Origin of the sequence: Mycolicibacterium sp. MU0053, from assembly GCF_963378095.1 — a bacterium.
Taxonomy (GTDB): domain Bacteria; phylum Actinomycetota; class Actinomycetes; order Mycobacteriales; family Mycobacteriaceae; genus Mycobacterium; species Mycobacterium burgundiense.
Genome location: NZ_OY726397.1, coordinates 908,867 through 964,253 on the forward strand (window position 1 = coordinate 908,867; position 55,387 = coordinate 964,253).

The following is a 55,387-nucleotide window of genomic DNA, read 5'->3' on the forward strand; positions in this document are numbered from 1 at the left end:
GCCGAGGCCTTGCGTGGCTCGGGGTTGTCGGCCGGTGTCGCTGATGCCGGGTTGTCGCGCGGCCTGGCCGGCATCTCAGGGAGCACTCTGGTGGTGAATCTGCCGGGTTCGCGGGCCGCGGTACGCGACGGGATGGCCACGCTCACGCCGATGGCCGCGCACGTCATCGCGCAGCTGTCGAGCCTGGAGATCTGACCGCGGCCGGTGCCGTTCACAGCGAACGCTTTCGGGTGCCGGGCGAGCGGAACGCCAAGGCGTTTACGGTGCCGAAGATTCTTTTGCGTCGGGCTGGCGACCGTTGCGTTACAGCCGCGTGAACAGGGAAAAGGGCGTTAGTGTGATCTTAATCACAACCAGGAGCGCAGCGTGACGGATTCATCGCCTCGGGACCGGAGTGCAGTTAACAAGATCTTCGGTGCGGAAATTCCCCAGGAGTCTGCCGATGAGCGGGATCCGGATGCCTCGCGGGCGGACCGGGACCGCGAAGATTGGCTCCGGGACAACGTCCCGCCGCACCATTCCTGACCCGATGACCCCGCTTTACTAGGCGCGAAGGGTCGCCTAACTGAAAGCTGGCGAACAAACTCACGATCGCGGGACCGCATAACACAGGTGCGAAGTCCATGCAGGTCGGAGCATATATTGTCAATTCGCCTGAAATCTCCAGCAAACTTTCGGCAGGCTGTGCCGCGGTATGAGGGCCGGTGCGTTCGCGTTGCCGGGTAGTGCCCACCCCGTTATGTTCCTGGTGTCGCAAACGATGAGCGAAACGTAAGAGTGGCGTGTGAGACATCTCATTAGCCCACTCTCACGAAGGTGTCTGGTGCCAGCATGTGGCCAGCGCGAACACCCCTTGGTGAGCCCCCCGGATCACCGCTGACAGAGCTAGGGAGAACATGAAGGTAATCAGTCGGGTGCTGGTGGCGATGCTCGCCGCGTTCGCCACGATGTTCGTAAGCACGGGCACTTCACATGCGGGCTTGGACAATGAGCTGAGCCTGGTGGACGGGCAGGGCCGCACCCTGACAATCCAGCAGTGGGACACCTTCTTGCACGGTGTGTTCCCCCTTGACCGCAACCGGCTGACCCGCGAGTGGTTCCACTCGGGCAAGGCCAGCTACAACGTCGCCGGCGAAGGCGCCGACGACTTCGAAGGTGTTCTGGAACTCGGCTACCAGGTGGGCTTCCCCTGGTCGCTGGGTGTGGGCATCAACTTCAGCTACACCACTCCCAACATCGCCTTCGACGGCCTCGAGGGCAGTGGCCCGCTGGGCTTCGACGGCATCGTGACCCCGCCGCTGTTCCCGGGTGTCTCGATCAGCGCTGACCTGGGTAACGGCCCCGGCATCCAGGAAGTCGCCACCTTCTCGGTGGACGTCGCGGGCGGCGCCGGTTCGGTGGCCGTTTCCAACGCCCACGGCACTGTCACCGGTGCTGCCGGCGGTGTGCTGCTGCGCCCGTTCGCTCGGTTGATCTCCGCAAGTGGTGACAGCGTCACCACCTACGGCGAGCCTTGGAACATGAACTAAAAGATTCGCTCACGGAAATCGCCCCTCGGCCTGCGCGCCGGGGGGCGATTTTCGTTGTGGTCAGCCGGCTGACCCTCAGCGGTAGCCGAAATGCCCCAGTGTGAGCCGGACGGTGTCGGCGATCGCCTCGTTCAGGGGGTCGGCGTCCTTGCGGTCCTCGCTTGAGTGGGTGAGCACCACCATGACGACGCGCTGCCCGGTCGGTCCGTACAGCACGCCGGCGTCGTTGGTGGACCCGTAATCGCCGGCACCGGTCTTGTCTGCGCTGGTCCAGCCGGGCGGGATCCCGGCCCGGAAGCGCTTGGCGGATGTCACGTTGGCCCGCATCCAGTCCAGCAGCCGATCACTAGACACCGGTGTCAGGGCGTCCCCGGTGAGCAGCCGCCGGTAGCCCGCGCCCAATCCACCCGGTGTGGTGGTGTCACGCGGATCGCCGGGGGTGGCCGCATTCAGTTCGGGCTCCCAGCGGTCGAGGCGGGTGTCCTGGTCGCCGAGGGTGCGTGCGAAGGCCGTGACCGCCGGCGGTCCGCCGATGATGCGCAGCAACAGGTTTCCCGCGGTGTTGTCGCTCTGGGTCAGGGCGGCGTCGCAGATCTCGTCGACTGTCATCGAGGCTCCGGCCCGAGTGCTGGTCACGGGCGAGTTCACCACGATGTCGGTCGCCGAAACAGCAATCGGCTCAGTCATATTCAGTTGCCCGTCAGCGGCGAGTTGCAGGGCTCGCGCGGCCGCGTAGGTCTTGAACGTCGAGCACATCGCAAAGCGCTCGGTGGCGCGATGCTCCGCTGCGGCGCCGGTGTGCAGATCCACCGCCCACAGCCCTATCCGAGCGCGGTGACGCTGCTCGAGTTCGGCGATGTCGGAGTCGATGGCCGATTGCGGTGCGGCGCTGGCGGATTGGCTACCGACTGCGAAGGCGCCCCCGAGGGCGAGGAAGCCCAGCAGCGCTTCGCGGCGATTCAGTTGTGAGTTCATCCCCCCAGATTGCACAAAAACGGCGTCGATGGCGAGGGCGCCGCGCGGGAATTACTCGGGCGAACGCGTCTGCGGCGGCGTGCCGTGCCGGCCGACGGTGTCGCCCACGGCATTCTGCTGCAGCAGGTCGCGGATTTCGGTGAGCAGGGTCAGCTCGGTGTCTTCCTCTTCGACCTTGGTGTCACGCTCCTTGAGCTTCTTGTACGGCACCACGATGACGAAATAGAGCACCAGCGCCACCAGCAAGAAGTTGATGATCGCCGCCAACACGGTGTTCAGGTCGATGAACTGCTCGCCGCCGATCGGAATCCGAAGGATGCCGTACTGCTCGTCCTGTCCGGCGCCGATCCGATCGATGAGCGGTTGGACCACGCTGTCGGTGAACGCGGTCACCAACGCGGTGAATGCCGCGCCGATGACGACGGCGACGGCCAGGTCGATCACATTGCCGCGCGAAATGAACTCTTTGAATCCCTTCAACATGGGACTGACCTTTCTCCTCACGGTGGCGTGCTGGGCAAGGCAAAAGGTTAGTCCTGTTAGCCACGCGAAATGAGGGCAACGGCGTCAAGAAGGTCAATGCAGCGTCAGCGTCAGCGCCTGCACGAGCGCGGCACCCGCGACGGTGTTTGCCGCTGGGGCCGGCAGCGCCACCAGCACCACGCGGTCGTGGGCCGCGGGGGCGCCCTTTTGCGGGCCGGAGACCAGCACCACCACGGCATCGGTGGCGATGACCCGTGCCGTGGCGTCGGGTTCGGAATCGGGGGCCGCCAGGATGTCGACGATGTCGCCGCCGCGGATCACGTCGAGCACGGCGCTGTCGGCCAGCTGGACCGGCACCATGCGGGCCCCCGGGCCGGCGGTGGCCTCGACCAACCGGGGACCGAGCACTCGCACGTCGGTCAGCACCTCCCCCCGCCGCACCGGGCCCGCCAGCGTCGCGCCCTCGATCGTCGCGAGATCCGATTGGGCGCCGTCGGGAACGGTGGCGGCCAATTGGCCCTCGATCCGGACGTCGGCGGCCGTCAGCGCCACGCCGGGGGCCAGGTCGCGGACCGCGACGAGCACCGAAGCGCGGTCACCGTCGGGATTGGCACGCACGGCGGCCACGCCCGCCAGCACCACCAGGGCGGCGGCCGCAATGCGACGGGCCCGCACGGTGTGCACCCAATCGGGTTGCAGCACCTGCCGTAGCCGGGTCAGCGCGGTCGGGTTCAACGAGGACGCGCGGCCGGTGGGCATGGCCGCACAGTAGGGAACGGACGTGCCCGTGGTGTGCTCGCCCGATCCGTACCTGTGGATAGCCCGCGAGGTTGCGTACAGAGTGCTTGCCCGGCGAGCGTGCCGGCGCCGGCGGTCTTAGCGTCGGAAGAAGCGGCTGATTACACGGGCTTAGGGGCGACGATGCGAACTAGAGAAAAGGTTGGGGCGGTGGCATTGGCGGCCGCGGCGATCGTAGGGCTGGGCGGCATGGGACCCATCGACACCGGCCGGGTGCACAAGGATCCGAGGGTGATCACGTCGACGCAGGGAATTGTCCGCGGCTCGTTCAAGGCGGTCCCGCACGATTCGGCGCTGGCGCACCTCAATGGCAGTGCCCGGGCCGGGGAAATGTGCACCGACTCGGCCTGTTGAGCCAGCTGTCAGAGGGGTGTCAGCTGGCGGCGGGAGCCGGTGTGGAGGACGAGGTCTTGTCGCCGGAACCGCTCGAGGACTTCTCCGACGACGATGACGAAGAAGATGACGACGAGTCGCTCGACTTCTCGCTCTTGGTCGCCGCGGCCGTGCTCTTGCTCGCCTCGCGACTGTCGGTGCGGTAGAAGCCGCTGCCCTTGAAGACCACGCCGACGGAGCTGAACAGCTTCCGCAGCCGACCCTGGCATTTGGTGCAGCTGGTCAGGGCGTCATCCGTGAAGGCCTGCACAGCGTCGAAACGATCGCCGCAGTCGGTACACGCGTAGCTGTAGGTGGGCACCAATACCTCCAGGAAATGTTCAGGACCGTTAGCACTCTACCGTCTCAAGTGCTAGAACCGCCATGTGGCGTTGCCCATTCCCGCACAGGCGAGCGGAAGCTAGAGCTGCTGCACCCCGCGCGCGGGGGTGAGCACGTGGCTGACCGGCACATCGTGCGGACACGCGGGTAGCTCGTCGACGACCTCGTCGTCGCGAACGACGGCGATCAGGACCGCTGCCGGATCGCGCAACGGCAGCGAGCGGTCGTAGAACCCCGCGCCGCGGCCCAGCCGGGTCCCGCGCCGGTCCACCGCGAGCGCGGGCACGACCAGAACGGCGGCCTCCGCAATTGCCGCGGCCGGCAGGCGGGGCCCGGCCGGTTCCCACAAGCCGAATTCGGCCTTCGTCAATTCGCCGGGGACGTACTGCGCCCACAGCAAGGGCTGGGGCGTGGGATCGGGCACCACCGGCAACAACACCCGGATGCCCGCCGCATGCAGGGCATCGAGCATGGCGGGTGATCCGGGTTCGGCGCCCACCGGGACGTACGCGGCCACCGTCGCGGCCCGGCCCCGAACCCAACTGACCAGGGCGGACCCGATGGCCGCGGCCTCGTCGGCCCGGACCTGCTCGGGCACCGCCCGTCGCGCCGTGAGCAACTTTGCCCGCAATGGGGACTTTTCGGGGCTGGGCACAGCGTCCACAATTGCAGCACCTGTCAAATCAGGGGGAGCGCCGCCGAACGAGCGGTGAACTGGTATTTGGTTAGGGTGATGTCCATGTCTCAGGCACCAGACGTACCGATCCCGTATACGGCGATCGTGCCTGCGGCGGGTTTGGGCACCCGCTTCCTGCCCGCCACCAAGACCGTCCCCAAAGAATTGTTGCCGGTCGTCGACACGCCGGGCATTGAATTGGTGGCCGCCGAGGCCGCCTCAGCCGGTGCCGGACGACTGGTGATCGTCACCTCCGAGGGTAAAGACAGCGTGGTCGCGCACTTCGTCGAGGACCTGGTCCTCGAGGGCACGCTCGCCGCGCGCGGTAAGCACGTGATGCTGGCGAAGGTGCGTCGCGCGCCCGCTTTGATCAAGGTCGAATCAGTGGTGCAGGCCGAACCCCTGGGACTCGGACACGCCGTGGCGTGCGTCGAGAAGGTACTGCTGCCGCACGAGGACGCCGTCGCGGTGCTGCTGCCCGACGATCTGGTGTTGCCCACCGGCGTGCTGGAGATCATGTCGAAGGTGCGGGCCAAGCGCGGCGGTTCGGTGTTGTGCGCCATCGAAGTTCCGCCCGAGGAGATCAGCGCCTACGGCGTCTTCGACGTGGAGACCGTTCCCGACGCCAACAATCCCAACGTGTTGCGGGTCAAGGGCATGGTCGAAAAGCCCGACGCCGCCGATGCGCCCTCGCCGTATGCCGCCGCCGGCCGCTACGTGCTGGACCGGGCGATATTCGATGCCCTGCGCCGGATCGACCGCGGGGTAGGCGGCGAGATTCAGCTCACCGATGCGATCTCGCTGTTGATCGACGAGGGTCATCCGGTGCATGTCGTGGTGCACCGCGGCTCTCGACACGACTTGGGAAATCCCGGCGGCTACCTCAAGGCTGCGGTTGACTTTGCCTTGGAGCGTGACGACTACGGCCCGGAACTGCGTAGCTGGTTGGTTGAGCGGTTGGGCCTGACCGAGCAGTAGTTGACCGTCGGCCCGACATTCGGACATGACGGCGGAAAGGCGCATAGTGCGTTCGGTTGAAGAGCAGCAGGCCAAAGTGCAGGCCGCAGCTATGGCACCCCGACCCGTTCGAGTGGCGATCGCCGAGGCGCAGGGGTTGATGTGCGCCGAGGAGGTCGTCACCGAACGTCCGCTGCCCGGTTTCGACCAGGCGGCCATCGACGGGTACGCGGTGCGCAGCGTCGACGTCTTGGGTGTGGGTGATGCCGAGACGTCCGGAACGGGCAATGGCCAGCTCATCCTGCCAGTGATGGGCACGATCACCGCCGGGTCGCGCACGCCGAGTCGGCTCCAGCCGCGGCAGGCCGCCCGGGTGCAGACCGGCGCGCCGATGCCGACGTTGGCCGATGCGGTGCTTCCGCTGCGCTGGACCGACGGCGGGCAAGCCAAGGTGCGGGTGCTCCGGGCGGTGCGATCTGGCGCCTATGTACGTCGCACCGGCGACGACGTCCAACCCGGCGACGTTGCGGTGCGCGCCGGAACCATCATCGGGGCGGCGCAGGTCGGGCTGCTCGCGGCGGTCGGCCGGGAACGGGTGTTGGTGCATCCGCGTCCGCGGCTCACGGTGATCTCGGTGGGCGGCGAGTTGGTCGACATCTCGCGGACCCCCGGCAACGGCCAGGTCTACGACGTCAACTCCTACGCGTTGGCCGCGGCCGGCCGCGATGCGGGTGCGGAGGTCAACCGGGTCGGCATCGTCGACAGCGACCCGGACAAGCTGCGCGAGGCCGTCGAAGGTCAACTGAGCCGCTCCGAGATCGTGCTGATCGCGGGCGCGGTCGGCGGGGTGGCGGCCGAAAGCGTGCGGGCGGTGCTCTCGGAACTCGGCGAGATGGAGGTGTCGCGCATCGCGATGCATCCCGGCTCTGTGCAGGGCTTCGGTCAGCTCGGCAACGAGCGTGTCCCGGTGTTCCTGCTGCCCGCCAATCCGGTGTCGGCGCTGGTGGTTTTCGAGGTGATGGTGCGGCCGCTGATCCGGTTGTCGCTGGGCAAGCGGCAACCGACGCGGCGGGTGGTGCAGGCGCGGACCTTGGCGCCGATCTCCTCGGTGCCCGGCCGCAAGGGCTTCCTGCGCGGCCAGTTGATGCGCGATCAGGACACCGGCGAGTATCTGGTGCAGGCGCTCGGCGGCGCTCCCGGAGTGTCCTCACATCTGCTGGCGACGCTCGCCGAGGCCAACTGCCTGGTCTTGGTGCCCAGCGAGGCCGAACAAATCCGCACCGGAGAAATTGTCGACGTCGCATTCCTCGCCCAGCGCGGTTGAGTTGTCCCGCTTCTGGTTCGGGCCCAGTCCCGCGCACCCGGGATGGCCGATGGCGGTCGGACCGCTGCGGGTGCCGGCCGGGGTGGTGCGACTGCGACCCATCCGGATGCGCGACGCGGCGACCTGGAGCCGCACCCGGATCGACGACCGTGAACTCCTCGAGCCGTGGGAGCCGTCGGCCGAGGTGGATTGGATTGCCCGGCATGCCCGTTCGGCGTGGCCCACAGTGTGTTCGGCGTTGCGTGCCGAGGCCCGCCGGGGGCGCATCCTGCCCTACGTCATCGAACTCGATGGCCGTTTCGTGGGGCAGTTGACCATCGGCAACGTCACCCATGGCGCGCTGCGCTCGGCCTGGATCGGGTACTGGGTGCACAGTTCGGTCACCGGCCGGGGAGTGGCGACGGCCGCCCTGGCCCTCGGGGTCGACCATTGTTTCCACGCGGTGCGTCTGCATCGCGTGGAGGCGACCGTGCGGCCGGAGAACCACGCGAGTCGCGCGGTGCTGAGCAAGGTGGGTTTCCGGGAAGAGGGCCTGCTGCGCCGTTACCTCGATGTCGATGGCGGCTGGCGCGACCATCTCCTGGTGGCGATCACGGTCGAGGAGGTCGCCGGTTCGGTGGCCGCAGCGCTGGTGCGGGCGGGCCGGGCGCGCTGGGGCTGAGTTGGGCGGGTTCGGCGAAATGCGCGCCGGATTCACCCCAGGGCGGTGGCATCGACCTGAAAAGCCAGAGAAACTGTTACTGATGTGACATTTGAGGCTGTTGGTGCTTGTAACCTGCGAATTACAGGTGTGTAATTGACTTCGGCGCGCCAGCCACGGTTGCGTTGGTCGCACACCTAGCCTGTAGGGGAAAGGAGCACGGCCACCATGCCAAGCATCCCCCAATCTCTGCTGTGGATTTCGCTCGTGGTGCTCTGGCTGTTCGTGCTGGTGCCCATGTTGGTCAACAAGCGCGACGCGGTGAAGCGCACGAGTGACGTTGCGCTGGCCACCCGAGTGCTCAACACCGGCCGGGCTGCGCGGTTGATCAAACGCGGTCGTCCGGCGGCCGGTCATGCCAGCGATCCCGACTGGCAACACGATGCCGACCTCGACGACTACGACGACGACGCGACGGGCCCGGTGGTCGTGACGGCCAAGCCGGCCCGAGCCCGCACCATGGCGGTGGTGACATCGGTCCCGGCCGAGGACGGGCCGGACTATCTCGACGTCGACGTCGTCGACGAGGACTCCGGGGCGCTGCCGGTCGGCAAGCTCAAGGGCGAAGGACTGCAGGCCGAGGAGTTGCCGCTCGAATTCGCCGAGACAGCGCAGGTGGACGACGAGGCAGTCCCGGAGCCGGAATCGGAAGAGACCGCCGGCGCCGCGGCAGAAATGCCCGCCGCGGCAGCAGTCGAATCCGAAGCCGAACCTCAGGCCGAGGAAGAAGAGTTCGGCGAATTCGAAGGCGCCCGAAGCGAATACGAGTACGTCGAGGACACTTCCGGGCTGGAGGCCGAGGCCGAGCCGGCGACGTCCGCGATCCCACTGTCGCGGGATCGTCGCTACCACTCCAAGACCGCCGCGGCGGTCAGCGCCCGCAAGTACCGGTTCCGCAAGAACGTGCTGTCCGGCATGGCCCTCATGCTGGTGGCATCGGCCGGGGCGGCGTTCCTGTTGTCCCCGGTCAATTGGTGGGTGTGCGGGACCGTCGGCGTGATGACCGTGCTGTACCTGGCCTACCTGCGTCGGCAGACGCGGATTGAGGAGCGGTTGCGGCGGCGGCGGATGCAGCGGATGGCGCGCTCGCGACTTGGTGTGGAGAACACCCAGGACCACGATCTCGATGTAGTACCTGCCCGCTTGCGCCAACCCGGGGCGGCGGTGCTGGAAATCGACGATGAGGACCCCGAATTCGAGCACCTCGAATATGTGCCGTTCGCCCGGCAATTCGATCTGCCGCGCGCGGCTGGGCAGTGACGAGGCAATTTTCGATCGGTGCCCGCCGGCTGGTAGCCTGCTAGCGATCAAGGGGCTATGGCGCAGTTGGTAGCGCGACTCGTTCGCAACGAGTAGGTCAGGGGTTCGATTCCCCTTAGCTCCACAGTTTCTCCACACTTTTCGTTCCAGTAGGACGGCCCGGAAACGGGCCAGATTTTTGGTCCTTGGCTCGCCGCGCGGACCGGCCATTTCGCTGCTACTCTTAGCGCGGACTTACACCCTCTCAATCGAGATTTCTGCCTACTACAAGGGGAAACGCACATGAAGAAGCTGGTCACCGTCGGGCTGGGCGCGTTCGCGCTGGCCGCGGGTCTGGTCACCTTCGGCACCGCAACGGCGAGCGCCGAGGTCGACGAAGTGGCGCCCGGCCCCGAGGTCCGTAGCCGCCAGGCCTCAGTGGTCTCGGATTCATGGCTTCGCATCGTCGACCCCAGCGTCGCGCGCGGCCTGTCGCAGGCCCGGCTTGCTGACGCCGGCGAGATCAACGCCCAGGGCGACACCCGTGACTCGGTCAAGGCCGTCAACGGCACCACCGCGGAATCCTTCCAGGGACCGTGGGCGCCGGGCCCCGCCATCGGCGATTGGTGATCTAGAACCTAGCTCGACCGACACCGCCCCCAGTGCCTTGCGCTGGGGGCGGTGTCGTGTCGAAAGGCCCCACCGCCCCTTGCCATCAATCGGGCAGGTTCAGCATTCGGGTCGTCAGCTGCATCAACGCGGCGCGCAGCGTGTCGTCGTCGATGTCGTCGAGCAGCGGGTTGATGATCGCGCCGCCGATGGCACCGGAGAACAGCGCGGCCGACACCCGGGCCGTGGTGTCGTCCTCATCGCCCTGCAGGACGCCGTAAAGCTCGCTGATGAACGCCCGGAACGGTTCGTGCTCGCCGAGCAGACGGATGATGATCGGGTCGTTCTGCAGCGTCCTGACCCAGCGCCGCCGGGCCACGGCCATGTCGATGACCTGCGTGAGCAGCACCTTGCGCGCGCTGGCCGGGTCGGACTCCGCCTGGGCGGCGGCCAGCGCGTCCTCCAAGCTCGCCAACTCGAGTTCGGTGACGCCCACGACGATCTCGTCCTTGGTCTTGAACTGGTGGTAGACCGCGGCCTTCGTCACGCCGATGGCATCGGCGATCATCTGGAGCGAGGTGCCGCTGACACCGTGGTAGGCGATCAGCTCCAGCGCCGCGTCCAGGACGCGCATCTGGGCTGGTGTGCGCGCGGCGGTGCCAAGTCGCCGTCGACCCGATTTGGTGATGGTCACGCACTCAGGATAGCCATCCGGCTAGTACGCGGATCGGCTTCGCGGGCCGACGCTTCCGGTAACCTTACGTCCGATCGGAAGGACGTCGTCGTGGCCGAACTGATCACCCAGCGGGCCAGTCATCTTTCGGGCCTGTCGGTGTTCGCCGACTGCTTCGGCGCCGATCTCTACGGCCTGGCCGCCAGCCTGGAACCGCTGCACCTCGATCCCGGCGAAGTGTTGATGGAACAGGGCGACACGTCGCATTTCTTCGCAATCCTCGCCGACGGGTCCGTCGCAATCCGCCATGAGGACGGCAACGGGGCGGCGGTCGAGATGGTGGTGCCCGCCGGTGAGATCGTTGGCGAGATCGCCATGCTCAAGAACCAGCCCCGCGTCGCGTCCGTCGTCGCGACCACCGAGGTGACGGGGTGGCGCGGCGGCGACGACGCCTTTGCCGAGCTGATCCAGTTGCCCGGCGTGCTGCGGAACCTGGTTCGCACCGCCAGACAGCGCCTGGCCGCATTCCTGACCCCGATTCCGGTCCGGATGCGCGATGGCTCCGAGATGCAGCTGCGCCCGGCGCTGCCAGGAGACAAAGAAATGGCCTCGCATGGCCACGTGCAGTTCTCCGCGGAGACGTTGTATCGCCGATTCATGTCCTTTCGCGAACCGAATCAGCAGTTGATGAGCTATCTGTTCGAGGTCGACTACGTCGATCATTTCGTATGGGTGATCACCGCCGAGGACGACGAGGTGGTGGCCGATGCCCGGTTCGTTCGGGACGAGAGCAAGGGGACAACTGCCGAGGTCGCCTTCATCGTCGCCGACGCGTATCAGGGCAGGGGTGTCGGTTCATTTCTCATGAAGGCAGTGGCGATCGCCGCCGAAGTCGCCGGCGTCGAGCAGTTCACCGCGCGGGTGTTGAGCGAGAACCTGTCGATGCGCAGAATCCTGGACGGCTACGGAGCGCATTGGGAGCGGGAGGATCTCGGAGTGGTGATGACGGTGCTGCCGGTGCCGGAGCGCAGGCGCATCAAATTGCCCAAAGACCTGGCGGACCGGATTGCGGGTTTGGCGCGTCAGGCCATCAAGGCGGTGGGATGATGGCGCGCCCGGCGCTGAGCAAGGACACCACGGTGTGCATCTCGTTGGCTGCGCGTCCGACCAACATCGGTACCCGCTTCCACAACTACCTGTACGAGCAACTCGGGCTCGACTTTCTGTACAAGGCCTTCAGTACCAGCGACATTGCCGCAGCCATCGGGGGCGTGCGTGCACTGGGCATTCGAGGCGTTTCGGTGTCGATGCCGTTCAAACAGGACGTTCTGGGTCTGGTCGATCACGTGGAGCCCTCCGCGCGAGCCATCAACGCGGTCAACACCGTAGTCAACGACGCGGGGGTGTTGACGGCCTCGAACACCGACTACCTCGCCATCGAGCAGTTGATCGAATCGCACGGGCTGGTGCCCGATGCGACCGTGCTGCTCTGCGGTAGCGGCGGAATGGCCAGCGCCGTGGGAACCGCATTTCGGGACAGCGGATTTCAGAGCGGCGTGGTGATCGCCCGCAACCCGGTCGCCGGGCCGGCGTTGGCCGAACGGCTGGGCTACCGCTGGCGGCCGCACGTCGGCGGGGCCACCGCCTCGATCGTCATCAACGCCACGCCCATCGGCATGGCCGGTGCCGCGGAGGAGCGCGACAGCCCCTTCGGCGAGACCGCCATCGCGGCCGCGGACACCGTGTTCGACGTGGTGGCTGTGCCCGCGGAGACGCCGCTGATCGCTGCCGGGCGGGCGGCAGGCAAACGGGTGATCACCGGTGCCGAAGTCATCGCTCTACAAGCCGCGGAGCAGTTTGCGCGCTACACCGGTGTGCGGCCCTCCGCGGAACAAGTGGCGGAGGCCGCTGCGTTCTCCCGCGGCACGTAGCTGGTCCGGACACTACTGCGGGGCGGCCGGTGGGCCGCCCCGCAGTAGTGGTGGGTGTTGGTCAGCGCATGTAGAGCGGGTGGTTCACGGTGGTGTTGAACCGTTGCTTGTCGCGCTTGTCGACCTTCTCGGTGTTGTTCTGAATGCGGGGGAATTCCTGCGGTGCGGCGCTCAGGGAGATGTCTGCCTGGCTGAGGCTGTCGATGGCCGGGACGGCCAGTGCCGGTGCGGCCAAACCGATTGTGAGAGCTGCCAATCCGCTGGTGATTGCTGCGGTCAATTGGATCTTCTTCATGGGATTTCCCGCCTGTTCTCTGTTGCGCTGCTGGCGTGTTTCGCTTATGCACAATGGAACTCGGTGGGGAAGTGTTTTCTTCCCGGTGAATTCAGGGGTGGACGAACTTGGCGGAATGTTGTCGGGGCCTGGCAGAAAACGATGAAAGCATCGCCGACGAACCCTCCGCATGCCTCGATTACGCCCGGGGCAGGGCATTCTCGGTGTCCGAACGAAGTCGGCCGACCTAATTGGTCGTCGGTGGTGCTTGCGGTTGGAAGGGTTGGTACCACCACCATTGGGCGCGTTCGCCGGTGGGTCCGGGGCAGGGTGGGACATCGGGTGGGGGAGTCTTCGGCGGGCGAGCCAGCGCGCCTGGGTGCAGTGGCTGGCCGTCGCTGTCGGTCACGACGAGTCGGTGGGCGGGTCCGGTGAGGGTGAGCAGGCCGCGGTGGTGGGCGCGGTGGTGGTAGGGACAGAGCAGGATGAGGTTGTGCAGTTCGGTGGGGCCGCCGTCTTCCCAGTGCACGAGGTGGTGAGCGTGCAGGCCGCGGGTGGCGCCGCAGCCGGGTACCGCGCAGCAGCGGTCGCGGTGTTCGAGGGCGCGGCGCAGTCGTCGGCTGATGGTGCGGGTGGTGCGGCCGGCGCCGATGGGTTGGCCGTCGTGTTCGAACCACACTTCGGCGGTGGCGTCGCAGGTCAGGTAGCGGCGTTCGTGATCGGTGAGCAGCGGTCCCAGGTGCAGGGCGGCCAGTCGATCCTTGACGTCGAGGTGTACGACCACGGTGGTGTGCTGTCCGTGGGGGCGGCGGGCGACGTCGCAGTCCCAGCCGGCTTCGATGAGGCTCATGAAGGCATCGACGCCGTCGGGAAACGGTGGCGCCTGTTCGGGGATCGGTCCGTTGGCGTCGTGGTCGCGTTTCCAGTCGGCGATCTGCGCGTCGCGGTGGGACTGTAGGGCGGCCTCGAATTTGGCGGCCTCCACCCGTGGCAAGCGGATGCGCCAGGTGGTGTGGTCGTCCTGGACCACCTTGGTGATCGAGCGCTGCACTTCCGGTCGCGGTTCGGGGTCGGGTCGGGGTTCGAGTTTGACGGCGGTGCGTAGTTGGTTGACGGTGGCGACCTCGGCCAGTTGGGCGTAGTGCTCGTCGGAGCCGTCGGCGGCGCGTTCGGCGATGACTCCGAGTCGGTCCAGTGACAGTCGACCCTCACGGAGTCCTTGGGCGCAGCGGGGGAATTCGTCGAGGCGCTGCGCCACCGCGACGATCGTCTCGGCGTTGCGCGGCGAGGTGCCGGTCTTCCAGGCCACCAACGCCGGCACCGACTTCGCGCCGGTGTTGCCCCACAGTCCGTCGCGGTCCACCTCGGCAACGATCTCCACGATGCGCCCGTCGATCGCATTGCGCTGACCGGTCAATTCGGCAAGTTCGTCGAAAAGTACCTCAAGACGCTGGTCAGAGCGCCCCGCAGTGATGGCTGAGGTCGCGGCCGGGAACATGACCTCAGCATTGCAGGGGGGTCTGACATTGATACTGGAAGAGCGTTACCGCGCAGGTCGTGACTCTGGGTCTGACTGACGCCCTGCTGGGTTGTCCATCAATTGATTTGTCCGGCCTGCGTGGTGCGCGTCTTGTTCACGCCGGACAGGACGGACATGACCTAATCAGGAGCCTGGCCGTTCCCTCATCAATGTCTTGTCTGCCCGCCCTGGCCGGTGTGTGCCCTACTCAACGCGAAGTCAGAAGGGACATCACCATCTTGGCAGATTCCACGCTCATCGTCGCCGGCGCAGACACCCACGCCGACACCATCCACGTCGCGGCGATCTCGATGACCGGCGCGACGATCGGTGACCGGGAGTTCCCGACCACCGCCGCCGGTTACACCGCGGCCATCAGATTTCTGACGTCGTTGGGGCAGGTGGAGTTTGTCGGGGTGGAGGGCACCGCCAGCTACGGCGCCGGATTCACCCGAGCACTGACCACTGCTGGCATCGAGGTCGCTGAGGTGACCCGCGCGGTCAAGTCCACCCGACGATTGAAAGGAAAATCTGACCCGCTCGATGCCTATAGCGCCGCCCGCACGGCGTTGGCCGGCGACGGGCTGGCCGCTCCGAAAGATGACGCCACCGCGGGGCTGCGTGCTCTGCACATCGCTCGACGCTCGGCGGTCAAGCATCGCACCCGGTGATCAATCAACTCAAGGCCATGTTGGTGTCCGCACCGGATGCGGTACGTGAAAAATACCGAGGGCTAACGACATTGAAGCTGGTCGAAGCGATCGCCCGCTGCCGACCCGACGCGCAAGCCGAGCCGTGGGCGCAGTCGGTGCTCGTCGCGGCCAAGCTGCTCGCCCAACGCGTGCAGTTCCTCGAGATCCAAGCTGAGGCCCTCGAAGCTCAGATCGACACTCTCGTGACAGCGGCGAATCCCGGGTTGCGGGCGGCCTACGGTGTCGGTGCGGACACCGCCGCCCAGTTGTTGATCACGCCGGGGCCAACGCGCACCGGTTGCACAGTGAGGCGGCGTTCGCCGCGCTGTGCGGCGCGGCGCCCGTCCCCGCGTCTTCGGGCAAGACCAACCGGCACCGACTCTCTCGTGGCGGGGACCGTGCGGCCAACAACGCCCCGTTCCGCATCGCCCTGGTGCGCATGTCCCACCACCAGCCGACCAAGAGTTACGTGCAACGACAGCAGGCCCTGGGCCACACCCGGATGGAGATCCTGCGCAAACTCAAACGGGCCATCGCCCGGGAGATATTCAAGCTCCTGACCCGCCAGATCGCCGTGCCCGACTACGCCGACCTGCGCCCGGCCCGTCAAGCCAAGAACATCACCGTCACCGCCGCTGCCAACCACTTCGGGCTCTGGCCCACCGTCATCTCCCGCATCGAACGCGGACTACAACGCGACGATGCCTTCGCAGACACCTACAGAAACTGGCTCCAAGCCGCTTGAAAGAAATAGGAGCATCAATTCCGGGGTACGCGCTGCTCCGGCCACCGTTGCGACGACGAACTGCGGGGCGGCCGGTGGGCCGCCCCGCAGTAGTGGTGGGTGTTGGTCAGCGCATGTAGAACGGGTGGTTCACGGTGGTGTTGAACCGTTGCTTGTCGCGCTTGTCGACCTTCTCGGTGTTGTTCTGAATGCGGGGGAATTCCTGCGGTGCGGCGCTCAGGGAGATGTCTGCCTGGCTGAGGCTGTCGATGGCCGGGACGGCCAGTGCCGGTGCGGCCAAACCGATTGTGAGAGCTGCCAATCCGCTGGTGATTGCTGCGGTCAATTGGATCTTCTTCATGGGATTTCCCGCCTGTTCTCTGTTGCGCTGCTGGCGTGTTTCGCTTATGCACAATGGAACTCGGCGGGGAAGCGTTTTCTTCCCGTTGAATTCAGGGGTGGACGAACTTGGCGGAATGTTGTCGGGGCCTGGCAGTAAACGATGATTGCGGCGAATTCTGGGGACTGGTCCCGCCCGCGAGCACCTCACCCGGCGGCGGCCACCTCAACGCCACTGCGGGGCGTCCGTGTGGACGCCCCGCAGTGGGAGATGTTGGTGTTCAGTTGTTTCGGTTGTGCTGGCGGTCACCGTCGCCCGACGATCGGACCGATCGGCAGCGAACCCGGCAACTGCCCCGCGGTGATCCCGGCACTCTTGCTTGGGCGCGGGTTCAGCGAGTTGTAGAAGGGGTGTCGGACCTCGGTGTTGAAACGTTGCTTGTCGCGAACGTCGTTCTTTTCGGTGTTGTGCTGAATTCTGGGGAACTCTTGCGGCGCGGCGACCAACGATGCACCGTTTTGAGCGGGTGTGGTGACGGTGGGTCCCGCCAGTGTCGGTGCGGCCAAACCGGTTGTCAGAGCGGTCAACCCGCTGATTACGGACGAGGCCAGTAGTGTCTTCTTCATTGGATCGCCTACCTCTTTTTCGGTTCCGTCTTTGCTCTGACGGTGGAGGACTTCGCCTTCTGCACAGTGGAACTCAGGGGTGAAGGGTTTTCTTCCCGGTGATTCCGGAGTGACCCGCATTTGGTGAGGTTGGCGGAATGTTGTCGACGAACTGGCAGAAATCCCGCCTCGAACGCCAATGCGGGGCGTCCGTGTGGACACCCCGCATCGGGATCTGTTGCTGTTGAGTTATGTGCTGGGGGTCACCGTCTTCCGACGATCGGGCCCAGCGGGACCGTGCCCGGCGACTGCCCCGGTGTGATCCCGGGGCTCGTGGACGGACGCGGGTTCAGCGAGTTGTAGTACGGGTGGTTCACTTCGGTGTTGAACCGTTGCTTGTCCCGAATGTTGTTCTTTTCGGTGTTGTGTTGGATTCTGGGGAATTCTTGTTCATCGGCGATTAGTGATCCACCGCTCTGAGCGGGAGTGGTGATGGCCGGGGCGGCGATTGCCGGTGCAGCCAAACCAATTGTCAGAGCTACCAACCCGCTGATCGCGGCCGAGCCCAGCAGTGTCTTCTTCATCGTAATCTCGCCTCTTCTTTACTTCTTGCCTCTTTCTCCACCGATTATGGGTTGGAGAATTAATTTGTCGTCTATGGGGTAGAACGCTAAATGCTGGAGAATTAGTCCCGCCGACTGCATTTGGGCGATATCGTCTCCATGTCGGCGTCAATTCGACAGCACCGATCCGCAGGAATAACTCAATTCCGGTGATCTGTAGTTATATAGCGACTTTTCGCGATCCGCTATCTCAGGCCGACGATCGGTCCCAGCGGCACCCGACTCGGTAGCTGTCCGGGCGTGACACCGGAATGCCCGGCGGGCCGTGGGATCAGGGAGTCGTTGTAGGGATGCTTGGCGATGCCGAAATCGTGGTACGGGTACCGGTCGTCCGTCTCGTAATTGTGCGGTTCGGTCGGGTTCTTGGGGGCGTTGAGCATCACGGTGTCGCCCGATTGAGCAGGCGCCGTCGATGCCGGCACTGCCATTGCCGGTGTGGCCAAACCGATGGTCAGAGCGGCTAATGCAGCTGCACTTGCCGAGCTCAGGAGGATCTTCTTCATTGGATTTCTCACCTCTTCCTCGGTGCCGTCTGTACTCCGACTGGGGAGTACTTCGCGGTCTGCACAGTGGAACTCGGGGGTGAAGTATTTTCTTCCCCGTGATTTCGGCCACGGCGAGATTGGCGGAATGTTGTCGAAAACTGGCAGTAACCAGGGCAATAACGGAGTGTTAACGGCGGAGTGTGGTACCAACGGGCATGCGGCTCCTGCCTGCCCTCGTGGTGACCGTTCTGGTCGCCGGCTGCGGCGTCCCCGCCGGACAGAACGGCGCCGGAACCGCGACGGAGACCGCCCGAGCCGAGAACGGCCCGGATTCCATCGACCCCGACCGCGTCAAGCGGATCCGCAAAGACCTTCCGGCCGGGGATGAGGTCGCGGAGGCCCGCGACGTGACCTCCCCGGCGACGTATTGGGGGATGCGGTCGGGTTGGGTCGCCGAGCCACCGCAGTGCGCGGCACTGGTGAACCCGGCCGACGGGGGCGTAAGTCGGGGGCTGTCGAGTTCCGGCGACGGCGGTCAGATCTATGTCGTCATTGCCGCGGCCCCCGAGGGGAGGCAGGTGGCCCCAGGCCCCGCGTTGGTGACCGAGTGCCAACAGTGGACCGCCTCCTTCGGGCGCTCGGTCGCCGCCGTCACCCAGGCCCCCGCGCCTTCGATTGACGGGGCCGACGGCACCGTCGGGATGACGACGTCGATTCGCACCCTCGTCGAGTCGGGAACCGAGACTGATTCCCACGCCCACACCTATATCGCCTACCTGGATGCGCACCTCATCTTCGTCACCCTCATCGTCGACCCCGGCTCGCCACATCCGCCGCTGCCGCCGCAATACGCCGCCGACCTATTGGTCAAAACGGTCGCCGCTGCGCGCGGGTAAGGGCGCGGATGGGTAGATTGGCGCCCGATGTCCACACATAGAGTGCTGGTTTCGGTGGTAAGCGTCGGCCTGCTCGCTGGGTGCTCGGCGGCAGAAGATCCCGGGACTGCGGAACCGGTCGACATCTCCAAGATTGGCCAACTCACGTCGACGTTCGGTCCCGAGTTCCAGGTCAGCGAGAAGTCCTCAGGTCTTGACCCCAAGATTCTGGAAAACCAGAAGCCGCCCGAAGGAGTGAAGTTCGAGCCCGCCGAATGCGGAGAGTTCGCCAGTATGCAAACGCTGCCCCCGGATCTCAAGGGCAACATGTCCGCGGTGATTGCCGAAGGAGCGGGCAACCGGCTGGTGGCAATCGCACTGGAAACTTCGCAGCGGGTGCCGCTGAACGACCCCTCCGACAACTGCAAGAAATTCTCCTACGCCGCCGGAGCGACGCGGGGCACCATCGAGTCGGTTCCGGCCCCGCAGATCGATGGCGTCCAGACGCTGGGCGTGCACCGGGTGGTACAGGCGACCGTGGACGGCAAGATGCAGACCGGCGAGGTGTACAGCTACATCGCACAGCTCGGTGAGTACCAAGTCATCGTCACCGCCAACCCGTTGGTGACCCCCGACAAGCCGCCGGTGCCCGTGGATACTGCGCGGGCCGAAGGGGTGCTGGTCGACGCCGTGACCGCAATCCGGAATTAGCTCCATCGATTCGGCCTGCTTGTCTATCCGAAAACCTATCTAGCGCACCGCGTTTCGCTTCTCCGATCCGTAGGGGGACCCCTGCTGGGATGCGTGCACCCAGCTGCACCCAGCTGCGCCTTGATCGCCCAACGCAAATGGCCGCCCGTTGGGCGGTCCGTCTCGATCGCGCTTGCCTGATCGGCAAGCGCCCCGTTCTTGTTATTGATAATGAATCCCATTAGCAATAAGGTCACCCTGCTGGGAGCGTGGGTTCGAGGAAAGGCGGGGTCGACGACGTGTACGGATGGTTGGGGCAGATCGGGATCGTTTCATCGACGGCGGTGCTGATCAGCGCCTACGGCATGGCCAGCCCACCGCGCGATCGGGCCGAGGACTTGCTGACCGCGGTCGCTGCGACACGGGAAATGACTACTGCGCATCTGCCGCTCTACCTAGCCAGCCTGCATCGTCCGCTGCCGCCGATGAGTTCAGGCGCCGACGGTGGTGATGACGGCAGCAAGAGGCGTGGTGGGGGTGGTGCCGACCGTCGTGGCGCGGAACGCAATTCAGACCCCAGCCGCGACCAGGTTGACGACCGCGGTTCACGGAACCGCAGTGGTGGGCGTGATGGTTCAGAGCGTCGCGCCGAGGACCGTCGCGGTTCGGAGATCGGCGCCGAGCGGCGTGGTGGCATGGAGAACCCCGGTCGCGGGCGCGGTGGTTCGGAGAGTCGTGCCGTGCTGCGTGCTTTCGACGGACGTCGAAAGGGATTGGAGCGAGGGTGGTCCGACCGCGAAGGTGAGCGTCAGGAGTCGGGCGTGACCAGCGGCTCTGATGGCGCCGGTGCCGTGGGCAGTCGGCGTGCGCTCCTCGGGCTTTTGGACCGACACCGCGGTAGCGACCGCGGTCTCGGCGCAGACCAAGTCGACGATGACCACGATCACGGCGAGGACGATGATCACGGCGGGGACGATGATCACGACCACGGCCATGATCACGACGGGGACGATGGCGACGGCGATGGCGATGATCACGCCGGCGACGATCACGACCATGATCACGATCACGGCGGGGACGATGGCCACGACCATGACCACGACCATGACCACGATCACGGCCATGATCATGGCGGGGACGATGGCGACGGCGATGGCGATGATCACGCCGGCGACGACGATCCCGGTCATGATCACGGCGGGGACGATGATCACGACCATGACCACGATCACGGCGGGGATGATGACCACGACCACAACGATGAGACCCCGGCGCAGCAGCTTGTGCGGAGTTTGCTGAAGGCTCTGGGGCTAGAAAACCACCCGGCGGTGATTGAGATTCTGCGAGTCCTGTGGGGCGGTAATGGTGGGGGTGGTCACGACCACGGTGGCGGTGGCCATGACCACGACCACGGTGGGGGTGGTCACGACCACGACCATGGTGGCGGTGGCCATGACCACGATCACGGTGGGGGTGGTCACGACCATGATCACGGCCACGGCGGGGAGGTGCACGGCCATGATCATGGCCACGCTCACGGTCACGGGATCGCTGCGCTTCTGGGTGGACACGCCCATGAACACGGTCACGATCACGTCCACGGGGTGGCATTTTCGGACCACGACCACAGTGCCCTCGGCCATGATCACGACCATCGGTCGCACGATCACGAACACGATCCCAGTCATAACCATGAGCACGGCCACGACGCCGGCCACGGTCACGGTCACGAACACGATGCCGGACACGACCACGACCACAACCACGGGCACGATCACGGCCACGATCACGGCGAGCAGGGCGAACACGCCGCTCCCGCGGACGCGGTGAACAATCGCGGAGTACAGACGGCCGCGACGGGGACCCCGTGGACTTCCCCGCTGGTATGGAGCGGCTTGATTGCTGTGCTCGGTGCACTGGCGTTGGTCGGCCGGTGGATCGCCGGTGCGCTGGCTGGAAACTCCGGCGCGTCGGGGCGGTGGCAGCGCAGGCGAACCCGGCGCCCGAAGCCGTAGCTGTCTAGCGAACGCCCCGCGGACGAAACTGGATGCTGATCCGGGGTCCGACGGGCCGGGCGGTCTTCGGAATCGAGTGCTCCCAAGTGCGCTGGCATGAGCCGCCCATCACCAGCAGGTCGCCGTGGCCGTGCTTGATGCGCAGCGAGTGGCCGCCGCCCCGCGGGCGCAACGCGAAAGTGCGGGCGGCGCCGAGGCTCACGATAGCCACCATCGTGTCCTCGGAGCTTCCGCGGCCGATGGTGTCGCCATGCCAGGCCACGCTGTCGTTGCCGTCCCGGTACAGACACAGGCCAACGGTGGTGAACGGTTCGCCGAGTTCGCCGGCATAGATGTCGTTGACTCGTCGACGCAGCTGGGTGAGGGCGGGGTGCGGCGCCGGTTTATCGCTCAGGTCGTGGTAACTGAGTAGCCGCGGCACGTCGAGGGCGCGGTCGTACATCTGTCGGCGCTCGGCCCGCCAAGGAATGGCGGACAGCAACTCGCTGAACAACCCGTCGGGTGCGTCGAACCAGCCGGCGCGAACGTCGATCCACGCCCCGTGAGCCAGCCGTCGTCGCTCGGCGTGGTCGAACAGGCCTCCCTGTACCGCCACAGTCACGCACATCAGTCTATCGCACACACGTTCGATCAGAGCCGAACTGGGCCAGGTCCTTTTTCCGAAAGCATGTCATCGGGGTTCGATAGCGTGCAGCTCTTGAGGCTGAGGCAGCCGCATCCGATGCAATCGGCCAGATTGTCGCGCAGGCGCTGCAGATGCAGGATGCGGTCATCGAGATCCTCGCGCCACCCGGCCGACAGCCGGGCCCAATCTCGGCTGCTCGGCACCCGGTCGGCCGGCAGCGTCGATAACGCCTGCCGAACCCGCGCCAGCGGTATGCCCAGCCGCTGTGACATCCGGATGAACGCGACGCGGCGCAGGGTGTCGCGCGTGTAGCGGCGTTGATTGCCCGAGGTCCGCCGAGAGACGATCAGCCCTTCGCGCTCGTAGAAGTGCAGTGCCGAAATCGCGACGCCCGCACGAGCCGCTAGTTCTCCCGGCGTCAGTTCCTGGGTGCTCATACTCCTCAACAATAGTTGAGGTAGGGTTCGGCGCCCAGGCTCACGGCATCGGTTCGGCGGCGACCACGTAGTCATGGCCGTGGCTCAGGCTATCCTCGCGCTCGTTGAGGGCAAGTGCCCGCGCACGGAGACCGTCGACGTAACCGTGCATCGCCGTGCCCAGTTCTCGTGACGAGAAACGGGCGAGGCGGTTCTGGCACATGTCCAACTGGCTATGGATGTATCGCGCGCGGTAGCGGATGGGAAAGCGGCGGCTTTCCACCATCCGAAATCCGGCCCTGCCCAACTGTCGCAACGTCCAATCGAGCGGATACTCGCGGTACGGCCGCTCGCCGGCGAGCAGCAGGCACGCATCGCGTACGCGGCCGATCTCCCAAATGATCTTGCCGGCTGGGGATTCGGGCTCGAACTGGACGTACGGTTCGAGTCCGATGAGGTAAAGCCGGCCATGTTCGGCGACCAGTGGGCGCAGCCGTTCGAACACGCGATCCTGCCAGTACGGCGCGAACCCTTCGATGGCGCCGACCAAATAGTCGACCAGCACGGTGTCGAAGGTTTCGCCGGTCAGCAGGCTGTCGTTGATCCAATTTCCCACCAGTAGGCGATCCTGAGGCCGAACCCCGCTGCCCACCGCCGCGCGAGCGTTGTCCGCCATGCGGTGGGCAGCGGTGATCGCGGTCCAACGTTCGGTCGGCAGCGTCAGAATCCATTCCAGCGACTTCACGCCGGTGCCCGCGTCCAAGAAGCTGCCCCATGGCCGATCCCCCTGGAGGTCTTCGACGTAGCGAAACAGCGAGGAGATCTTGGGGTTCGTGTTCACCGGCATTGGGCTCCGCTCACCTACGACATCGCTGGGATCCAGGCACGCAAACAACGGTTGCGGGCGGTCCTCATGTTAACGAGCGAAGGTGGTTAATGAAAATCATTCCCGGTAAGCCCCGCGTTCCGGTCGTGTGTTTCCCGCCGCTGCGGCAGGGCTGAGGTGCTTGGGACGCTACGGTGCTAGCTGTGGATGCTGCGGCGTTGAGCGTCAAATCCGAGGTGGGAACGCTGCGGGTGGCAATCCTGCACAGGCCCGGCGCTGAACTGCAGCGGCTGACACCGCGCAACAACGACCGCCTGCTGTTCGACGGGGTGCCCTGGGTTTCGCGCGCCCAGCAGGAGCACGACGCCTTCGCCGCCGTGTTGCGGGGTCGCGGCGTCGAGGTGCTGCTGCTGTCGGATCTGCTGCGCGAGGCGCTGGCCAGCGGGGCGGCACGCATGCATGGCATCTCGGCGGCCGTCGACGCGCGTCGCTTGGGTGTGACCCTGGCACAAGAGCTTTCGTCGTATCTACGCAGCCTCGAGCCGGCCCCGCTGGCGCACATCCTGATGGCCGGCATGACGTTCACCGAACTGCCGTTGGCCGGCAGTGAGCTGTCGCTGGTGCGGCGCATGCATCACGGGGGCGACTTCGTCATCGACCCGCTGCCGAATCTGGTCTTCACCCGCGACTCGTCGTTCTGGATCGGGCCGCGGGTGGCGATCACCTCGTTGGCGCTGCCCGCCCGCATGCGCGAGACCTCGCTGACCGATCTGATCTACGCCCACCATCCCAGGTTTCTCGGGGTCAGACGCGCCTACGAATCGCGCTCGGCCCCGGTGGAGGGCGGCGATGTCTTGCTGCTGGCACCGGGTGTGGTGGCCGTGGGGGTGGGGGAGCGCACCACCCCGGCGGGGGCGGAGGCGTTGGCGCGCAGCCTCTTCGAGGACGAGTTGGCCCACACCGTGTTGGCGGTGCCCATTGCCCAGGGGCGGGCCCAGATGCATCTCGACACGGTCTGCACGATGGTCGACACCGACGCCGTGGTGATGTATCCCGATGTGGTGGACACGTTGTCCGCGTTCACCATTCGCCGCATCGACGGACACGTCCGGATCGACGACGCCGCGCCCTTCGTCCGGGCGGCCGCCGACGCGATGGGGATCGACCGGCTGCGGGTGATCGACACCGGCCTGGATCCGGTGACCGCCGAACGCGAGCAGTGGGACGACGGCAACAACACGCTGGCCCTGGCGCCGGGTGTGGTGGTGGCCTATGAACGCAACGTCGAAACCAATGCGCGGCTCGAGGATTCGGGCATCGAGGTGCTGCGGATCGCCGCATCGGAGCTGGGCACCGGGCGCGGCGGGCCGCGCTGCATGTCCTGCCCGGCGTCCCGCGACCCGTCCTAACCGAGCGCGACCGGCCGGTCGGGCTCCGAACTCCACTGCGACCACGAGCCCGGGAACAGCGCTGCGTCGATCCCCACGGCGGCCAGTGCGGCGACGGTCACCGCGGCCGTCACCCCCGAACCGCAATACACCGCCACCTCGGTGTCGGTGCCCACCCCGGAATCTTCGAACAGCCGGGTCAGATCCGCCGCCGGCAGCCACGCGCCGTCGGCGTCCAGCAAGCGGGTGCTCGGAACGTTGCGCGCTCCCGGGATGTGGCCCGCCACCGGGTCGACGGGTTCGACCTCGCCACGGTAGCGCTCGGGGGCGCGGGCATCCAGCAGCACCGCCGCCGTCGCAGCCTGATCCGCGGTGACGGTCCGGCGCGCCGCCGTGTAGAGGTCGTCATGGTCGACGGTGATGTCGCCGGGCTCGGGAATGACTGTGCCGGATTGCAATTCGCCCCGCCACGCGGAGAGGCCGCCGTCGAGGATTCGCACGCCGGGAATGCCCGCGGCCGACAGCACCCACCACGCGCGCGCGGATCCGGCGCGGTTCCAATCGTCGTAGACCACCACCGGTACGCCGGCGCGGATTCCCCACCGCCGCGCCGCATCCTGCAGCGCCGCACCGGACGGCAGCGGATGACGGCCGCGGCCCGACACCGCGTGGTCGGCGAGGTCGTCGTCGAGAGACACGTACACCGCGCCGGGCAGATGTCCGCGCGCATAGGCCGCCCGGCCGTCGGGCTGGGCCAACTCCCACCGCACGTCCAGCAGCGTGATCGGTTCGCCGGCATCGAGTCGTCGGGCCAACTCGTCGGCGCTGATCAGGACGTCCTCGCGAGTGCTCATACTGCCCTCCGTCATCGCCAACTCGGCAGCCAGATCTGCATGTTCCAGGTGTGCTGGGAGATCGGCATTCCGGTCAATACCGGGAAGAGCCACGCGAAGTTCGTGATCACCAACGCCACGTAGCAGCACACCACGACCACCCCGAGCGTTCGTCGTTCCGGGTTGCGGGTGGGTTTGTACAGGATGTCGCCGCAGATCAGGGCAATCGCCATGACGAGGAACGGCGCCATCACCACCGCATAGAAGAAGTACATCTGCCGGTCGATGTCGACGAACCACGGCAGCCAACCCGCGAAGTAGCCGACCAGCACCACCGCGTAGCGCCAATCGCAGCGGATGAACGCGCGCCACACCGCGTACGCCAGGACGGGCACCGCCAGGAACCACATCGCCGGGGTGCCGACGAGCATCACCGCCTTGATGCAGGACGCGGAACCGCAGCCCGGAACGTTGTCCTGATCGATGGCATACAGCACCGGCCGCAGCGACATCGGCCAGGCCCAGGGCTTGGATTCCCACGGGTGTTGATTGCCCGCGGCATTGGTCAGCCCGGAGTGGAAGTCGTAGGCCTTGGCGGTGTAGTACCACAGCGACCGGATGGCGTCCGGGGGCTGGAACCAGGCGCGCTCACCGATGTTGTCGCCCGCCTGATAGCGGTTGACGGCGGTCTCGGAGGCAAACCACGGCGCATAGGAGGCCAGGTACACCCCGATCGGAATCAGGCCGATCGCCCAGGCGGTGGGGCCGACGTCGCGGCGGATGGTGCCCAGCCACGGCCGCGAAACCCGGTACTGCCGGCGGGCCACCACGTCGAAGGTCAACGACATCAACCCGAAGAACACCACGAAGTACAGGCCGGACCACTTTGTCGCACAGCCCAATCCGAGCAGCACCCCGGCCCCGAACCGCCACCAGCGCACCCCCAGCCGCGGACCCCACGGGGTCTCGGTGATCCGCCCGTCCAGCAGCGCGTTGTGCATCCGCTCCCGGACCTGATCGCGGTCGACGATCAACGCGCCGAAGGCCGCGACCACGAACACCACCAGAAACCCGTCGAGCAGGGCCGTGCGCGACGCCACGAACGTCACGCCGTCGGCGGTGAGCAGCACCCCGGCGATGGCGCCGACCAGCGTCGAGCGGCTGATCCGTCGCACGATCCGGGCGACCAGCACCACCAGGATGACGCCCAGCAGCGCGACGCTGAAGCGCCAACCCAGCCCGCTGTAGCCGAAGATGGCCTCGCCGACGGCGATCAGTTGCTTACCCAGTGGCGGGTGGACCACCAGGCCGAAGCCCGGGTTGTCCTCGACGCCGCCGTTGTGCAGCATCTGCCAGGCCTGCGGCGCGTAGTGCTTCTCGTCGAAGATCGGCGTGCCGGCGTCGGTCGGGGACTGCAGATTCAGGAACCGTGTGATGGCCGCCAGCGCCGCGATCACCGCGGTCATCACCCATCCGCGTGCTCGATCCAGCGGCCCGAAATCGGCGACGGGCACGAGCGGGCCGGGGCTGATCACCGGTACGGCGCGCTCCGGCACCACGGTCGAGGGAGCGGTCATCGACAACGATCGTAGGCTGTGGGGCATGAGTGGCGGTCGACTGTTGCTGGCTGCCACACCGTTGGGCCACCCCGCCGACGCCTCGGGACGGCTGATCGATGCGCTCGCCACGGCGCACATCGTCGCCGCCGAGGACACCCGCCGAGTGCGCAACCTGGCCCAGTCGCTGGAAGTCCGGATCGGCGGCAGGGTGCTGAGCCTGTTCGAGGGCAACGAGTCGACGCGGGTTCCGTACCTGGTCGAGGAGATCCGCGGCGGTGCGACCGTGTTGGCGGTCACCGACGCGGGGATGCCGTCGATCAGCGACCCCGGCTACCGCCTGGTGGCCGCGTGCGTGGCGGCGGACCTGCCGCTGACGTGTCTGCCCGGGCCTTCGGCGGTGACGACGGCGCTGACGGTGTCCGGGTTGCCGGCCGACCGGTTCTGCTTCGAGGGTTTTGCCCCGCGCAAGCAGGCCGCGCGCCGCACCTGGCTGGCGTCCCTGGCCGCCGAACCACGCACCGCGGTGTTCTTCGAGTCGCCGCGGCGACTGGCGGAACTGCTGCGCGAGGCGGTCGACGAACTGGGCGGCGATCGCCGCGCCGCGGTGTGCCGGGAACTGACCAAGACCCACGAGGAGGTCATCCGCGGCACCCTGGCCGAGTTGGCCGACTGGGCCGTCGACGGCGTGCTGGGCGAGATCACGGTGGTGCTCGCGGGTGCGACGCCGGTCGCCGACCTCGACGTGCTGGTGGCCGAGGTCGCGGAGTTGACCGCCGAGGGCATGCGGGTCAAGGACGCCTGTCAGCAGGTGATCGCCGCGCATCCCGGGGCGCCCTCGCGCCGCGACCTCTACGACGCGGTGCTGCGCGCCCGCGATCAGTGATGCGAGGCCACCGGTGCCACGACGGCGCTGCTGGACAGGCCGATGGTCGCGGCCGCCTTGTCCAGGCACTCCTGCCATTCGGCGTCGGGGTCGGAGTCGGCGGTGATGCCGCCGCCCACGCCGAGCACCGCGGTGCCGGACGCGTCGAATTCGACGGTGCGGATCGCGACGTTGAGTTCGGTGCCGGCCACCGGTGAGGCCAGTCCGACGGTGCCGCAGTAAACCCCGCGAACCTGCGGCTCCCACTGCGAAAGTAGCTCGCGCGCACGAAGTTTCGGGGTCCCGGTCACCGAGGCGGGCGGGAACGTGGCGGCCAGCACCGCGCGCATCGGGGTGGTCGCGGGTACCTGCGCCGACACCGTCGACACCAGATGCCACACGCCGGGTGCGGGCCGGATGGCCAGCAGTTCCGGCACGGTCACCGAACCGGTCACCGCGATGCGGCCGAGGTCGTTGCGGACCAGGTCGACGATCATGATGTTCTCCGCGACGTCCTTGACCGAATCGAGCAACAGGGCCGGGTCGGCGTGCAGCGGCAGGGTGCCCTTGATGGGGCTCGAGATCACCTGCGCACCGCGGCGGCGCAGGAACAACTCGGGGGACAGCGAGGCCACCGCGCCCCACGGACCGGCGAGGAACGCGGCCCGCGCCGGGGAGGTGCGCGCCACCGCGTCGGCGAAGAAGTCCACCGGGGCCCCCGTGCACACGCCGCGGTACTGCGTGCACACGCAGGCCTGATAGACCTCTCCGGCGCCGATCGCGGCCAGACACGCCCGCACCCCGGCGCGGTGCGCGTCGCGATCCGGGGCGCTCCAGGCGATGTGCCAGTGCCCCGGGACGCCCGCAGCGGTCAGGGCGTGTTCCAGCCAGGCGGGCATCGCCGCCCCGGACAGGCTTTCGTACCACCAGATTCCGGCGTCGTCGCAGCGCAGCACGCAGTCGGTCCAGCCGCCCGCGGCCGCGGGGATCCGGGCGCCGGCACCGTCGGGGTAGGACAGGTAGCCGAACCAGCCACCGCCGACCGCCTCCGAGTCCCCGCCGGGATCGGCGGTGAACGCCGCCTCGGCGGGGACGGGTGCGGCGGCCAGGCTCGGGGCGATGACCGCGCGCGCCCCGAACCATTCGCCGGTCAACGCGGCCGGCGGCGGCAGCCTCCGCGCAGTGGTGCCCGCCCCGACCGCGCGCAGCACCTCGGCGGGGGTGCCGAGGGCGCCGAGCCGATCGATGCGCATGAGATCAGCTTCCCAGATGCCTCTCCACCCCGGGCGCGAGCAGACGCGAAGTCACCCAAATCCGGGTCGAATTGGGCAACTTTGCGTCTGCTCGCGGGATTTTCAGCGGCTGATCTGGCGGGGGACGGTGACGCCGGCCAGCTTGTCCGGGTTGCGCATGGCGTACAGATGGGTGATCTTGCCGTCCATCACTTCGGCGGTGATCACGCCTTCCAGGTGGTCATCGAGGTAGAGCACCAGCGCCGGGGCGCTGTTGTACATCGCGGTCTCCACCCGCGCGCTGGGTCCACCGAGCCGGGTCAGCCCCACGACGAGCTTGGCGACCTTCACGGCACCCGTGACCGGCCTGCGGGCCGCGCTGACCTTGCCGGCGCTGTCGGCGGTCCAGACCACGTCCGGTGCCAGCATCGCCAACAGCTGGTCCATGTCGCCGGTGGCCGCCGCCAGGAAGAACTGGTTGGTCAGCTCCTGCGACCGTTGCGGGTCGATGGGCTCGAACCGCTTGCGGCGAGCGTGGACGTGTCCGCGGGCGCGGTGCGCGATCTGGCGCACGGCGGTCGCGGATTTGCCCACCGCCGAGGCGATTTCGTCGTGCTCGAAGCCGAAAACCTCACGCAGCACGAATACCGCGCGCTCGTCCGGGGTCAGCGTTTCCAGTACCACCATCATGGCCATCGACACCGATTCGGCCAGCACCACATCCGAGGACGCGTCCTTGCCGGCCAACGCCCCGTCCAGCAGTAGCGGTTCCGGTAGCCACGGCCCGACGTAGTCCTCCCGGCGTCGGGCCGCGGCGCGCAGGGCGTTGAGCGCCTGCCGGGTGACGAGCTGGGCCAGGTAGGCCTTGGTGTCGTGCACCTCGTCGAGGTCCACCTTGGCCCAGCGCAGGTAGCTTTCCTGCAGCACGTCATCGGATTCGGTTGCGGTGCCCAGTATTTCGTAAGCAATGGTGAACAGCAGCGGTCGCAGGACCGTGAACCGCTCGGCATGCTCCGGGGTGCCGGAACCGGGGCCGGTCATCGGATCGGCGCCGGCTGACCGGCCTCGGCCAACAGTTGGTCGCGCCAGCTGCCCTTGACCCAGAAGTACGAGCCGGGCTTGCGGGCTTCGCGCCGCAGCGCCCACACCGTCGCCGAGCAGATCGTCTCCTTGATCGCCGCAGCGGTGCGCCCGCCGAGGTAGCCCCGGCGTGGGCTGTCGTCGCTGTGGACAAGCTGCATCGTGCCCAATTTACGACCCAGGCTGATGCACTGTCCGGCGAAAGCGATGTTGATCGGCGCGGGTTCGGTACCGGCGATGCGGTCCAGCACGGTGTGCGCGGCCTGGGCGCCCAGCGGCATCGCGGCCGCGCAACTCATCCGCAGCGGTGACCCCGACGGTGCGGCGGCGTCGCCGGCGGCGACAATGCGGTCATCGTCCACGCTGGTCAGCGTCTCGTCGGTGAGTACGCGACCCATCTCGTCGGTGGTCAGTCCGCTGGCCGCCGCCAGCCCGGGCACCCCGAACCCGGCGGTCCATACGGTGACCGCGCTGGGCAGTGTGGTGCCGTGGCTCAGTTCGACGGTCTTGGCGGTGACCCGTGCGACGGTGACCCCTTCGATGATCTGCACGCCGAGCTTGTGCAGTGCCTTGGTCACCGACCTGCGACCGGTCGCGGCCAGCGACGGTGTCAGTTCCTCGGTGACCAGGGTGACCGGCCGGCCGGCCTCGGCCAGTTCCGCCGCGGACTCCACGCCGGTCAACCCGCCGCCGACCACGACCACCGGGGCGATGACGGGCACGTCCTGCAGTCGTGCGGCCAGCTGCTGGGCCTGCTCGAGTTCGGACAGTGGGTAGCCGAACTCGGCGGCGCCGGGCACCGCGGCCGGGACCGCACCGGTGCTGCCGACCGCGTAGATCAGGTAGTCGTAGTCGAGCACACCGCCCGAGCTCAGCTGAACCTGGCGGGCCGCGACGTCGATGCGGGTGGCCCCGTCGACGATCAGGCGGATGCCCTCGCCCAGCATGTCGTCGTAGGACTCGGTCGCGTCGTCGTTGCCCGCGACCAACTGGTGCAGCCGGATCCGCTCCACGAACTGCGGGCGGGGATTGACCAGGGCGATGTCCAGATCGGCGCGCCGACGCAGCCGGTTGGCCGCCAGCACTCCGGCGTAACCGCCGCCGAGGACCACGATCTTGGTGGTGTGCTCACTCATGGTTGCTCCTTGCGATCAGGCGGGCTCCTCGTTGAGCCGGTCTGACCTCAGGACACCGCCGCCGCCACGGGTGTGACAGCTTGGGCACCAAGTGTGGCGCAGATCACCTACACCAGGCCGAGTGCCAGCATTGCGTCGGCGACCCGGATGAAGCCGGCGATGTTGGCCCCGGCGACGTAGTTGCCGGGCTGGCCGTACTCCTCGGCGGTGGACAGCACCCGGTTGTGGATCCGGCGCATGATCTCTTCGAGTCGCTTCTCGGTGTCGACGAACGTCCACGAATCCCGGGAGGCGTTCTGCTGCATCTCCAGCGCACTGGTCGCGACACCGCCGGCGTTGGCGGCCTTGCCCGGTGCGAATATCACGCCGGCTTCGGCGAACTGCTTCACCGCGTCGGGCGAACACGGCATGTTGGCGCCCTCGGCGACGAACTGGCAGCCGTTCTTGATCAGGTAGCCGGACTCGGCGCCGTTGACCTCGTTCTGCGTGGCGCACGGGACCGCGATGTCGCACGGCACCTCCCACACCGACCGGCCCTCGACGAACCGGGCCGCGCCCGCGCGGGCCTCGACGTAGTCGACGATCCTGCCGCGCTGGATCTCTTTGATCTCCTTGAGCATCGCGACGTCGATGCCCTTCTCGTCGACCACGTAGCCGCTGGAGTCCGAACACGCGACCACGATGCCGCCGAGTTCGTGGATCTGCTCGATCGCGTAGATCGCGACGTTGCCCGAACCGGACACCACGACGCGCTTGCCCTCGACCGTGTCGTTGGCGGCCTTGACCATCTCGTTGAGGAAGAACACCGTGCCGTAGCCGGTGGCCTCGGTGCGGACCTGCGACCCGCCCCAGGTCAGGCCCTTGCCGGTGAGCACTCCGGACTCGTAGCGGTTGGTGATCCGCTTGTACTGACCGAACAGGTAACCGATTTCGCGCATGCCGACGCCGATGTCACCGGCGGGCACGTCGGTGTATTCGCCGATGTGCCGGTACAACTCGGTCATGAACGACTGACAGAACCGCATCACTTCGTTGTCCGAACGGCCCTTGGGGTCGAAGTCCGAACCGCCCTTGCCGCCGCCGATCGGCATGCCCGTCAGCGAGTTCTTGAAGATCTGCTCGAAGCCCAGGAACTTGACGATGCCGAGATAGACCGACGGGTGGAAACGCAGTCCGCCCTTGAAGGGCCCGAGCGCCGAGTTGAACTCGACGCGGAAGCCGCGGTTGATATGCGTGCCGCCGGTGTCGTCGACCCACGGCACCCGGAAGATGATCTGACGCTCGGGTTCGCACAGCCGGCGGATCACCTCGTTGTCGGCGTACTCCGGGTGTTTGGCCACCACCGGCCCGAGGCTGTGCAGCACCTCGTAGACGGCTTGATGAAACTCGGTTTCGCCCGCGTTGCGCTGTACAACATCGTCAAAGAGGCTGCGCAACTTCACGTGCAGTCCTGCGGTCATTCGTCCACCTGATATCGAGGGAATACGCCTGTGGGCGTCGGGAGGGTGGCACCGGGTTTGAGCCTGGTGCCGATGGCGGCAAAGTCACGGTTGTCGGAGGGCTGGCCCAACAGATCCAGCAGCTTGCCCGCCGAGGTCGGCATCACCGGCTGCACCAGCAGCGCGGCGATCCGGACGGCTTCCATGGTGGTGTAGAGCACCGTGCCGAACCGTTCCTGGTCGGCGGACTGCTCGGATTTGCGCAGCACCCATGGCTCCTGCGCGGAGAAATACCGGTTGGCGGCGCCCAGCATCAGCCAGATCGCCTCCAACGCAAGATGCATGGCCTGATCGTCGAAGTGTCGCCGCGCGGTGTCGAGCAGCGCGTCGGCCTGTGCCAACAACGCCTCGTCCGCGGCGGTCAACAGGCCCGGTTGCGGCACCACGCCGTCGAGGTTCTTGGCCACCATCGACAGCGAGCGCTGGGCGAGGTTGCCCAGCTCATTGGCCAGATCGGTGTTGATCCGGTTGATGATCGCCTCGTCGCTGTAGCTGCCGTCCTGGCCGAAGGGCACCTCGCGCAGGAAGAAGTAGCGGACCTGGTCGACGCCGAAGGCCTCGATGAGGTTCTCCGGGTCGACCACGTTGCCGACCGACTTGCTCATCTTCTCGCCGCGATTGAGCACGAATCCGTGCGCGAAAACCCTTCGCGGCAGCTCGATTCCGGCAGACATCAGGAACGCCGGCCAGTACACCGTGTGGAACCGGATGATGTCCTTGCCGATCATGTGCAGATCGGCGGGCCAGTACCGTCGGAAGGTCTCGGATTCGGTGTCCGGAAAGTTCACGCCGGTCAGGTAGTTGGTCAGCGCGTCCACCCAGACGTACATGACGTGGTCGGGATGGTCGGGAACCGGCACCCCCCAGTCGAATGACGTCCGCGAGATCGAGAAGTCGTTCAGCCCGCGGGAGACGAAGCTGATGACCTCGTTGCGGCGGCTGTCGGGGCCGATGAACTCCGGATGGGCCTCGTAGTGGGCCAGTAGGCGATCGGTGTAGGCCGACAGCCGGAAGAAGTAGCTTTGCTCCTCGGTCCAGGTCACCGGTGCGCCGGTGTCGGTGGCCACCCGGTTGCCCTCGGCTGTGACCGTGGTCTCGGATTCGGCGAAGTAGGCCTCGTCACGCACCGAGTACCAGCCCGCGTAGGTGTCCAGGTAGATGTCGCCGGCGTCGGCCAACCGCATCCAGAGCGCCTTGGAGGCCTCGATGTGGTCGGCGTCGGTGGTGCGGATGAACCGGTCGAACGTGATGTTCAGTTTTTCCTGCAGCCGCTCGAACACGTCGGAGTTGCGGCGGGCGAAGGCGGCGGTGGGCACGCCCTCGGCCTCGGCCGTCTGGGCCATCTTCAGACCGTGCTCATCGGTGCCCGTCAGGTAGCGCACGTCGAAGCCGTCGAGGCGCTTGAACCGGGCGATGGCGTCGGTGGCGATGTACTCGTAGGCGTGCCCGACATGCGGGGCGCCATTGGGGTACGTGATCGCCGTGGTGACGTAGTAAGGGTCGCTCATTTGCACTTCACCTTATTGTCTGAGGTTGTGTCCGCGAAAAGCACAGCCCGATCGGGGCGACGACCTGCACCTCCGCCACCCGAGCCGTTGCCGCCGCTGATCGACGCGCACACCCATCTGGACGCGTGCGGCGCCGCCGACGCCGCCGATGTCCGCGCGATCCTGGACCGCGCGGAGGCCGTCGGGGTGCAGGCGGTGGTGACCATCGCCGACGATCTCGACGCCGCCCAGTGGGCCGTGCAGGCCGCCGAGTGGGACGCCCGGGTGTACGCGGCGGTCGCCCTGCACCCGACCCGCGCCAATGCGCTCGACGACACCGCCAGAGCGACGATAGAGACCTTGGCCCGGCATCCGCGGGTGGTGGCCGTCGGCGAGACCGGGATGGATCTGTTCTGGCCCGGCAAACTCGACGGCTGCGCCGATCCGGGGCAGCAGCGCGAGGGGTTCGCCTGGCACATCGACCTCGCCAAGCGCAGCGGCAAGCCCCTGATGATCCACAACCGCGACGCCGACGCCGAGGTGCTCGACGTGCTGCGCGCCGAAGGCGCCCCCGAAACCGTCATCTTCCACTGCTTTTCCTCGGGCCCGGAAATGGCTCGGACGTGCATCGACGAGGGCTGGTTCCTGAGCCTGTCGGGGACGGTGAGCTTCCGCAACGCGGCGGCGCTGCGCGCGGCGGCGGGCCTGATTCCCCGCGACCAACTGCTGGTCGAGACCGACGCGCCGTACCTGACCCCGCATCCCTACCGCGGTGCGCCGAACGAGCCGTACTGCCTGCCCTACACCGTGCGGGCGCTGGCCGAGCTCATCGGCCGCGACGCCGGCGAACTCGCGGTGGATTCGTCGGCGAATGCCCGCCGTGTGTACGGTCTAGACGACGGTGGCGCGGCTTGAGGCCACCACGCGACGCGCCGTGGGAGTTGCCCGTGCCGGAGGCGTTCGTTACCGTCTTGTGATAATCGTGGGCCCCGCAGGGCCCATGTTCATGTCGGGCCTGTGAAGACGAGAAGCTGGAACAACGTAACGGTGAACGTACTAACGAAGCTGCATCAGTCCCGCTCACCGATGCTGCGACTGGTGGTCGCCGCCACGCTGGTGGCGCTGACCTTCGCCGGTGGCTATGCCGTCGCCGCCCACAAGACCGTGACGCTGTCGGTGGACGGCACCCCGATCACCGTGACCACGATGAAGTCCCGCGTGATCGACGTGGTCGCCGAGAACGGCTTCGAGGTCGACGAGCGCGACGATCTGCTGCCCGCGGCCGACGAGCGCATCGGTGACGCCGAAACCATCGTGCTCAAGCGCAGTCGTCCGCTCGAGGTCTCGCTGGACGGCCGGAACACCGAGCAGATGTGGACGACGGCCGCGACCGTCGACGAGGCGTTGGCGCAGCTGGACATGACCGACAACGCCCCCGAGGCGGCCTCGCGCGCCTCCCGGGTGCCGCTGGAGGGCATGTCGCTGGCGGTGGTGAGCCCGAAGACCGTGCAGATCAACGACGCCGGCGCGATCAGCACCGTGCACCTGGCCGCCCCCAATGTCGGGGCTTTGCTGGCCGAGGCCGGCGTTCCGCTGGAGCAGCGCGACAAGGTGGTGCCGGCCGCGTCGAGCCCGGTGATCTCCGGAATGCAGATCGAGGTGACCCGCATCCGGATGGAGAAGGTCACCGAGCGGCGGCCGCTGGAGCCGACCGCGCAGCGCATCGAAGACCCGACGATGAACATGAGCCGTCAGGTGGTCGAGGATCCCGGGACCCCGGGCACCCAGGACGTCACCTTTGCCGTGGCCAAGGTCAACGGCGTGGAAACCGGCCGCCTGCCGGTCGCCAACACCGTGGTGAACCCCGCCCGCGATTCGGTGCTGCGGGTGGGCGCGAAACCGGGCACCGAGGTGCCGCCGGTGACCAACGGCGCGATCTGGGACGCCCTTGCGCGCTGCGAAGCGGGCGGCAACTGGAACATCAACACCGGCAACGGCTACTACGGCGGTGTGCAATTTGATCTGAATACCTGGGCGCGCCAAGGTGGTTTGCGTTATGCTCCTCGTGCAGATCTTGCAACTCGTGAAGAACAGATCGCCATAGCGGAAGTCACGCAGGCGCGCCAGGGCTGGGGAGCGTGGCCGACGTGCAGTAGTAGGGCAGGTTTACGCTGACGATTAGACTCCTCGGTCGCACCGAGATACGAACCCTGGCCAAGGAACTCGACTTCCGGCCGCGTAAGTCGCTGGGACAGAACTTTGTTCACGACGCCAACACCGTGCGTCGGATCGTGTCCGCATCGAGCGTCAACCGCAACGACACCGTTATCGAGGTCGGTCCCGGCCTCGGATCGCTGACGTTGGGGTTGCTGGATCGCGGCGCGAAGGTGACCGCGGTCGAAATTGACCCGGTACTGGCCCAACGGCTCCCGCAGACGATTGCGTCGCATTCGCACAGCGAGATCCACCGCCTGACGGTGCTCAACCGCGACATCCTGACGTTGCGGAGCCAGGACCTGGAAGCCCAGCCCACCGCGCTGGTCGCCAACCTGCCCTACAACATCGCGGTGCCCGCGCTGTTGCACCTGCTGGCGGAGTTTCCCTCCATCAGGACCGTGATGGTCATGGTGCAGTCCGAGGTGGCCGAACGGCTGGCCGCCGAACCGGGCGGCAAGGAGTACGGCGTGCCCAGTGCCAAGGTGCGGTTCTACGGTCGGGTGCGCCGGTACGGCATGGTGTCGCCGACGGTGTTCTGGCCCATCCCGCGGGTGTACTCGGGACTGGTTCGGATCGATCGCTACGAGACCTCGCCGTGGCCCACCGAGGAGTCCTTCCGGGACCGGGTCTTCGAACTCATCGACATCGCCTTCGCGCAACGCCGCAAGACGTCGCGCAACGCCTTCCTCGAGTGGGCGGGCTCGGGCAACGAGTCGGCCAGCCGGCTGTTGGCTGCCAGCATCGACCCGGCTCGGCGCGGCGAAACGCTGTCGATCGCCGACTTCGTCCGGCTCTACCAGCGATCGGGCGAACCCGGCGCCAAGCACGTCCCGGTTTCGTAGCTCGCCGGGCCGGTCAGCCCAGCGCCTGGTCGAGCAACTCGACCAGCTGCGTACAGGATTCGTAACGCGCGTCGGGTTCCTTCGCGAGCGCCACCGCGACCACGCTGTCGAAAGAGCGGGGCAGCCCGGCTTTTCGGCCGGAGAACCGCGGCGGTCGCTGGTGCACATGGGCCTCGACAAGTCCCGCAGCGGTTTCCGCGGCGAACGGCGGTGCCCCGGTGAAGAGTTCGACGGCCGTGCAGGCCAACGAGTACTGATCGGTGTCGCCCGAGGGCATCTGGCCCAGCAGCAGTTCCGGTGCCGCATACGGCAGCGACGCGTGCACCGTCGGCTCCGGTGGCGCCGGCTGCCGGGTGATGCGCTGGGCCGGATTCAACGACAGTCGGTGTCCGTCGGCGCGGGCCAGTCGCACCGCCATGTCCTCGGCAAGCACATGGGCGACACCGAAGTCGATCAGCACCGCGCCACCCTGTGAAAAGTCCTGGTGGACAAGTATGTTCGGGGGCTTCACATCGCAGTGCACGATGCCCAGCCGGTGGGCGTGGTCCAGCGCGTCAGCGATCTGGGCCAACGCCGTCAGCCGGGCCGGTGGTGCGCGCAGTGCGGTGATGTTTCCACCGTCGACGTAGCGCATGGTGACCCAGTCGGGGCCGTGCTCGTACTCGGTGATGATGTGCGGGTGGTCGAGTTGGGCGGACAGCGTGAACCCGCGCTGCAGCCGGTGCCGGTCCTCGTCGGTGCGGTGCTCCGGGTGGAGCACCTTCAGCGCCACCGGGATGGGATCCCCGGGCCGACGCGCCAGATACACCGTGGCGCTGCCGCCACGTCCCAGCGTTCGCTCGATGACGTAACCGCTGAAGTCCGCACCGGCCGGGGGCATCTGGTCAGCGTAATCATCGGGTGCGGGACCGATTGTCGGCGATCGTCGAACGCCCGCGGTGCCGCCCGACGTACCCTCGTGCGGTGACCGCGTCTGATGGCAGTACCGCCGCGCAATGGGTGACCCCGGGGTCGGTGACGGTCCGGGTGCCCGGCAAGGTCAACCTCTTTCTGGCCGTCGGCGATGAGCGCGACGACGGCTACCACGAACTGACCACCGTCTTCCACGCTGTGTCGCTGTTCGACGAGGTGGTTGTCCGCGCCGCCGACGTGCTGTCGCTGGAGTTCCGCGGCGAGGGCGCCGAGTCACTGCCGGTCGACGAACGAAACCTGGCCTGGCAGGCCGCCGTACTGATGGCCGAGCACGCCGGCCGGGCCCCCGACGTGGCGATCGCGATCCAGAAGGCCATCCCGGTGGCGGGCGGTATGGCCGGTGGCAGCGCGGACGCCGCGGCGGTGCTGGTCGCGATGAACGCGCTGTGGGAGCAGGGAGTGCCGCGGCGGGATCTGCACACGCTGGCGGCACGGTTGGGCAGCGATGTGCCGTTCGCGCTGCACGGCGGTACCGCGCTGGGCACCGGCCGCGGCGAGGAACTGGCCACGGTGCTGGCCCGCAATACCTTCCACTGGGTGCTGGCGTTCGCCGACGGCGGCCTGTCCACGCCGGCGGTGTTCGGTGAGATCGACCGGCTGCGCGCCGACGGCGGCGGCCCCGCCCGGCTGGACGACCCCGAGCCGGTGCTGGCCGCGCTGGCGGCCGGGGACGCGGCCCAACTGGCGCCGCTGCTGGGCAACGATCTGCAGCCCGCGGCGTTGAGCCTGGATCCGGGCCTGCGCCGCACCCTGCGCGCCGGCAAGGAGGCCGGGGCGCTCGCCGGCATCGTGTCCGGGTCCGGACCCACCTGTGCGTTCCTGTGCGGCTCGGAGTCGGCGGCCGTCGACGTCGGGACCGAGTTGGCCGGCGCGGGCGTGTGCCGCACCGTGCGGGTGGCCAGCGGCCCGGTGCCCGGGGCCCGAATCGTCTCCAGCTGAGCGTCGCGACCCGGCGGCCGGAGAGTGAACTGCGTCTCACGCAGCGCAAAAGTTTGTCGGTTACTTAAGAGGAGTTTAAGATGAACGACGGTGATAGGTAGCGATCGAGACGGCGGCGCACTTTTACCCACCGGTCTGACCGGTGGGTGGTCGCGTGGTCGCCGCTCGGCACCAATTCGAGATCTAACCGCTGCCCAATTGTGTGCGCGCGCCTCCGCGCAGGTGCCCATGGCCAGGCGGAATATGTGTGACGGGATCATGACATCGCCGGCACCCACAATGCTCCGGAAACCGAGGAGGTCCTCGTGAGCAGGTTTACCGACAAGATGTACTACAACGCCGCGACCAGTGCGAAGGGCATGGTCACGGGCGAACCCCACGAGCCGGTCCGGCACACCTGGGGTGAGGTGCACGAGCGCGCCCGCCGGATCGCCGGTGGTCTGGCCGCCGCCGGTGTCGGTCACGGCGATGCCGTCGGAGTCCTCGCCGGGGCGCCGGTCGAGATCGCGCCCACCTCGCAGGGGCTGTGGATGCGCGGCGCGAGCCTGACGATGCTGCACCAGCCGACCCCGCGCACCGACCTGATGGTGTGGGCCGGCGACACCATGAACGTCATCGACATGGTCGAGGCCAAGGTCGTCGTCATCTCCGATCCGTTCATGCCCGCCGCCCCGGTGCTGGAGGAAAAGGGCGTCAAGGTCCTGACGGTCGCCGAACTGCTGAAGTCCGAGCCGATCGACCCCGTCGAAACCGGCGAGGACGATCTGGCGCTCATGCAGCTGACCTCCGGGTCCACCGGCTCGCCGAAGGCCGTGCACATCACGCACCGCAACCTCTGGGCGAACGCCGAGGCGATGTTCATCGGCGCCGAGTACGACGTCGACAAGGACGTCATGGTGAGCTGGCTGCCGTGCTTCCACGACATGGGCATGATCGGCTTCCTGACCGTTCCGATGTACTTCGGTGCCGAGCTGGTCAAGGTCACCCCGATGGACTTCCTACGCGACACCCTGCTGTGGGCCAAGCTCATCGACAAGTACAAGGGCACCATGACCGCGGCCCCGAACTTCGCCTACGCGCTGTTCGCCAAGCGACTGCGCCGGCAGGCCAAACCCGGTGAGTTCGACCTGTCCACGCTGCGCTTCGCGCTCTCGGGCGCCGAGCCCGTCGAACCGGCCGACGTCGAGGATCTGATCGACGCGGGCCAGCCGTTCGGGTTGAAGCCCTCGGCGATCCTGCCGGCCTACGGCATGGCCGAGGCCACGCTGGCGGTGTCGTTCTCCGAGTGCAACGCCGGCCTGGTGGTCGACGAGATCGACGCCGATCTGCTGGCCGCGCTGCGCCAGGCCGTGCCCGCCACCAAGGGCAACACCAAGCGGCTGGCCTCGCTGGGACCGCTGCTGCAGGGCCTGGAGGCCCGGATCGTCGACGAGCACGGCAACACCAAGCCGGCCCGCGGCGTCGGCGTCATCGAACTGCGCGGTGAGGCGATGACCCCCGGGCACACCACCATGGGTGGCTTCATCCCCGCCCAGGACGAGCACGGCTGGTACGACACCGGCGACCTGGGCTACACGATGGAGAACGGCCACATCGTGGTGTGCGGCCGCGTCAAGGACGTCATCATCATGGCCGGGCGCAACATCTACCCGACCGACATCGAGCGGGCCGCCGGTCGCGTCGCGGGGGTACGCCCCGGCTGCGCCGTGGCGGTGCGGCTGGACGCCGGGCACTCGCGCGAAACCTTTGCCGTCGCAGTGGAATCCAACGCCTACCAAGACCCGGTCGAGGTGCGGCGCATCGAGCACCAGGTGGCCCACGAGGTGGTCGCCGAGGTCGACGTGCGTCCCCGCAACGTGGTCGTGCTGGGGCCGGGCACCATCCCCAAGACCCCGTCCGGCAAGCTCCGTCGCGCCAACTCCGTCGAACTGGTCACCTAGCCCCTTCGCGCCCCCTTCATCCCGCGAGCCCTCTTCCCCCGCGAGCCCTCTTCCCCCCGCGAGCCCTCTTCCCCCCGCGAGCGGGCGTGTTCCCGGCCGACACGCCGCGGAATTTTCGTAGTTTGCGCACGCTCGCTGCGGGTTGGTTCGCGTCGATTGGTGCGGTGCCCGTCGACGTCTCTACCGTGGACGGCATGCCCGCGATCGAAGCACTAGACCTCGTCAAGCGGTTTGGTGATCACACCGCCGTCGACGGCATCAGTTTCAGCGTGCCGCAGGGCACGGTGCTGGGCCTGCTCGGACCCAACGGCGCCGGCAAAACCACCACGGTGCGGATGATGACGACGCTGAGCGAACCGACCAGCGGTACCGCGCGGGTCGCCGGTTACGACGTGTGCGCGCAACCCGAAATGGTGCGCCGCAACATGGGATTGACGGGCCAGGCCGCCACTGTCGACGAATTGCTCACCGGTCGGGAGAACATCCGGATGATGGGCGGCCTGTATGGCATCGGGCGTCGCGAACTGGCCCGGCTGGGCGATCAACTGCTGGACCAATTCGCGATCGCGGATGCTGCCGACCGCGTGGTGCGGTCCTACTCCGGCGGGATGCGTCGACGGCTGGATCTGGCCGTGAGCCTCATTGCCTCGCCGCCGGTGTTGTTTCTCGACGAGCCCACCACCGGTCTGGATCCGCGCAGCCGCACCGAGTTGTGGGAGGTTCTGCGGTCGTTGGTGGCCGACGGCACGACGTTGCTGCTGACCACGCAGTATCTCGAGGAGGCCGATCAGCTGGCCGACAACATCGTCGTCGTCGATCAGGGCCGCATCATCGCCGAAGGGACCCCGTTGCAACTCAAACAGCAGGCCGGCAATGCCAGCCTGGTGGTCACGGTGTCGCGGCCGGACGACCTGACGACGGCCGAGGAGATCGTTCGACGCACCGGGGCGGAGGTGTTCGTCGACGTCAACGCGCGCCGGCTCACCGCTTCGGCCGACGGGCTCGACGACATGACCAACGTCGCGGGTTGGTTGCGCGACAACGGGATCGACGTCGACGACATCGGTCTGGCCCGGCCCAGCCTGGATGACGTGTTCCTGTCGCTGACCGGTCGCCGCGCCGAGGCCGAGCTGGAGCAGCAGCGATGAGCACCACTGACGCCCGGCCGGCGATTCACCAGACCTCTTTGGCTCGGCAATCCTGGATCATGGTCAAGCGCAACATGATCCACACCAAGCGCATGCCGGAGATGCTCAGCGACGTCACCACGCAGCCGATCATGTTCGTGCTGTTGTTCGCCTTCGTTTTCGGCGCCTCGATCACCAACACAGGCGGCACGAACTATCGCGAGTTCCTGCTGCCCGGCATCCTGGCACAGACGATCGTGTTCTCCGCGTTCGTGGTGGCCGCCGGGATCACCGCCGATGTGGAGAAGGGCATCATCGATCGCTTTCGGTCGCTGCCGATTTCACGGTCGTCGGTCCTGATCGGTCGCAGCATTGCGAGCCTGATCCACTCCTCGATCGGCATTGTGGTCATGGCCCTCACCGGACTGGCGATCGGCTGGCGGATCCGGGGCGGTCTGCTCGAGGCGGTGCTGGCGTTCGCGCTGGTGCTGGTGTTCGGGTTCGGCATCATCTGGTTCGGCATCCTCGCCGGGTCGTTGATGCGGTCGGTCGAGGCGGTCAACGGCGTGATGTTCACGGTGCTGTTCCCGGTGACGTTCGTGGCCAACACCTTTGTGCCCACCGAGCCGATGCCGCACTGGCTGCGGGTGATCGCCGAATGGAATCCGGTGTCGTCGCTGGCGCAGGCCATGCGCACGCTGTGGGGCAACGGTCCGGCCGCGCCGCCCAGCGCTCAACTGCCGCTGCACCATCCGGTGCTCGCGACGCTGCTCTGGTCGGTGGCGCTGACGGCGGTGTTCGCGCCGGTCGCATTGCGTGCGTATGCGCGCCGGACCGCGGATTGAGGCGGCGGACCCCCGGACCGAGGGTGCGCGACATCCGGGCGAGGGTGCGCAAACTACGCGATTTGAGCGGCGTGTCGACCGGGGACGCGCCCGCTCGCGGTATTGGGGGGCTCAGCCCCAGGCGTGGACGATGTTCTGCGCGGGCTCGAGGCCCTGCTCGATCAGGAGTTCGACGGCGTCGGCGGCCTGCTCGCAGATGGTGGGCACCTCTTTGCGCTCGGCGGCGCTGAAGTTGTCCAGCACGAACGCCGCGCCGGACTTGCTGCCGGGCGGACGGCCGATCCCGATCCGCACCCGCTGAAAGTCATTGCTGCCCAACGCGGAAGCCACCGAGCGCAAGCCATTGTGCCCGGCGACGCCGCCGCCGGCCTTGAGCCGGATGCGTCCGAAGTCGATGTCCAGCTCGTCGTGCACGACGATGACATCGGCCGGCGGCACCGAGTAGAAGTTGGCCAACGGGCCGATCTGGCGCCCCGACTCGTTCATGTAGACCCGCGGTTTGCCGAGCACGACCGCCCGGCCACCGAGGCGACCGGTGATCGCCTCGGCGCCGGACTTCTTGTGCACCTTGAACTTCTCGCGGAGCCGGTCGGCGAGGATGTCGACGACCATGAACCCGACGTTGTGCCGGGTCTTGGCATAGTTCGGTCCGGGGTTGCCGAGGCCGACCACCAGCAGTGTGTCGGCCATCGTCGCGACTTACTCGGCGGCGGGGGCGTCGGCGGCCGGCTCGGCGGCTGCGGCCTCGTCCGTGCCCTCTTCGTCGAGGTCCTCGGCCACGGTCGGGACAACGACCTGGACCACCAGCTGCTCCGGGTCGGAGACCAGCACGACGCCGTCGGGCAGCTGGACATCGCTGGCCAGGATCTGGGTACCGGCCGGGAGGCCCTCGACCGACGCCACCAGCTCGTCGGGAATCGACATCGCCTCGGCCTCGACCTCGATGGTGTTGAGCTCCTGGGTGACCAGGGTGCCTGGGGCGGACTCGCCCTGGATGACGACGTTGACCTCGACGACCACCTTCTCGCCGCGGCGGACCACCAGCAGGTCGACGTGCTGGATGTTGCGCCGGATCGGGTGGATGTCCAGGGCCCGGGTCAGCGCCAGGGCTTCCGTGCCCTCGATGTCGAGTACCAGCACCGCGTTGGTACCGGTGTAGCGCAGCACCGCAGCGAACTCGCGCGACGGGAGCAGCAGGTGCTGGGGATCGGTGCCGTGGCCGTAGAGCACGGCGGGGACCATGCCGTCGCGACGGGCCTGGCGCGAGGCGCCCTTGCCGGTCTTGGTGCGCACCGTGGCGCGGACGTTATTGGTGGTCTTGGCGGCTGGGGCCATGATGGTTGCTCCTAGGTGACCGTGCGGAAAAATTTCAGGCACGGCCAGAGCAGAAAACCGCAAGAATGCGGGTCCCCGCCGATAACGGTGGCCAAGCCACCCTCGCCGTGACGCCCGGCCAGGTTAGCGCATCGGGGCCTCAGAGCGAAAATTCGGTGTCCGTGAGCTGGGCCGATAGCTCCCACAGCGCCGTGGCCTTGGCCTTATTGCGGGCCAGCGGGCTGCGCGGCGACGGGCCGGTGGGCCCGGCCTGGCCGAACCGCGGACCGATGAAGGTGTCCCCGGGCACGTCCTGGGCGGCGGCGTAGAGCGTCTGCCGGGCGCCGAAGTCGGCCTCGGTCGCCATGAACCGGTTGCCGAAGCGCAGGAAGCGGCTGCTCAGCGGGCCGTCGGAATGCGTCTGCAGGTTGGTGGCCGAGTAACCCGGATGCGCCGCGATGGCGCGCACCGGCGACCCGGCACGCTCGAGGCGGCTGTGCAATTCGCTGGTGAACATCAGATTGGCGAGCTTGGACTGTCCGTAGGCGCCCCACGCCGAATACGGCCGCGCCTTCCAGTTCAGGTCCTTGAGGTTGATCCGACCGAAGAGGTGCATCAACGACGACACCGTCACCACCCGGTCGGTGATCTTCGGCAGTAGCCGGTTGGTCAGCGCGAAGTGCCCCAGGTGGTTGGTGCCGATCTGACTTTCGAAACCGTCCTTGGTCAACGCGAACGGCACGGCCATCACCCCGGCGTTGTTGATCAGCACGTCGACCCGCTCGACGCCGTCGGCGAATTCCCGCACCGACGCCAAGTCCTGCAGGTCGAGGCGGCGCACCTCGACCGCGCCGGTCATGGTGGCCGCGGCCGCGTCGCCCTTGTCGGTGTTGCGAACGGCCAGGATGACCGTGGCCCCCACCCGGGCCAATTCGCGGGCGGTGATCTCGCCGAGTCCGCTGTTGGCGCCCGTGACGATCACCGTGCGGTCGGCAAACGAGGGCAGGTCTGTGGCGGTCCAGTTGGTCATGATGGCCAGCCTAGAGGCCGCGAGCAGACGCAAACTTGCCGTTCTGTGCGCAATTTCGGGAAGTTTGCGTCTGCTCGCGAGAGGGGTGGAGGAGTCCTAGGGGACCGTGACCTCGAAGCCCTCGATGATCTCCTCGATGTCCGCGGAGTCGGCGACGGCCTGATCGGCCAGGCCGGTGATGGTCAACTGCACCAGGTAGCGCTGAAAGTCCGGCTCGGGCGTCACCGGGATGACGATGCGGCTGTAGCTGTGCAGCCGTCGCTCGTCGGGCCCATCGGAAGGCCCGTTGTAGCTGCCCTCGATCATCGCCGACGGGAAACCGCCGAAATCCGCGAACGATTCGTTGAGCTTGGCGAAGCCGGGCGACAGCAGCGCATCGGCGTTGGCGTGCCGGATCGCGGCGGGCACGTCGAAGCCGCCCTCGAGCCGGAAGACCAGCACCGTCGCCGTCGGATAGCCGTTGTCCCGGGCGATGGCCTCGGTCTGGGGTGCCAGGTTGTCGTTGCGGTAGGTGCTCCACCCGTCGGGCCGGACCAGGGTGACCGTCAGGCCGGTCAGATCCGCCGGTGCCACGGCCTCGCCCTGCACCCCGACGCTGGTCAGGTACTGCGAGAACGGGACGGGCGGCTCGGAGGTCACCGGGGCGCTCGGGGTGGTCGTCGTCGACCAGATCGACTGGTAGTCCGGCGCCGGCGTGCCGCACGCCGCGCACACCAGCAGCGCGGTGGCCGCGGCGGCGCAGCGGAGCCGGGAACTCACAGAATCTCGTGCACCGCGTCGATCGGTCGGGCCAACCGGGTGCCCTTGTCGGTGACGACGAAGGGACGCTCGATCAGGATGGGATGCTCGGCCAGCGCATCGAGCAGTGCGTCGTCGCCGGCCTCGGCGAGATTCAGCTCGGCATACAGCGATTCCCGTTTGCGCACCGCCTGGCGGACCTCGATGCCGGCATCGGCGATCAGCTGCGCCAACTCGGCGCGGCTGGGCGGAGTCTTCAGGTATTGCACCACTTCGGGCTCAATGCCGTTGTCGCGCAGCAGGTCCAGCGTCTTGCGCGAGGTGCTGCATTTCGGGTTGTGGTAGATGGTCGCGGTGGTGGCCTTGGGCATGCCTGCCATGTTAGGCCGATCCGTTGAAAAGTCCCGTGACCGAGCCGTTTTCGAACACCGCACGGATGGTGCTGGCCAGCAGCGGTGCGATCGACAGCACGGTCAGTTGCGGGAACCGCTTCTCCTCGCCGATCGGCAGGGTGTTGGTGACGATCACCTCGCGGGCGCCGCAGTCGGCCAACCGCTGCGCGGCCGGATCGCTGAGCACGCCGTGCGTGGCCGCGATGATGACGTCCTTGGCACCGTCTTCGCGCAGCAGCTTGACCGCGCCGGCGATGGTGCCGCCGGTGTCGATCATGTCGTCGGTGAGCACACAGGTCTTGCCCCGCACGTCGCCGACGACGCGGTTGGAGACCACCTGGTTGGGCACCAGCGGGTCGCGGGTCTTGTGGATGAAGGCCAGCGGCACGCCGCCGAGCGAGTCGGCCCATTTCTCGGCGACCCGCACGCGGCCGGAGTCGGGGGAGACCACGACCATGTCGTGGTTGGAGTAGTTGTCGCCGATGTAGCCGCACAGCAGCGACTGCCCGCGCATGTGGTCGACGGGGCCGTCGAAGAAGCCCTGGATCTGGTCGGTGTGCAGATCCACCGACACGATGCGATCGGCGCCGGCGGTCTTGAGCAGGTCGGCGACCAGTCGGGCCGAGATGGGCTCGCGGCCGCGGTGCTTCTTGTCCTGGCGGGCGTAGGGGTAGAACGGCAGGATCGCGGTGATGCGCTTGGCGCTGCCGCGCTTGAGCGCGTCGATCATGATCAGCTGTTCCATCAGCCACTGGTTCAGCGGCGCGGGATGGCTCTGCAGCACGAACGCGTCGCAGCCGCGTACCGACTCGTCGAACCGGACGAAGATCTCGCCGTTGGCGAAGTCCCGCGCGGTCTGCGCGGTGACGTGGACATCAAGTTCCTTGGCGACCTGGTCGGCAAGCTCGGGATGCGCTCGACCTGCGAACAGCATCAGGTTCTTGCGGTTTTCGGTCCACTCGTAGGTCACTTCAGCGCTGCCCTTGGCCTCGGGATCGGTATCGGGCCGGTTGGGACCGGCCGCCGGGGCCGGTTCGGTACCGGCCGCCAGGGCCAATCGTACGGAGCCTTACCCGGGTGGTGTTGCCGGGTTACCGGATTGCCAACAACTCGGGTAGTCGGCGGGCGCTACCGCTCGGTCTGGGCTCTGCGGGCCGCCTCGGCGGCGGCGCTGCCCGGGCGCTTGCGCTCCACCCAGCCTTCGATGTTGTGCTGTTCGTTCTCCGACACCGCGAGCGCACCGGGCGGCACATCGCGGCGCAGCACGGTGCCGGCGCCGGTGTAGGCACCGTCGCCGACCTGCACCGGAGCCACGAACATGGTGTCGGACCCGGTGCGCACGTGCGAGCCGATCGTGGTGCGACGCTTCGTCTCGCCGTCGTAGTTGACGAACACGCTGGAGGCCCCGATGTTGGATTGCTCGCCGATGTCGGCGTCGCCGACGTAGGTCAGGTGCGGCACCTTGGTGCCGGTGCCGATCACCGAGTTCTTGACCTCGACGAAGGCCCCGATCTTGCCGTCGGCGCCCAGGGTGGTGCCGGGCCGCAGATACGCGAACGGGCCGACGACGGCACCGGAGCCGATCTGCGACTGGCCGCCGTGGGTGCGCACCACCGAGGCGCCGTCGCCGACGCTGACGTCGGCCAACGTGGTGTCCGGACCGATCACGCACCCGGCGCCGATCGTGGTGCTGCCCAGCAGTTGGGTGCCGGGCTGGATGACGGAGTCGCGGCCGACGGTGACGTCGACGTCGACCCAGGTGGTGGCGGGGTCGACGATGGTGACGCCGGAGCGCTGCAGCCTGGCCACCAGGCGGCGGTTGAACTCGGTGCCCAGGTCGGACAGCTGCACGCGGTCGTTGACGCCGGCGACCAGCATGCTGTCGTCGATGTGCTGGGCGTGCACGATCTTGCCGCTGCTGCGGACGATCGAGATCACGTCGGTCAAGTAGAGCTCGTGCTGCGCGTTGTCGGCCGAGAGCTGCTCGAGCGCGGCGCGCAGGGCCGTGATGTCGAACGCGTACACCCCGGTGTTGACCTCGCGGATGGCCCGCTGCTGCGGGGTGGCGTCGGCCTCCTCGACGATCGCGATGACCTCGCCGTCCTGGGTGCGCAGGATCCGGCCGTAGCCGGTGGCGTCGTCCAACGTGGTGGTCAGCACGGTCACCGCGGCGGGCTCGGTGCGGTGCGTCTCGGTCAGCGCGGCCAACGTGTCGGCGTCCAGTAGCGGGGTGTCGCCGGAGGTCACCACGACGGTGCCGGCGAAGTCCGCGGGCAGCGCGGACAGCCCGCACAGCGCGGCGTGCCCGGTGCCGAGCTGTTGGTCCTGGACCGCGATGTCGATCCGCCGGCCCAGCGACTCGGCGAGTTCGGCCACGGTCGGTGCGATGCGGTCGCGGTCCTTGCCGAGCACCACCACCAGATGGGTGGGGGCGGCCTTGGTCACGGCGTGCAATGCGTGCGACAACATGCTGCGCCCGGCGAGGGTGTGCAGCACCTTCGGGGTGTCCGATTGCATCCTGGTGCCGGCACCTGCGGCCAGCACCACCGTCGCGGTCTCGGTACCCGATTCGCGCTGTGTCGTCATGGCCCTTCTTTCGGACTTGCTCCGTCGCCAGGACTCGAACCTGAACTATCTGAACCAAAATCAGAGGTGCTGCCGATTACACCACGACGGACTATCGCGGTCGGCAGTCTATACGCTGGTGCCCGTGGGAGCTCCGGAGAAAGAGGTACGGGCGCCGCGGGCCCGGATGACCGGCAGCGAACGTCGACGTCAACTCATCGACATCGCTCGCTCGTTGTTCGCCGAACGCGGTTACGACGCGACCTCCATCGAGGAGATCGCGCTGCGCGCCAACGTCTCCAAACCCGTCGTCTACGAGCACTTCGGCGGTAAGGAAGGGCTCTACGCGGTGGTGGTTGACCGCGAGATGTCGGCGTTGCTGGACGGCATCACCTCGTCGTTGACCAACAACCGGTCCCGGGTGCGCATCGAACGGGTCGCGCTGGCGCTGCTGACCTACGTCGAGGAGCGCACCGACGGCTTCCGGATCATGATCCGCGACTCGCCGGCCTCGATCAGTTCCGGCACCTACTCCTCGCTGCTCAACGACGCGGTCAACCAGGTCAGCTCGATCCTGGCCGGGGACTTCTCCCGCCGCGGGCTCGATCCCGACCTCGCACCGCTGTACGCCCAGGCCCTGGTCGGTTCGGTGTCGATGACCGCCCAGTGGTGGCTCGACACCCGCGAACCGAAGAAGGAAGTGGTGGCTGCGCACCTGGTCAACCTGATGTGGAACGGCCTGACCCACCTCGAGGCCGACCCGCACCTGCAGGACGAGTGAGGCCCGGTTCCCCGGCCCATCCCCGTGAGACGCGTCACGAGAAGTAGCCCCGTAGAATCGCTTTCATCATGACCGCACCGGGGCACCCTCATGTCCAGACCCCGATTGCGGGGCTCACCGAGTTGGCGTTGACGGCGCCGACCTTTGTCGATCTGTGCGCGCGGACGGCGGAGAAGCCCGCCGAGTTGAAGCTGGTTGCCCCGTCCAGCGCCCAGTTCCTGGTGGCGGCCGCGCTGGCCAAGCAGGGACCGCTGCTGGTGGTCACCGCCACGGGGCGGGAGGCCGATGACCTGACCGCCGAGTTGCGCGGGGTCTTCGGGGACTCGGTGGCGCTGTTCCCGTCCTGGGAGACGCTGCCGCACGAACGGCTCTCACCGGGGGTCGAGACTGTCGGGGCGCGGATGCTGATGCTGCGCCGGCTGGCCTTCCCCGACGACGCGCGGCTGGGCCCGCCCCTGCAGGTGGTGGTGACGACGGCGCGTTCGCTGCTGCAGCCGATGGTCAGCGGCCTCGCGACCTCGGAGCACACCGAACCGGTGCTGCTGTCCGTCGGCGACGAGGTGGGCTTCGAGGACACGATTGCGCGCCTGTCGCGGATGGCCTACGACCGCGTGGACATGGTCGGCAAGCGCGGTGAGTTCGCGGTGCGCGGCGGCATCCTGGACGTTTTCGCGCCGACGGCCGAACACCCGGTGCGGATCGAGTTCTGGGGCGACGAGGTCTCCGAGATGCGGATGTTCTCGGTCGCGGACCAGCGTTCGATCACCGAGATCCCGGTCGATTTCCTGGTGGCGGTGCCGTGTCGGGAACTGATGCTCACCGAGGACGTCAAGGCGCGCGCGGCCGAACTGTTGAAGGGCAAGTCCGCCGGCACCGACGCCGTGGCGAGCCCGGCGACCGGCAGCGTCGGGGACATGCTGGCCAAACTCGCCGAAGGCATCCCGGTCGACGGCATGGAGGCGCTGATGCCGGTGCTGCGGCCCGATGACCCGGCGCTGCTGACCGATCAGCTGGCCCCGGGCACCCCGGTGCTGGTGTGCGATCCGGAGAAGGTTCGCACCCGCGCGGGCGACCTGATCAAGACCGGCCGCGAGTTCCTGGAGGCGTCCTGGTCGGTGGCCGCGGTCGGTGGGGACGCGCCCATCGACATCGAGCAACTCGGCGGCTCGGGATTCCGCGAACTCGCCGAGGTGCGCGCCGGAGCCCGCGCCGGCGGCCATCCGTGGTGGACGCTGAGCCAGCTGCCCGACGAGTCGGCCATCGAACTCGACGTGCGGCCCTCCCCGTCGGCCCGCAGCCAACAGAGTCTCGAGGAGATCTTCGCGATGCTGCGCGCCCACGTCGTCACCGGCGGGCGCGCGGCGGTCGTGACCCCCGGGGCCGGCACCGCCAACCGCGTCGTCGAGCAGCTGGGTGAAAACGACACGCCCGCAGCGTTGTTGGAGTCGGGGCAGCAGCCCCAGCCGGGTGTCGTGGGGGTGCTCCGAGGCCCGCTGCACGACGGGCTGGTGGTCCCGGGCGCGGAATTGGTGATCATCACCGAGACCGACCTGACCGGCAACCGGGTCACCGCGACCGACGGCAAGCGGCTGGCGGCCAAGCGCCGCAACACCGTGGATCCGTTGGCGCTGACCGCCGGCGATCTGGTGGTGCACGACCAGCACGGCATCGGCAAGTTCGTCGAGATGACCGAACGCATTGTCGGCGGGGCGCGCCGGGAATACCTGGTGCTCGAATACGCCTCGGCCAAGCGCGGCGGTGGGTCGGACCGGCTGTATGTGCCGATGGATTCGCTGGATCAGCTGTCCCGCTACGTCGGTGGCCAGGCGCCCAGCCTGAGTCGGCTCGGCGGCAGCGACTGGACGAACACGAAGACCAAGGCGCGCAAGGCCGTTCGCGAGATCGCCACCGAGCTGGTGGCGTTGTACGCCAAACGCCAGGCCGCGCCCGGACACGCGTTCGCGCCGGACACCCCGTGGCAGGCCGAGATGGAGGACGCGTTCGGCTTCACCGAGACCGTCGACCAGATGACCGCCATCACCGACGTCAAGGCCGACATGGAAAAGCCGATCCCGATGGACCGCGTCATCTGCGGCGACGTCGGGTACGGCAAGACCGAGATCGCGGTGCGGGCGGCGTTCAAGGCGATTCAGGACGGCAAGCAGGTCGCGGTGTTGGTGCCCACCACGCTGCTGGCCGATCAGCACCTGCAGACCTTCACCACCCGGATGGCGGGCTTCCCGGTGACCGTGAAGGGGTTGTCGCGCTTCACCGACGCCGGCGAGTCCAAGGCCGTGCTCGAGGGCATGGCCGACGGGTCGGTCGACGTGGTGATCGGCACGCACCGCCTGCTGCAGACCGGGGTGCGCTGGAAGGACCTCGGCCTGGTGGTCGTCGACGAGGAGCAGCGGTTCGGCGTCGAACACAAGGAACACATCAAGAGCCTGCGCACCCACGTCGACGTGCTGACCATGAGCGCCACCCCGATCCCGCGCACCCTGGAGATGAGCCTGGCCGGCATCCGCGAGATGTCGACCATCCTGACCCCGCCGGAGGAGCGCTACCCGGTGCTGACCTACGTCGGCCCGCACGACGACAAGCAGGTGGCCGCGGCGCTGCGCCGGGAGTTGCTGCGTGACGGTCAGGTGTTCTACATCCACAACCGGGTCAGCACCATCGACTCGGCCGCGGCGAAGGTCCGCGCGCTGGTGCCCGAGGCCCGTGTCGTCGTCGGGCACGGTCAGATGCCCGAGGAGCAGCTGGAACGGACCGTCGAGGGGTTCTGGAACCGGGACTACGACATCCTGGTCTGCACCACGATCGTCGAAACCGGGTTGGACATCTCCAACGCCAACACCCTGATCGTGGAGCGGGCCGACACCTTCGGCCTGTCCCAGCTGCACCAGTTGCGCGGCCGGGTGGGACGCAGCCGGGAACGCGGCTACGCCTATTTCCTGTACTCGCCCGAGGTGCCGCTGACCGAGACCGCCTACGACCGGCTGGCCACGATCGCGCAGAACAACGAACTCGGCGCCGGGATGGCCGTGGCCATGAAGGACCTGGAGATCCGGGGCGCCGGCAACGTGTTGGGCGCCGAGCAGTCCGGCCATGTCGCGGGTGTGGGGTTCGACCTGTACGTGCGGCTGGTCGGCGAGGCCGTCGAGGCCTACCGCGCCGTGGCCGACGGCGAAACCGTCACGGGCCCAGTCGAACCCAAGGAAGTCCGGATCGACCTGCCCGTCGATGCGCACCTGCCGCCGGAGTACATCGACAGCGACCGGCTGCGGCTGGAGGCCTACCGCCGGCTGGCCGCCGCGAACGACGACGCCGCGGTCAGCGCGGTCGTCGAGGAACTCACCGACCGCTACGGGGAGCCGCCGGAACCGGTGCTGCGGCTGATCGCGGTGGCCCGGCTGCGGCTGCTGTGCCGCGCCAGCGGGGTCACCGAGGTGTCGGCGACCGGGGCCGCCGGCCAAACCGCGACCCTGCGGTTGGCGCCGCTGACGCTGCCGGACTCGGCTCAGCTGCGGCTCAAGCGCATGTATCCGGGTTCGAACTATCGCGCCACCACCGCGACGGTGCAGGTGCCGATTCCGCGGGTGGGGACCGGTGTCGCCGCACCGCGCATCCGCGACCTCGAGTTGGTCCAGATGGTCGCCGATCTGCTGGTGGCATTGGATGGCCGACCGCAGGGCGAAGTTGATATAACGGCAGGCACGGGCAATGGGAAGAAGGGACCGGACCGATGACCGTGATCCTGGTCGACCCGCGCCGCCCCACCCTGGTCCCGATCGAGGCCATCGAACTGCTCAGCGGCGACCTGCAGTACACCGAAGAGATGCCGATCAAGGTGCCGTGGTCGTTGCCCAATGCCCGGATGGTCGGCGCGTCCGAGGACGACGAGCAGGCGCCGGTGCTGCTGTCCTCGGACCCGGCGCACCCTGCGGTCGCGGCCCGGATTGCCGCCGGAGAGAAGGTGATCAGCGCGCCCGATCCCTATCCCGGTGAGCGTCTTGTCGACGCGGTCGCGTTGATGGACCGGCTGCGCACGGACGGGCCGTGGGAGAGCGAACAGACGCACGATTCACTGCGTCGCTATCTGCTTGAGGAAACCTACGAATTGTTCGACGCGGTGCGCGACGGCGACGCCGAGCAACTGCGCGAGGAGTTGGGCGACGTCCTGCTGCAGGTGCTGTTCCACGCCCGCATCGCCCAGGACGCGCCCGCGCACCCGTTCACCATCGACGATGTCGCCGATGCGCTGGTCCGCAAGCTGGGCAACCGGGCGCCGGCGGTGCTGGCCGGCGAATCGATCTCGCTCGAGGACCAGCTGGCGCAGTGGGAGGAACGCAAGGCGTCAGAGAAATCGGCGAAGTCCGGCACCGCCGCGGTCTCGGCGATGGACGACGTGCCGACGGCCCAACCCGCGCTCGCGTTGGCGCAGAAGGTGGTCAGCCGTGCCCGGCAGGCCGGGCTGCCCGAGGATCTGGTGCCCGAGGCGCTGTTGACCGTCACGCTGTCGCCGGAGCTGGACGCCGAAAGCGCCTTGCGCGCCGAGGCTTTGGCCTTCATCGACGACGTGCGCGCCGCCGAGCAGACGATCGCACGCGGGCGCGGCGACATCGATGCATCCGCGTTGGGTGCGGCGTCGCAGGACGAGTGGCGTGCGGCGTGGCCGCAAGCTCAGCCGAACAGCGTCGAACCCCAGTAGGCGCTGTCGTCGCCCGCGGGTACGCCGGGCGGAACGGCGAAGATGGCCGACCCGGTGTGCGTGATGTACTCGTTGAGCAGGTCCTGACGGGCCAATTCGGCCTGCACCGGGATGAATTGGGTTTCGGGGTTGCGGACGAAAGCGATGAAGAACAGCCCGGCGTCGAGGTGCCCGAACCCGTCGGTGCCGTCGGTGAAGTTGTAGCCGCGACGCAGGATCTCGGCGCCGTTGTTGTGCTCCGGTGAGGCCAGCCGGACATGGGCCAACGGATCGATCAGCGGTTCGCCCTCGTCGTCGATGGCCTGGAGGTTGAGCGGCTCGAACTCGTCGGCCAGCCCGATGGGCGCACCGCTGCCCTTCGATCGGCCGATCACCCGTTCCTGTTCGAGCAGCGTGGTGCGGTCCCACTGCTCGATGCGCATCCGGATGCGCCGCGCCACCAGGTAACTGCCGCCGGTCAGCCACTCGGGTCCGTCGCCGGGCGCGACCCAGACGTGCTTGTCGAGCAACCCGGTGTCCTCGGCCTTGACGTTGTTGGTGCCGTCCTTGAAGCCGAACAGGTTGCGCGGGGTGGTCTGCTC

Annotated in this window: 58 protein-coding genes, 2 tRNA genes and 1 pseudogene (2 of these 61 cut by a window edge); 27 read left to right on the forward strand and 34 right to left on the reverse strand. The window is 67.6% G+C overall.

Going from position 1 to position 55,387, the window contains the following annotated elements:
• A protein-coding gene (locus RCP80_RS04195) for a MogA/MoaB family molybdenum cofactor biosynthesis protein (protein ID WP_308481149.1) crosses the window boundary here: on the forward strand, window positions 1-195 show its 3' portion. The gene continues 300 nt to the left of window position 1, outside the view; 195 of the gene's 495 nt are visible here — the last part of the coding sequence; its start codon lies off the left edge, out of view; the stop codon is at window positions 193-195.
• 701 nt (window positions 196-896) lie between these two features.
• The gene (locus RCP80_RS04200) at window positions 897-1,529 is read left to right on the forward strand and encodes a porin MspA (RefSeq protein ID WP_308481150.1); all 633 of its coding nucleotides are present in this window, start codon (window positions 897-899) and stop codon (window positions 1,527-1,529) included.
• A 75-nt stretch (window positions 1,530-1,604) separates the two neighbouring features.
• Here RCP80_RS04200 and bla read toward each other — a convergent pair whose 3' ends face one another.
• From bla to RCP80_RS04215, 3 genes are all read right to left on the reverse strand, one after another.
• Window positions 1,605-2,504, reverse strand: a complete 900-nt coding sequence (gene bla / locus RCP80_RS04205) for a class A beta-lactamase (protein WP_308481151.1) — start codon at window positions 2,502-2,504, stop codon at window positions 1,605-1,607.
• A 51-nt stretch (window positions 2,505-2,555) separates the two neighbouring features.
• Window positions 2,556-2,987 (reverse strand): large-conductance mechanosensitive channel protein MscL, encoded by a 432-nt coding sequence (gene mscL, locus RCP80_RS04210; protein WP_308481152.1) that lies wholly within the window; start codon window positions 2,985-2,987, stop codon window positions 2,556-2,558.
• A gap of 93 nt (window positions 2,988-3,080) precedes the next feature.
• The gene (locus tag RCP80_RS04215) at window positions 3,081-3,746 is read right to left on the reverse strand and encodes an SAF domain-containing protein (RefSeq protein ID WP_308481153.1); all 666 of its coding nucleotides are present in this window, start codon (window positions 3,744-3,746) and stop codon (window positions 3,081-3,083) included.
• A 189-nt stretch (window positions 3,747-3,935) separates the two neighbouring features.
• Here RCP80_RS04215 and RCP80_RS04220 point away from each other — a divergent pair, with 189 nt between their 5' ends.
• Complete coding sequence (locus tag RCP80_RS04220; protein ID WP_308481154.1) at window positions 3,936-4,139, forward strand: hypothetical protein; 204 nt, start codon at window positions 3,936-3,938, stop codon at window positions 4,137-4,139.
• Window positions 4,140-4,158: 19 nt separating this feature from the next.
• On the opposite strand, the gene RCP80_RS04225 is transcribed toward RCP80_RS04220, so the two are convergent.
• Both RCP80_RS04225 and RCP80_RS04230 read right to left on the reverse strand, forming a co-directional pair.
• The gene (locus tag RCP80_RS04225) at window positions 4,159-4,479 is read right to left on the reverse strand and encodes an FmdB family zinc ribbon protein (protein WP_308481155.1); all 321 of its coding nucleotides are present in this window, start codon (window positions 4,477-4,479) and stop codon (window positions 4,159-4,161) included.
• Between the two features lie 99 nt (window positions 4,480-4,578).
• On the reverse strand, window positions 4,579-5,154 hold the full coding sequence (locus RCP80_RS04230; protein WP_308481156.1) for a 5-formyltetrahydrofolate cyclo-ligase: 576 nt from the start codon (window positions 5,152-5,154) through the stop codon (window positions 4,579-4,581).
• Between the two features lie 84 nt (window positions 5,155-5,238).
• On the opposite strand from RCP80_RS04230, the gene RCP80_RS04235 reads away from it, so the two are divergent.
• The 6 genes from RCP80_RS04235 (at window position 5,239) to RCP80_RS04260 (ending at window position 10,025) form a co-directional block, all read left to right on the forward strand.
• Window positions 5,239-6,153, forward strand: a complete 915-nt coding sequence (locus RCP80_RS04235; RefSeq protein ID WP_308481157.1) for a UTP--glucose-1-phosphate uridylyltransferase — start codon at window positions 5,239-5,241, stop codon at window positions 6,151-6,153.
• Between the two features lie 46 nt (window positions 6,154-6,199).
• Window positions 6,200-7,456, forward strand: a complete 1,257-nt coding sequence (gene glp / locus RCP80_RS04240; RefSeq protein WP_308481158.1) for a molybdotransferase-like divisome protein Glp — start codon at window positions 6,200-6,202, stop codon at window positions 7,454-7,456.
• Window positions 7,457-7,505: 49 nt separating this feature from the next.
• Window positions 7,506-8,117, forward strand: coding sequence for a GNAT family N-acetyltransferase (locus RCP80_RS04245; protein WP_308481159.1), 612 nt, complete (start codon window positions 7,506-7,508; stop codon window positions 8,115-8,117).
• A 207-nt stretch (window positions 8,118-8,324) separates the two neighbouring features.
• Window positions 8,325-9,416 (forward strand): divisome protein SepX/GlpR, encoded by a 1,092-nt coding sequence (gene sepX, locus RCP80_RS04250; protein WP_308481160.1) that lies wholly within the window; start codon window positions 8,325-8,327, stop codon window positions 9,414-9,416.
• Window positions 9,417-9,467: 51 nt separating this feature from the next.
• Window positions 9,468-9,540, forward strand: a tRNA-Ala gene (locus tag RCP80_RS04255).
• Between the two features lie 158 nt (window positions 9,541-9,698).
• Complete coding sequence (locus RCP80_RS04260) at window positions 9,699-10,025, forward strand: hypothetical protein (RefSeq protein ID WP_308481161.1); 327 nt, start codon at window positions 9,699-9,701, stop codon at window positions 10,023-10,025.
• An 85-nt stretch (window positions 10,026-10,110) separates the two neighbouring features.
• On the opposite strand, the gene RCP80_RS04265 is transcribed toward RCP80_RS04260, so the two are convergent.
• Window positions 10,111-10,638: a TetR/AcrR family transcriptional regulator gene (locus tag RCP80_RS04265; protein WP_308482697.1), complete on the reverse strand. Its 528-nt coding sequence runs from the start codon at window positions 10,636-10,638 to the stop codon at window positions 10,111-10,113.
• A gap of 150 nt (window positions 10,639-10,788) precedes the next feature.
• Between RCP80_RS04265 and RCP80_RS04270 the strand changes: the two genes are divergently transcribed.
• Window positions 10,789-11,784, forward strand: a complete 996-nt coding sequence (locus RCP80_RS04270; protein ID WP_308481162.1) for an acetyltransferase Pat — start codon at window positions 10,789-10,791, stop codon at window positions 11,782-11,784.
• Window positions 11,784-12,608, forward strand: a complete 825-nt coding sequence (locus tag RCP80_RS04275) for a shikimate 5-dehydrogenase (RefSeq protein WP_308482698.1) — start codon at window positions 11,784-11,786, stop codon at window positions 12,606-12,608. The genes RCP80_RS04270 and RCP80_RS04275 overlap by 1 nt, the downstream gene beginning before the upstream one ends.
• A 61-nt stretch (window positions 12,609-12,669) precedes the next feature.
• On the opposite strand, the gene RCP80_RS04280 is transcribed toward RCP80_RS04275, so the two are convergent.
• Both RCP80_RS04280 and RCP80_RS04285 read right to left on the reverse strand, forming a co-directional pair.
• On the reverse strand, window positions 12,670-12,903 hold the full coding sequence (locus RCP80_RS04280; RefSeq protein WP_308481163.1) for a hypothetical protein: 234 nt from the start codon (window positions 12,901-12,903) through the stop codon (window positions 12,670-12,672).
• Between the two features lie 226 nt (window positions 12,904-13,129).
• On the reverse strand, window positions 13,130-14,380 hold the full coding sequence (locus RCP80_RS04285; protein WP_308481164.1) for an HNH endonuclease signature motif containing protein: 1,251 nt from the start codon (window positions 14,378-14,380) through the stop codon (window positions 13,130-13,132).
• Between the two features lie 260 nt (window positions 14,381-14,640).
• On the opposite strand from RCP80_RS04285, the gene RCP80_RS04290 reads away from it, so the two are divergent.
• Window positions 14,641-15,072 carry an IS110 family transposase gene (locus tag RCP80_RS04290; protein WP_308481165.1) on the forward strand — a complete coding sequence of 144 codons (432 nt, stop codon included), beginning with the start codon at window positions 14,641-14,643 and terminating at the stop codon, window positions 15,070-15,072.
• Window positions 15,073-15,391: 319 nt separating this feature from the next.
• Complete coding sequence (locus RCP80_RS04295) at window positions 15,392-15,838, forward strand: transposase (RefSeq protein WP_308481166.1); 447 nt, start codon at window positions 15,392-15,394, stop codon at window positions 15,836-15,838.
• Between the two features lie 106 nt (window positions 15,839-15,944).
• Here the strand turns inward: RCP80_RS04295 and RCP80_RS04300 are convergent, their stop codons facing one another.
• From RCP80_RS04300 to RCP80_RS04315, 4 genes are all read right to left on the reverse strand, one after another.
• Window positions 15,945-16,178, reverse strand: coding sequence for a hypothetical protein (locus RCP80_RS04300; protein ID WP_308481167.1), 234 nt, complete (start codon window positions 16,176-16,178; stop codon window positions 15,945-15,947).
• A gap of 284 nt (window positions 16,179-16,462) precedes the next feature.
• Complete coding sequence (locus RCP80_RS04305; RefSeq protein ID WP_308481168.1) at window positions 16,463-16,903, reverse strand: hypothetical protein; 441 nt, start codon at window positions 16,901-16,903, stop codon at window positions 16,463-16,465.
• Between the two features lie 122 nt (window positions 16,904-17,025).
• The gene (locus RCP80_RS04310; protein ID WP_308481169.1) at window positions 17,026-17,346 is read right to left on the reverse strand and encodes a hypothetical protein; all 321 of its coding nucleotides are present in this window, start codon (window positions 17,344-17,346) and stop codon (window positions 17,026-17,028) included.
• 224 nt (window positions 17,347-17,570) lie between these two features.
• Window positions 17,571-17,888 (reverse strand): hypothetical protein, encoded by a 318-nt coding sequence (locus tag RCP80_RS04315; protein WP_308481170.1) that lies wholly within the window; start codon window positions 17,886-17,888, stop codon window positions 17,571-17,573.
• Between the two features lie 218 nt (window positions 17,889-18,106).
• Between RCP80_RS04315 and RCP80_RS04320 the strand changes: the two genes are divergently transcribed.
• Both RCP80_RS04320 and RCP80_RS04325 read left to right on the forward strand, forming a co-directional pair.
• On the forward strand, window positions 18,107-18,766 hold the full coding sequence (locus RCP80_RS04320) for a DUF5642 family protein (RefSeq protein WP_308481171.1): 660 nt from the start codon (window positions 18,107-18,109) through the stop codon (window positions 18,764-18,766).
• A 27-nt stretch (window positions 18,767-18,793) separates the two neighbouring features.
• On the forward strand, window positions 18,794-19,456 hold the full coding sequence (locus tag RCP80_RS04325; RefSeq protein WP_308481172.1) for a DUF5642 family protein: 663 nt from the start codon (window positions 18,794-18,796) through the stop codon (window positions 19,454-19,456).
• Between the two features lie 614 nt (window positions 19,457-20,070).
• On the opposite strand, the gene RCP80_RS04330 is transcribed toward RCP80_RS04325, so the two are convergent.
• The 5 genes and pseudogenes from RCP80_RS04330 to RCP80_RS04350 all read right to left on the reverse strand — a co-directional run.
• On the reverse strand, window positions 20,071-20,685 hold the full coding sequence (locus RCP80_RS04330) for a hypothetical protein (protein WP_308481173.1): 615 nt from the start codon (window positions 20,683-20,685) through the stop codon (window positions 20,071-20,073).
• 60 nt (window positions 20,686-20,745) lie between these two features.
• Entirely contained in the window at window positions 20,746-21,243 is a 498-nt protein-coding gene (locus RCP80_RS04335) for a hypothetical protein (protein WP_308481174.1), read from the reverse strand.
• A gap of 211 nt (window positions 21,244-21,454) precedes the next feature.
• The gene (locus RCP80_RS04340; RefSeq protein WP_308481175.1) at window positions 21,455-22,051 is read right to left on the reverse strand and encodes an alpha-ketoglutarate-dependent dioxygenase AlkB; all 597 of its coding nucleotides are present in this window, start codon (window positions 22,049-22,051) and stop codon (window positions 21,455-21,457) included.
• A 29-nt stretch (window positions 22,052-22,080) separates the two neighbouring features.
• Window positions 22,081-22,512, reverse strand: a complete 432-nt coding sequence (gene soxR / locus RCP80_RS04345) for a redox-sensitive transcriptional activator SoxR (RefSeq protein WP_308481176.1) — start codon at window positions 22,510-22,512, stop codon at window positions 22,081-22,083.
• 40 nt (window positions 22,513-22,552) lie between these two features.
• Window positions 22,553-23,314 (reverse strand): annotated as a pseudogene (locus RCP80_RS04350) (class I SAM-dependent methyltransferase); the annotation flags it as partial.
• Window positions 23,315-23,511: 197 nt separating this feature from the next.
• Between RCP80_RS04350 and arcA the strand changes: the two are divergent.
• On the forward strand, window positions 23,512-24,726 hold the full coding sequence (arcA, locus tag RCP80_RS04355) for an arginine deiminase (RefSeq protein ID WP_373693446.1): 1,215 nt from the start codon (window positions 23,512-23,514) through the stop codon (window positions 24,724-24,726).
• Here the strand turns inward: arcA and RCP80_RS04360 are convergent.
• Window positions 24,723-25,559 (reverse strand): sulfurtransferase, encoded by an 837-nt coding sequence (locus tag RCP80_RS04360; RefSeq protein ID WP_308481178.1) that lies wholly within the window; start codon window positions 25,557-25,559, stop codon window positions 24,723-24,725. The two genes, arcA and RCP80_RS04360, sit on opposite strands and share 4 nt — an antisense overlap.
• Before the next feature lie 11 nt (window positions 25,560-25,570).
• On the reverse strand, window positions 25,571-27,115 hold the full coding sequence (locus tag RCP80_RS04365) for a dolichyl-phosphate-mannose--protein mannosyltransferase (RefSeq protein ID WP_308481179.1): 1,545 nt from the start codon (window positions 27,113-27,115) through the stop codon (window positions 25,571-25,573).
• A 25-nt stretch (window positions 27,116-27,140) separates the two neighbouring features.
• On the opposite strand from RCP80_RS04365, the gene rsmI reads away from it, so the two are divergent.
• Complete coding sequence (gene rsmI, locus RCP80_RS04370; protein WP_308481180.1) at window positions 27,141-27,980, forward strand: 16S rRNA (cytidine(1402)-2'-O)-methyltransferase; 840 nt, start codon at window positions 27,141-27,143, stop codon at window positions 27,978-27,980.
• Here the strand turns inward: rsmI and RCP80_RS04375 are convergent.
• From RCP80_RS04375 to metG, 5 genes are all read right to left on the reverse strand, one after another.
• Window positions 27,974-29,212, reverse strand: coding sequence for an aminodeoxychorismate synthase component I (locus RCP80_RS04375; RefSeq protein WP_308481181.1), 1,239 nt, complete (start codon window positions 29,210-29,212; stop codon window positions 27,974-27,976). The genes rsmI and RCP80_RS04375 overlap by 7 nt on opposite strands.
• A 102-nt stretch (window positions 29,213-29,314) precedes the next feature.
• The gene (locus RCP80_RS04380) at window positions 29,315-30,232 is read right to left on the reverse strand and encodes an RNA polymerase sigma-70 factor (RefSeq protein ID WP_308481182.1); all 918 of its coding nucleotides are present in this window, start codon (window positions 30,230-30,232) and stop codon (window positions 29,315-29,317) included.
• On the reverse strand, window positions 30,229-31,407 hold the full coding sequence (locus tag RCP80_RS04385; RefSeq protein ID WP_308481183.1) for an NAD(P)/FAD-dependent oxidoreductase: 1,179 nt from the start codon (window positions 31,405-31,407) through the stop codon (window positions 30,229-30,231). Before RCP80_RS04385 ends, RCP80_RS04380 begins: the two co-directional genes overlap by 4 nt.
• A gap of 107 nt (window positions 31,408-31,514) precedes the next feature.
• Window positions 31,515-32,867, reverse strand: a complete 1,353-nt coding sequence (gdhA, locus tag RCP80_RS04390; protein ID WP_308481184.1) for an NADP-specific glutamate dehydrogenase — start codon at window positions 32,865-32,867, stop codon at window positions 31,515-31,517.
• The gene (metG, locus tag RCP80_RS04395) at window positions 32,864-34,414 is read right to left on the reverse strand and encodes a methionine--tRNA ligase (protein ID WP_308481185.1); all 1,551 of its coding nucleotides are present in this window, start codon (window positions 34,412-34,414) and stop codon (window positions 32,864-32,866) included. The genes gdhA and metG overlap by 4 nt, the downstream gene beginning before the upstream one ends.
• Window positions 34,415-34,501: 87 nt before the next feature.
• Here metG and RCP80_RS04400 point away from each other — a divergent pair, with 87 nt between their 5' ends.
• From RCP80_RS04400 to rsmA, 3 genes are all read left to right on the forward strand, one after another.
• Entirely contained in the window at window positions 34,502-35,308 is an 807-nt protein-coding gene (locus RCP80_RS04400; protein WP_308481186.1) for a TatD family hydrolase, read from the forward strand.
• A gap of 132 nt (window positions 35,309-35,440) precedes the next feature.
• The gene (locus RCP80_RS04405; protein ID WP_308481187.1) at window positions 35,441-36,568 is read left to right on the forward strand and encodes a resuscitation-promoting factor; all 1,128 of its coding nucleotides are present in this window, start codon (window positions 35,441-35,443) and stop codon (window positions 36,566-36,568) included.
• On the forward strand, window positions 36,565-37,452 hold the full coding sequence (gene rsmA, locus RCP80_RS04410) for a 16S rRNA (adenine(1518)-N(6)/adenine(1519)-N(6))-dimethyltransferase RsmA (RefSeq protein WP_308482699.1): 888 nt from the start codon (window positions 36,565-36,567) through the stop codon (window positions 37,450-37,452). Before RCP80_RS04405 ends, rsmA begins: the two co-directional genes overlap by 4 nt.
• A 13-nt stretch (window positions 37,453-37,465) precedes the next feature.
• Here rsmA and RCP80_RS04415 read toward each other — a convergent pair whose 3' ends face one another.
• A complete protein-coding gene (locus RCP80_RS04415; protein ID WP_308481188.1) occupies window positions 37,466-38,332 on the reverse strand; it encodes a serine/threonine-protein kinase in 867 nt (288 codons plus the stop codon).
• Between the two features lie 83 nt (window positions 38,333-38,415).
• On the opposite strand from RCP80_RS04415, the gene RCP80_RS04420 reads away from it, so the two are divergent.
• The 4 genes from RCP80_RS04420 (at window position 38,416) to RCP80_RS04435 (ending at window position 43,275) form a co-directional block, all read left to right on the forward strand.
• Window positions 38,416-39,363, forward strand: coding sequence for a 4-(cytidine 5'-diphospho)-2-C-methyl-D-erythritol kinase (locus RCP80_RS04420; RefSeq protein ID WP_308481189.1), 948 nt, complete (start codon window positions 38,416-38,418; stop codon window positions 39,361-39,363).
• Between the two features lie 305 nt (window positions 39,364-39,668).
• Window positions 39,669-41,303 (forward strand): fatty acyl-AMP ligase, encoded by a 1,635-nt coding sequence (locus RCP80_RS04425; RefSeq protein WP_308481190.1) that lies wholly within the window; start codon window positions 39,669-39,671, stop codon window positions 41,301-41,303.
• Window positions 41,304-41,497: 194 nt separating this feature from the next.
• Window positions 41,498-42,451 carry an efflux ABC transporter ATPase subunit, DrrA-related gene (locus tag RCP80_RS04430; protein ID WP_308481191.1) on the forward strand — a complete coding sequence of 318 codons (954 nt, stop codon included), beginning with the start codon at window positions 41,498-41,500 and terminating at the stop codon, window positions 42,449-42,451.
• Window positions 42,448-43,275: an ABC transporter permease gene (locus RCP80_RS04435; protein ID WP_308481193.1), complete on the forward strand. Its 828-nt coding sequence runs from the start codon at window positions 42,448-42,450 to the stop codon at window positions 43,273-43,275. Before RCP80_RS04430 ends, RCP80_RS04435 begins: the two co-directional genes overlap by 4 nt.
• 111 nt (window positions 43,276-43,386) lie before the next feature.
• Here RCP80_RS04435 and pth read toward each other — a convergent pair whose 3' ends face one another.
• From pth to RCP80_RS04475, 8 genes are all read right to left on the reverse strand, one after another.
• Window positions 43,387-43,965: an aminoacyl-tRNA hydrolase gene (gene pth, locus RCP80_RS04440; protein ID WP_308481194.1), complete on the reverse strand. Its 579-nt coding sequence runs from the start codon at window positions 43,963-43,965 to the stop codon at window positions 43,387-43,389.
• A gap of 9 nt (window positions 43,966-43,974) precedes the next feature.
• Window positions 43,975-44,610 (reverse strand): 50S ribosomal protein L25/general stress protein Ctc, encoded by a 636-nt coding sequence (locus RCP80_RS04445; RefSeq protein WP_308481195.1) that lies wholly within the window; start codon window positions 44,608-44,610, stop codon window positions 43,975-43,977.
• Between the two features lie 139 nt (window positions 44,611-44,749).
• Entirely contained in the window at window positions 44,750-45,619 is an 870-nt protein-coding gene (locus RCP80_RS04450) for an oxidoreductase (RefSeq protein ID WP_308481196.1), read from the reverse strand.
• 96 nt (window positions 45,620-45,715) lie between these two features.
• Window positions 45,716-46,378, reverse strand: coding sequence for an LpqN/LpqT family lipoprotein (locus tag RCP80_RS04455; RefSeq protein WP_308481197.1), 663 nt, complete (start codon window positions 46,376-46,378; stop codon window positions 45,716-45,718).
• Window positions 46,375-46,728 (reverse strand): arsenate reductase (glutaredoxin), encoded by a 354-nt coding sequence (gene arsC, locus RCP80_RS04460; protein ID WP_308481198.1) that lies wholly within the window; start codon window positions 46,726-46,728, stop codon window positions 46,375-46,377. The genes RCP80_RS04455 and arsC overlap by 4 nt, the downstream gene beginning before the upstream one ends.
• 10 nt (window positions 46,729-46,738) lie before the next feature.
• A complete protein-coding gene (locus RCP80_RS04465) occupies window positions 46,739-47,719 on the reverse strand; it encodes a ribose-phosphate diphosphokinase (protein ID WP_308482700.1) in 981 nt (326 codons plus the stop codon).
• Window positions 47,720-47,877: 158 nt separating this feature from the next.
• Window positions 47,878-49,335 carry a bifunctional UDP-N-acetylglucosamine diphosphorylase/glucosamine-1-phosphate N-acetyltransferase GlmU gene (gene glmU, locus RCP80_RS04470; RefSeq protein WP_308481199.1) on the reverse strand — a complete coding sequence of 486 codons (1,458 nt, stop codon included), beginning with the start codon at window positions 49,333-49,335 and terminating at the stop codon, window positions 47,878-47,880.
• A 19-nt stretch (window positions 49,336-49,354) separates the two neighbouring features.
• Window positions 49,355-49,426 (reverse strand) — tRNA-Gln (locus tag RCP80_RS04475).
• Between the two features lie 75 nt (window positions 49,427-49,501).
• Between RCP80_RS04475 and RCP80_RS04480 the strand changes: the two genes are divergently transcribed.
• From RCP80_RS04480 to RCP80_RS04490, 3 genes are all read left to right on the forward strand, one after another.
• Entirely contained in the window at window positions 49,502-50,095 is a 594-nt protein-coding gene (locus RCP80_RS04480) for a TetR/AcrR family transcriptional regulator (RefSeq protein ID WP_308482701.1), read from the forward strand.
• Window positions 50,096-50,163: 68 nt separating this feature from the next.
• A complete protein-coding gene (mfd, locus tag RCP80_RS04485) occupies window positions 50,164-53,844 on the forward strand; it encodes a transcription-repair coupling factor (RefSeq protein ID WP_308481200.1) in 3,681 nt (1,226 codons plus the stop codon).
• On the forward strand, window positions 53,841-54,806 hold the full coding sequence (locus RCP80_RS04490) for a nucleoside triphosphate pyrophosphohydrolase (protein WP_308481201.1): 966 nt from the start codon (window positions 53,841-53,843) through the stop codon (window positions 54,804-54,806). The genes mfd and RCP80_RS04490 overlap by 4 nt, the downstream gene beginning before the upstream one ends.
• On the opposite strand, the gene efeB is transcribed toward RCP80_RS04490, so the two are convergent.
• Window positions 54,779-55,387, reverse strand: the 3' end of a protein-coding gene (efeB, locus tag RCP80_RS04495) for an iron uptake transporter deferrochelatase/peroxidase subunit (RefSeq protein WP_308481202.1). 708 nt of this gene lie beyond the right edge of the window; 609 of the gene's 1,317 nt are visible here — the last part of the coding sequence; its start codon lies off the right edge, out of view; its stop codon occupies window positions 54,779-54,781. The genes RCP80_RS04490 and efeB overlap by 28 nt on opposite strands.

What these genes read in the sequence shown, in the direction of transcription:
- RCP80_RS04415 (WP_308481188.1), bottom strand. Translation starts at nt 38,332, where the DNA reads ATGCCCCCGGCCGGTGCGGACTTCAGCGGTTACGTCATCGAGCGAACG.
- mscL (WP_308481152.1), bottom strand. Translation starts at nt 2,987, where the DNA reads ATGTTGAAGGGATTCAAAGAGTTCATTTCGCGCGGCAATGTGATCGAC.
- RCP80_RS04300 (WP_308481167.1), bottom strand. Translation starts at nt 16,178, where the DNA reads ATGAAGAAGATCCAATTGACCGCAGCAATCACCAGCGGATTGGCAGCT.
- RCP80_RS04280 (WP_308481163.1), bottom strand. Translation starts at nt 12,903, where the DNA reads ATGAAGAAGATCCAATTGACCGCAGCAATCACCAGCGGATTGGCAGCT.
- arsC (WP_308481198.1), bottom strand. Translation starts at nt 46,728, where the DNA reads ATGCCCAAGGCCACCACCGCGACCATCTACCACAACCCGAAATGCAGC.
- RCP80_RS04235 (WP_308481157.1), top strand. Translation starts at nt 5,239, where the DNA reads ATGTCTCAGGCACCAGACGTACCGATCCCGTATACGGCGATCGTGCCT.
- RCP80_RS04260 (WP_308481161.1), top strand. Translation starts at nt 9,699, where the DNA reads ATGAAGAAGCTGGTCACCGTCGGGCTGGGCGCGTTCGCGCTGGCCGCG.
- metG (WP_308481185.1), bottom strand. Translation starts at nt 34,414, where the DNA reads ATGAGCGACCCTTACTACGTCACCACGGCGATCACGTACCCCAATGGC.
- RCP80_RS04380 (WP_308481182.1), bottom strand. Translation starts at nt 30,232, where the DNA reads ATGACCGGCCCCGGTTCCGGCACCCCGGAGCATGCCGAGCGGTTCACG.
- RCP80_RS04275 (WP_308482698.1), top strand. Translation starts at nt 11,784, where the DNA reads ATGGCGCGCCCGGCGCTGAGCAAGGACACCACGGTGTGCATCTCGTTG.
- RCP80_RS04360 (WP_308481178.1), bottom strand. Translation starts at nt 25,559, where the DNA reads ATGAGCACTCGCGAGGACGTCCTGATCAGCGCCGACGAGTTGGCCCGA.
- gdhA (WP_308481184.1), bottom strand. Translation starts at nt 32,867, where the DNA reads ATGACCGCAGGACTGCACGTGAAGTTGCGCAGCCTCTTTGACGATGTT.
- RCP80_RS04385 (WP_308481183.1), bottom strand. Translation starts at nt 31,407, where the DNA reads ATGAGTGAGCACACCACCAAGATCGTGGTCCTCGGCGGCGGTTACGCC.
- sepX (WP_308481160.1), top strand. Translation starts at nt 8,325, where the DNA reads ATGCCAAGCATCCCCCAATCTCTGCTGTGGATTTCGCTCGTGGTGCTC.
- RCP80_RS04430 (WP_308481191.1), top strand. Translation starts at nt 41,498, where the DNA reads ATGCCCGCGATCGAAGCACTAGACCTCGTCAAGCGGTTTGGTGATCAC.
- RCP80_RS04365 (WP_308481179.1), bottom strand. Translation starts at nt 27,115, where the DNA reads ATGACCGCTCCCTCGACCGTGGTGCCGGAGCGCGCCGTACCGGTGATC.
- soxR (WP_308481176.1), bottom strand. Translation starts at nt 22,512, where the DNA reads ATGAGCACCCAGGAACTGACGCCGGGAGAACTAGCGGCTCGTGCGGGC.
- RCP80_RS04265 (WP_308482697.1), bottom strand. Translation starts at nt 10,638, where the DNA reads ATGCGCGTCCTGGACGCGGCGCTGGAGCTGATCGCCTACCACGGTGTC.
- pth (WP_308481194.1), bottom strand. Translation starts at nt 43,965, where the DNA reads ATGGCCGACACACTGCTGGTGGTCGGCCTCGGCAACCCCGGACCGAAC.
- RCP80_RS04450 (WP_308481196.1), bottom strand. Translation starts at nt 45,619, where the DNA reads ATGACCAACTGGACCGCCACAGACCTGCCCTCGTTTGCCGACCGCACG.
- rsmI (WP_308481180.1), top strand. Translation starts at nt 27,141, where the DNA reads ATGAGTGGCGGTCGACTGTTGCTGGCTGCCACACCGTTGGGCCACCCC.
- RCP80_RS04490 (WP_308481201.1), top strand. Translation starts at nt 53,841, where the DNA reads ATGACCGTGATCCTGGTCGACCCGCGCCGCCCCACCCTGGTCCCGATC.
- RCP80_RS04480 (WP_308482701.1), top strand. Translation starts at nt 49,502, where the DNA reads ATGACCGGCAGCGAACGTCGACGTCAACTCATCGACATCGCTCGCTCG.
- mfd (WP_308481200.1), top strand. Translation starts at nt 50,164, where the DNA reads ATGACCGCACCGGGGCACCCTCATGTCCAGACCCCGATTGCGGGGCTC.
- RCP80_RS04305 (WP_308481168.1), bottom strand. Translation starts at nt 16,903, where the DNA reads ATGCGGGTCACTCCGGAATCACCGGGAAGAAAACCCTTCACCCCTGAG.
- RCP80_RS04435 (WP_308481193.1), top strand. Translation starts at nt 42,448, where the DNA reads ATGAGCACCACTGACGCCCGGCCGGCGATTCACCAGACCTCTTTGGCT.
- RCP80_RS04200 (WP_308481150.1), top strand. Translation starts at nt 897, where the DNA reads ATGAAGGTAATCAGTCGGGTGCTGGTGGCGATGCTCGCCGCGTTCGCC.
- glmU (WP_308481199.1), bottom strand. Translation starts at nt 49,335, where the DNA reads ATGACGACACAGCGCGAATCGGGTACCGAGACCGCGACGGTGGTGCTG.
- bla (WP_308481151.1), bottom strand. Translation starts at nt 2,504, where the DNA reads ATGAACTCACAACTGAATCGCCGCGAAGCGCTGCTGGGCTTCCTCGCC.
- RCP80_RS04325 (WP_308481172.1), top strand. Translation starts at nt 18,794, where the DNA reads ATGTCCACACATAGAGTGCTGGTTTCGGTGGTAAGCGTCGGCCTGCTC.
- RCP80_RS04215 (WP_308481153.1), bottom strand. Translation starts at nt 3,746, where the DNA reads ATGCCCACCGGCCGCGCGTCCTCGTTGAACCCGACCGCGCTGACCCGG.
- RCP80_RS04315 (WP_308481170.1), bottom strand. Translation starts at nt 17,888, where the DNA reads ATGAAGAAGATCCTCCTGAGCTCGGCAAGTGCAGCTGCATTAGCCGCT.
- RCP80_RS04375 (WP_308481181.1), bottom strand. Translation starts at nt 29,212, where the DNA reads ATGCGCATCGATCGGCTCGGCGCCCTCGGCACCCCCGCCGAGGTGCTG.
- RCP80_RS04310 (WP_308481169.1), bottom strand. Translation starts at nt 17,346, where the DNA reads ATGAAGAAGACACTGCTGGGCTCGGCCGCGATCAGCGGGTTGGTAGCT.
- RCP80_RS04445 (WP_308481195.1), bottom strand. Translation starts at nt 44,610, where the DNA reads ATGGCCCCAGCCGCCAAGACCACCAATAACGTCCGCGCCACGGTGCGC.
- RCP80_RS04245 (WP_308481159.1), top strand. Translation starts at nt 7,506, where the DNA reads ATGGCGGTCGGACCGCTGCGGGTGCCGGCCGGGGTGGTGCGACTGCGA.
- RCP80_RS04285 (WP_308481164.1), bottom strand. Translation starts at nt 14,380, where the DNA reads ATGTTCCCGGCCGCGACCTCAGCCATCACTGCGGGGCGCTCTGACCAG.